Source organism: Kistimonas asteriae (genome assembly GCF_018263925.1).
Classification (GTDB): domain Bacteria; phylum Pseudomonadota; class Gammaproteobacteria; order Pseudomonadales; family Endozoicomonadaceae; genus Kistimonas; species Kistimonas asteriae.
In genome coordinates this window covers 1-57,671 of the sequence record NZ_JAEVHF010000016.1, presented here as the reverse complement: position 1 = coordinate 57,671, position 57,671 = coordinate 1, and the positions used below count along the sequence as shown (strand labels likewise).

Genomic DNA, 57,671 nt, shown 5'->3' with positions numbered 1-57,671 from the left:
CCTGGAGCCTGGGTTCTAACCGCGCCGCGGCTGAAGCTGCCCATGACGGGGCACTGCCTGCCGTGTTTGGCATTGAGCATCCCCGCCATGGCACACCGCTGGGCGCCAGTCTGTTGACAGGTGTCGTATCATCAGCAGCGATTATCCTGTACGGTTTCATGGCCGGTTCGGCCGAACAGCTTTACTGGGGACTATTCTCGTTTGCCAGCCTGATCTTACTGCTGCCTTATCTGCTATTGTTCCCGGCGTACCGGGTGCTTAAAAAACAGGACGGCCACAATCCCGATGGCTGGCAATTGCCTGATAATCCCTGGCTGATTCGCCTGGTCACCGTGCTGCCCCTGTTATTTACTGCACAGGCTGCCGTGTTTTTCGTGTTGCCCCCAGGTCGTTTCGACAGTCCCCATACCCTGTCGACACTCCTTGGGCTGGTTATTGTGATGGGTATTGGTGAATGGGTGTGTCAAAACAAGGCTTCACCCGGTAAGGAGGTTTTGGGTGAATGCGCTGTTGATTGAAACTCATGACACGGACAAAGGCGGAACGGCCAGTAGCTCTGGCCGCAAGCATCAGGCCCGGAGCCTGGAGCGGCGTCGCAGGATTCTGTCAGCCGGCCGTGAGCTGGTCACCTCGGAGTCGATTACCAGCCTGTCGTTGTACGACGTTGCCCGTGTTGCAGACATACCACCGTCGTCGGTTTACCATTTTTTCCCCAAGCTGGAAGCACTCCTGCAAGCGCTCTCGGTGGAAGTGTTCGAAGCATTTGACCAGTGTATAGATGAACCCATTCAGGCGGATGACATAAGACACTGGAGCGATATTGGCCGTACCCTGGAAAAACGGATGCAGGACTATTATCGCAATAACGCCATGGCCCGTGCCCTGATTCTCGGCCAGCATCTGCATAGCGATATTCTGGCGGCGGATCACCAGCACGACGATGAAATGGGACGGCGCATCCAGGCCATCTATGCGCAGTTCTACCTGCTGCCACCACTGCCGGAAAGTTACAATATCTTTGCCATTGCCCTGCAGGTGGCGGATAAAGTCTATGCCATGTCCCACCAGGAATATGGCAATATTACCGACACTATGGCACGGGAAGGCTGGCGTGCAGCCAAAGCGTACCTGAGCCTTTATTTGCCAGCACATTTGCCACGGCGTGATACTGTCGGATAATTTATCAGCGAATAATAACCGGGTGATCATCGCTGCTGCAGCGACGGAGTCATTGCTATGACGATCCCTTTTACCGGTTCGCCATTAGGCGACAGCGCATTACTCATCACACTGGGTGATGCAATCAGTGATACGGTCAATGATCGTGTGCATCAGGCGGCCGAGCTGATCACCCGTGCCCAGATTCCTGCAGTGCAGGAACTGGTACCGGCTTTTGCCACCCTGACCGTGCACTACGATCCCTGCCAACTCACTTATGAAGCGTTGTGGTCTGAACTAGAACGATGCCTCGTTCGTCTTTCGGACCAATCTCGGCATTCGGCCCGGGTGATTGAGATTCCGGTTTGCTATGACAACGTGTTTGCTCCTGACCTAGCCGAGGTCGCGTATTATTGTGGCTTGACGCCAGAAGACGTCATCCGCCGTCATTGCCAGGGTGAATACCGGGTGCATTTTCTCGGATTCTCTCCAGGCTTCCCCTTCCTTGCTGGCATGGATCCCGACATTAGTTGCCCGAGAAAAAAATCACCACGCCTGAAAATTCCTGCTGGGTCAGTAGGCATTGCTGGCAGCCAGACCGGGATTTATCCCATGGAAACACCAGGAGGCTGGCAACTCATTGGCAGAACACCACTAAAACTGATCAATCTTAACAACTCGACTCCAACCCTATTACAACCGGGCGACCAGATGCGTTTCAAGGCGATCAGCCGCGATACCTTTGAACACTGGGAGGATACCTGATGTCCTTAACCATTGAGGATGGCGGCATACTCACCACCGTGCAGGATACAGGGCGTCATGGTTTCCGCCATCTTGGGATTCCGGCCTGCGGCGCAATGGATAGCCTGGCAGCTCGCATCGCCAACCTGATGCTTGCGAATGAGGCGTCATCTCCATTACTGGAATACACGCTGACAGGACCAACGCTGCGCTTTCATGCTGACACCGTGATTTGTCTGACCGGGGGTACTGTCACTGCCCGACTGGAAGACCAGCCTGTGCCGTGTTACCAGCCTGTTGTCGTACAGGCCGGTCAAGCGCTGAAACTGGGACCCGTTCGTCAGGGCTGTCGGGGCTATCTTGCACTAAAAGGCGGACTGCATGTTGATCACATCATGAGAAGTGCCAGTACCTACCTGCGTGCAGGTATCGGTGGCTTTCATGGTAGATCTCTGGCGACCGGGGATAACCTGCCCTATATCCCTTACCCCTTATCCCCCACACTCGATATTGACTGGTTTCCAAGCCAAGACCTGATGTACGACGCTACATCCCGCCCTGTTCGGATCTTACCCACAACCGATCATGAGCAATTCTCAGACGACAGTTGGCATGCATTGTTCAACCAGCCGTTCGGTATTGATAACGCCTCCGATCGCATGGGATATCGTCTGACCGGTCCCACGATTACCCGGAAAGATCAGACCGAAAGGCTCACACAAGGTGTCACCATTGGCACGGTCCAGGTGCCTCATGACGGCCACCCGATCATTCTGATGGCCGACAGTCAGCCAACCGGTGGTTATCCGGTAATGGGACAGGTGATCCGTGTCGACATCCCTCGACTGGCGCAAATGAAGCCCGGCGATAACCTGCGCTTTGAACCCATTGAATTGAACGACGCTCAGTCGCTACTAAGAACACAAGAACAATACCTGCAACGCTTGAGAATTGCAGCAGAATACAAATGGAAGGACATCGTGCATGCCTGACACACTGGATATCAACTGTGACCTGGGAGAGGGCGCTGATAACGATAAAGACATTATGCCGTATATCAGCTCTGCCAATATTGCCTGTGGATTTCATGCCGGAGATCCACGCCTGATGGCAGAAACAGTCAGACTGGCACTGGCACACAATGTCGCGATTGGCGCCCATCCCGGCTTCCCGGACAAAGCAGGATTTGGACGTCATGAGGTGTCTATTCCGGTAGCTGACATCCGTCAGCAGGTGCTCTACCAGATCGGCGCATTGACGGCGATTACGCATGCCGAAGGCGGGCGATTACATCATGTAAAACCCCATGGTGCGCTGTATAACATGGCCGCCCGTGATACGACACTGGCCCGCTGCATTGCCCAGGCAATCGCCGACCTGAATCCTGACCTGATACTGGTGGGGCTGGCTGGCAGTGAACTGGTTAAAGCAGGGAGCACCCTGGGCCTTAAGGTTGTGCATGAGGTCTTTGCCGACCGAACCTACCAGCACAATGGGCAGCTGATGCCCCGCAGCCAACCCAATGCCCTGATAGAGAACGATGAACAGGCGCTGGCCCAAATCCACGACATGGTTGCCAATCGTTGTGTCACCACCATCGATGGAGACACCATCCCGGTACAGGCAGACACACTGTGCCTGCATGGTGATGGTGCGCATGCACTGGTTTTCGCCCAGGCAGCTCATGCATTCCTGACACAACACAGCATCACCATTCAACCGCCCTTCTGCACAGACCGATCGAAATAACCGATGGCTGGACACAGGAAAGCGGCTACCCGATAATCCGCGGCATTTTATAATGATCCCAGACTCCGACATGGCTGAAGCAACCGTATCTCCACCCACCGCTCCCCGTACACGCCGCAAGCCACAAGCGCGTAGTCTGGAACGTCGACGGGCCATACTGGATGCCACCCGTGAGTTGCTGGAAACCACCACTATCAGCGATCTGTCCCTGTACCAGGTAGCGGACAAGGCGGGCATTCCCCCATCTTCGCTGTATCACTTTTTCCCGAAAGTGGACGTGCTGCTGGGTGCACTGGTGGAAGAGATATTCACCGAGTTCGACACCATCATGAATGAGCCGCTGGATACTGATGCCATTCCTCACTGGACGGATATCACCCGCCAGCTACAGGCGCGTTTTGTCGCCTATTACCGGGAACATAAATATGTTCGGGATTTGATTCTGGGGCAGCATGTCATCAGCACCATCCGCCATGCGGACTATATGCATGATGACCTGCTTGGGCGCCGTATCCGGGAATACCATGAACAACTGTTCCAACTTCCTCCCTTACCGCAAGCCTACAATATTTTTGCAGTCGCCCTGCAGGTGGCAGACAAGGTCTATGCCATCTCCTATCAGGAGTACGGCAATATTACCGAGGAGCTGGCACGGGAAGGTCGACGGGCGGCGCAGGCTTATCTGGGATTATATCTCCCTGAAGTGATGCCCAGACGATGACAACAAACATACCGGCAACATTCTCCCCACCAAGAGAGCACCACGATCTAGGTCAAACGCTGATTAATCCCCAACTCTCCAAGTGAGTGGTTAAAGTGCTCACAAACGCTATCAAACTGAGTGTGCCATTCAGGTCGCATTCGTCGACAACGCCTCAAGACATTTTCAAAAAAGCAATAAACTTTTCCGCTTGAAGCAATGGTTGCTAAAGGACCTGATTGATTGACGCCAGGCAGAATTGAATTCTCGGGATCACCAGGCCACGTGGCAAACGCAGAAACCAATCTCCCCAATATTCCTGCAAACTGCCCCACCTTCTCTTGCTTTCCCTCTTGAACTAACTTGAACAAAAGAAAAGTCGCTCTGAGCACACTACTGTAGGGATGTTTAATACTGCGATCTTTAGGAACTGTAGTATAGCGATTGAGCAGCGACTGACACGCCTGCACTTGTACATTATGTCTCGCCTTATCTTTGAAAGGCGCTTTATAAAATTGATGTTTTGAATGAAAAAAATCAAAAATAACCCTTGCCCAAACTTCATATTCACGGAGGGCTTTACCAAATTGAAGAGATTCTTCTCGATTATCTGGAGATAAATTTTTTACAAATCTCACTCTCCCACTTTGATTAAGGCATACAAACGCATTTTTGTCTGATCCAGTCTTTTGACAAACTTCCTTGAATAGATTGAACGAATCAAATATAGGGGTTAAGGCATTTTCTTCACACAAGATTTCTTTCGTTAAAACATGATTGGCATCGTAACCCTCTAGAGGTGCATCAACTTTATAGCGCATTCTTCCTGTATTTTTAGATTTTGGGCGACATACCAAAGTACGACTACTTGCTACTGCACTTGCAGCCCCTCTTGGATCAATATCCAAACCGGCCATCGACTGAACAAGAGAAGCATCTTCTGACTGCGTATCCATACTCAATGGCCTTTGAAAACCGACAGCACCTTCCGGTGCTGAGATTTCACTTTCTAACGCAGGAGCCTGTTCTGTAAGTTGTTCAGGTCTATCCAAACCAGATAAACGCTCTGTTTCTACACAGTCCAAAACCTTTTCCAGATTATTTTGAACACGATGCAATACGCGCAGTTGACTCTCATTCCCCTGAAACTCAGCTTTACTCCTATCGACAAAGCTTTTTATATATTGCCGGTATGCATCCTTATTCTCTAAAGGAGAATACCAATCTTTTAGAATCTCACCTATTCCATTACAATAGAGACCAACCTCCTCAATATTAAACGAGGCCTCAAAACAGGGTTTAGACAACTTAACTTCATATTGATATAAATCTGTAAACGATCGAAATTGGTTTGTGTTTTTTAGGAATGCATTGAAATCCCGGACACGAACACAATCAGCTATTTTCACAAACTCCTCTGAATACCCACAGAGTAGATCTTGAATTTCAGAGAGGCGCGAGGAACAACAACCTAAAGCTTTTTGGAAATTGTCAAGCATGCATTTATTGCTTTTTCCTGCCTTTTTATGAAAAGTAAACTCTCCCTTTTCATCCATACCAATTAACGCATCTTTAGACAGCTTCTCACTCTTACCTCTAACTTCTACAGAGCGTATAAATTTAACCAGATCACCTGGGTCAAGCAGCAAATATTGCGGCTGCCCATAACTCACCCTTCTCGATTGAGATCGATCATGTATGGCAACTGCTGCTTCCCCCTGTTGTATTGAAGCCGTTTCCGGTGCTTTCTGAACGTTTCCTGATCCGCTGTCCTCAGCACTTCTCTCAGACCCCGGGCTGGTTCTCCCTCTGGTTATATCAGCGTAACTTCTTTTCAACTCCATATCGCAATTCTCTTAGTATCTAGCAGTAAACCATCAAACGCTATGGCAAGTCGAACAACACATCACTAACAACATCGTTAGTAATAGTGATAAATTCAGCCCTCATAAACCAAAACATGAAGATGACGTTTGAACCAATGAATATACGTCAATGCCAATAACTAATAAGATGCCTTGACTAACCCTCAAGGAACTACACCCGCATTAATTGAGTCTGATTTTTGAAATTAGATGGATACAACAAGTCAGAAGGTAGTGCATACAAGGATACAAATTGATTGAAGGCTTTAACCGATGCAATGGTTAATACAGCGTTGTTTTTTCGGTTTTCTCTTGTTTGCCGTAAGATTGAACATCACTTAGCAGTGCACAATTGATTCAATCTCCAGCAATCAATTTAGCGCCCTCAACACAATGAAGTAACAATCTCACACTTTCCTTCCATGATATCTATCAAAAGCAGTTGAGCCCGTTGAATGGTTTGGGGATGAAGATATCCACCAGTGAAACAACGGTATTTTTATACTTTCATCAGGAGTCAGATTGATGGCGAGTTCAAGCAGAGGCGCTGGGCAACAACCAAGATTCACACAAAGGGATGATGGAGCCCTTTCTGACCCACATAAGCAACGAGGCAAAACCGAACAACAGCAGGGCGCTCGCTATGCGAGGAGGCATGTCGCAGAGGCCCAAGCCTCTGGTCCAGCGCCAGACTCAGTCAACCGCCGAACCTCCTCTACTCACCAAATAAGCATTACTGAACATCATATTGCGCCAGTCAAGGAAGGGGGTGACCAAGGCGCTGCATTTGCATCAACAACACATCACAGAGCACCCCGAGTTGACGACAGGCGCGAAATGCCGGAATCACAACGGCCTTCCCCATTACAACCTCCTGCTGATTGGGTGAAAAGGATTGACAACGCCATCCGTGAATTGTCAGAAGCTGAAAACACCGCAGAAAACCCAGTGCAGTGGTGCGTAGGGATTGTTGAAAAGACAGAAGCATTACATGAGAAAGAGAAAGAGTTTGAGACGAGATACCACAAAGCGTTGAACCTGGAAATCGCACCGATTTACGGTAACGCACTTGAGCAAGCAATTGCATATTTAGAACAAGAAGATGTAGGAAAAAAAATCTATCAATACAGACGTGAGTTATACACAATAATTACTCTTGCTTATTTGCATCCACCTGCCCACCCAGTTAAACCACCTGAACGCTCATCTTTCAATGATCGTATTAAAAAAAGACTAATGCGTCTCATGAAGTCAGAAATTCGGTATTTAACACACGTCCATATCAACAAACCGCTTCCCTTGACAGGTTGCACCGATGAAATCCTAGAAGATCTCGAACACTTTCTCCGAGAAAAGTCTCCTGTACACTATTTTTTGACAAAAAAAGAAGTAGAGAGCTATCACATTGATATTGATAACATCAAATATGCTGACATTCCCGAAACGTTCTCTGCTGGATCATTTGAAGAAGCCTTAGCCTATCGAAAGTATGTCAGTGCTTACAGGATTCTGACTAGAGACCATAAGGTCAGGCCAGCAAAACTAAGGTATTTCGTTGACACGTTGACTCAAGAGATAGATCAACTAAAGCACATCATAACTTACACTAGAGATTTCAGCCTCCATGTAAACTGGTTAAATATTCTTATTATTTTCAAAAAGAAATTGCTTGGAACCATTAATAAAGACGCAGATCTTAAGCCATTAATCAATACCCTTCTATCAAAAACGGTCAAATACATCATTGTAGAAATAGCGGCAAAATCTCCATATTTAACCAAGACTCAGGAGGCGATGCCTTTGATTGAAGACATTATCTGTGATCCTGAACTGGATCAAGACTGTCAGATAAAATGGGCTATTCTCCAACGTCCAGAGCTTGACGCTGCAGAGGTGGCGCAAGATATCAGCGGTTTTGAACAACACTCTACAGCTCGTCTACAGGAAGCCTTGGATGCCATCAATCGAAATACCCGAGCAGGTTTTGAAAACGCAGCCCTTCTCATCAAACCACTCCTTGCAATACAGGATGTGATTAAAACATTGCCAACACTTTACCTAATGTATAAACAGATAGAAGAAGTATTCCGCAAACCGTTAATTGTATATTTCTTCGTCCCGACGATTAAGGAGCTTGATCAATTACGTAATGATCGAACCAGTTACAATGATTTAATCCCTCTGATGCATAATCACAAAGAAACCTGTATCTCGAATGAACAATATCGCTTTCTTTTAGATTTATCCCAAGATGATCGTTGGCAGGAAGCGCTCTGGAAAGTTTGGGGAAAATCAGTACGTCTATACGCTCAAACAAAAAAGCGAACTATTCACGCAGAAGATATTGCAGATTTGTTGCTTTTTCAGACGATGGCAGAAAATCCAAAATGCCATATCGCAAAATCGAACATCATAAAAACGCTTACTCAGATATTTGCAGACTCCATTGAGAATGTCGGAACCTTGGAAAGCGCTTTAACGCCAGAAGAACGTACCACTCTGGCTGCCTGGGGAGAAAAGCTCTGTAGCGTAGTAAACCCCAATCCCATATTCGCCCAGAAAGAGCAGCCCGATAACGAAACATTACTTTCAACCCTACAGCAGTGGCGCTCTCTGCAGTCAGACCCGACGATACCAGCAACTTCAGAGCTAACCGATCAGCCTGGGGAAAATATCGCTGACTTCGCTACCGATTCAGGTCAGCCATATGAGGTATTCAGTACCGATAATGAGACATACTTTGCTGATGATGAAGGTGACGCAGAGCACTATACTGCCGTTGAAGAAGATACGACTGAACTCGTTTCCGTACCCGCTCAGCCAGAGGAAGCTCCTCTTTCACCGGGTGTCGCACATGATCAACTGACAGCTAGCTCACCATGGTTCACACGTATACCTCCCCCAGAGAAACCATTACTCCCCTCTGATGTCGTACAGTTTGATGACACTGTAATACCACCTCCAGATCAGTTTGCTAACAACCCCATAGTACAAATGCCTCTCTGGTGGAAAATGGATCCTAACGTTGAAGCGGAATGCTCTTTCGGCTTTTTTCCGACAACAGAACAAACGACTGACACGAACCAAACTATCGAAACACCAGCGGATGAGCCGCAGACAATACAGGGGGTTATTGATCAACCTGAAGACGATAAGGGTGAAAGAGATGACAGTCGTCGCAATAGAGATGAGACTTCGCCATTAATAACAGAGCAGGCTATTGAACAACAAGCGGTTGATGAAAGACCGACGTCACGAAAACCTTCAGTATCTGACCAAGAAGCAAAGCGCGTTACAGAACCAGCCTTAGCATCCACACTGCAGCGGACAACAGAGCAGACTGATGAGCAACACACCGTTTTAGAAAGACCTAAGTCACCGCAGAGTCCAATATCTGAACCAAACACCGAAAGCCCAACAGAAGAAGTCATCATTGATCCGCATCAACTCAAGCCAAAACAGCCGTCAGAAGCAACATCTGTTGTTACTCAAGAGACGGAAGATACTGCGGATAGAGTAAGTGACATAGGTAGTAGCGATGCTACGGCATTACCAACAGACAAGACTGTAGAAGAGCAACCTGAACCTGTTGTGGTCAAGCCAAAACCTCGGAAGCCCCTGACATCCAGACAAAAGCGACAGCAAAAACAACGGCAAAAACAAAAACGCGCGACTGAAAAAGCTACCACGACCTCGCAGCAACACTCACCGAAGCAACTTGCCACTGCAGAGCCTGATGTTACTCAAAAGGTCGAAGAAGCTACAGCTAACACTACTATCAAGGACATACGAAGTAATGAGAGTGGCATCTCATTACCAACAGAACAGACTATTGAACAGCCACCTGTTGTGGTCAGACCCAAGTCACCTGAACAGAAAGAAAAAAGCATCACAGAAACAACCATAACAACTCCGCCGCAAGTGCCAAAAGAACAACTAATTGAAAAAACGCCTGCGACGGTCAGGCCTAAGCAACCCCAAACTCCGGCATCTGAAAAGAAAGGCAAAAGCGCTATAGCTGAACCACAACAACGGCCAGCCTCTCAGACGCATAAAAGCGTTCCTGAACAGCCTTGGTATGAATTTAAGGATGCAGTGCGGAATAGAAGCGTTCGCGACGCACATGCAACAATAAAAAAATTAAAAAAGCTGCTCACAAACAAAAAATTTAACCAACTCCCTCAAACATTAGAGCCTTTAATTTCATCTTTTACTCAACACATTACAGATATAACATCATTGGCTAGAAAGCATAAAACAATAGCGCATGACCATTATTTAATGTTGTACCAACTGGCATTAATAAATTGCGAGTTCGACTCTATCGCTATGATTATGGCAAAGAACAAAGAAAAGCTTACACCAATATCAAAACATAAACTTCATCTTATTGCTGAATCCTTAACCGATGCCAGAAATGAATTACAAAATGGACTTATATTATTTTGTCAGTATTATTCCAAATCTACAGAAGAGTGGTCACATGTCATTCTTATTCACACACTATGCCTTTCCTTTAATGTAAATCATGAGGACACGCCATTTTATTTTTTAACGGATACTCGTCAGTCATCATCACCTGATACAGAAATGAAACGACTTTCAAAAACAGTCATTCCAACACTAAAAAAAATAATAGTGCAATCACATAGTCAGGGGAAACTGTTCGATCGCGAAAGAATGATAAAAGATAAACCTTTATGGAATTCTGACGAACGTTTTTCTCATCTGTCTATTAAGGATTTAGCTCATTTCCCTTCGCTACAAGATTTTTTAAAATTCATTAATGTCATCACATGCAGGATTGTCCTTGATGGTGATGGAAGTCCGCACGATAAAAACAGCCAAACATGGAAAGTTGGTCTATTACAACCATTACTTAATGAACTTTTTGACAAAATACAATCAAGCATGAATACATTTAACAATGATGAAACACTGAGCATTCAGGGCATTCTTAAAGATATTCGTAAAGTCTATCATCTTGTCTTACGTGAGGTGAGTAATGATTTAAATACAAAATTGAATGCGGTCATTGAGGAACTCAGCCTGTTTAAAGCTGGAAAGCCTGTAATCGCAAACGAGAACGACACTCCCACAGCCAGCAAAGAACCACAATCTTGCGAAACGTTGGAATCAAAGGATCACAGTACAACACCAACGTTAAGTGGCGTTGACGAAGAAACAACAAAAGCAAAAGCGGACGAAGATACAACCAGGAGTCAGTCACCCCATGAGACAAAGGATACTGTTCAAGACACTACAGGTCATCTGGCAGAACCGGAATTAGCTGCGACACAGGAAACATCAACACAGCCAGAAGATACCCTGACATCAACCTTCACCTCTGCAACTGACTCTACCACTGGTGCTGATGAAACCAGTAAGGCTCCTTTGGGCAGCGCATCATCAAGCCTGGCAACGTCCAAAGAAGCTCTAATTACGTATGATAACTTTGGGAAAAAAAGGAGAAGAAAGGCCTTTCGTAATCTCATAGAGGCCAACTTTACGATTGATCGTTCTCAGTTTGACCAGTTCATAGAGAATCAATTGGTTCCGGAAGACGTGTGTATCCGCTTGGCCGATGAGGGTGAGACCGGTGAATTTATGGCTTACTATGAGTCTTGGTATAACTCACTTCAGCAACCTTCACCAGCGCTTTCAGCGCCAAAAGAAGAAAAGCCAATACCATCACAATCAGAATCTATTGAAACCTTTGCATACAAAGCCACAACCAGCAAAAAGCCACGACCTGACGAAACATTAGAATCAAAGGATCATAGTACAACACCAACAGTCAGCGGCGCTGAAGAAGAAACAACAAAAGCAAAAACGGAGGAAGATACAACAGAAAACCAGCCTCCCCAGGAAGCGCAGGATACTGCCCAAGGCATAACAGATCATGATCAACCAACAGAACAGCCATTATCTGAAACTCACGATGTGCTGACACAGCCAAAAGATACCCTGCCATCAACCTTAATCTCTGCAACCGATTCTGTCTCTGGTGCTCAAGCCAGTCAGGCTCCTTTGGTCAGCGCACCGTCATCAGACATCGCAGCTCCCGTAGAGTCTACAATTTCCTATGAAAGCTTTGGAAAAGGAAGGAGAACGAAGGCCATTCACCACTTGAAAGCTGCCGGTTTGGAAATTAACCGTCCTCTATTAAACCAGTTCTTAGAGCAGAAGCTGGTTACGGAAGACGAGTGTATCCGTCTGGCTGATAAGGGTGAGAAAGATGATTTTATGGCTGCTTTTAAGCCTTGGTATAACTCGGTGACACAGCCTTCACCAGAGACTTCAGAAACAAAAGAAAAAAAACCAATAGCATCAAAATCAGAATCTACTGCTACCGTTGAATTTGAGGATCACAGAAACCTGAACAAGCAACTCAAAAAGGCAGGCATGCACATCACCCTGACTGATTTGAGTCTTTTTATTGATCCCAGTCGTGTAGACCTTAATGACTGTATGCTCGCCTCTCATGGCAACAAAGAGGCCATTCATCGCGTTAAAAGTGCTTATGAACGCTGGAAGCAGCCAAGTTTAACCGCCGCTCCGGCAACCATTGCAAAAGAAGCAACCGTAGCAGTCGCTGAAACACTAACGAGTGAAGAAGCATTGAACAATCTGTTACAACAGATCAAAGCCGTCAAACCCAGTCCGCATTCTCCCTTTGATCAGCCACTCACCACTGATATCTGCACAGATGGCGGCGAACGCACATTCGATAAGGAACGTGAAAAGCTGGAATATTCAATAGAAGCCATGAGACAGCAGGTAGCAACACACGATAAAAAGGCAAAAGGAACATTGAAGACAAGACAAAAGCTGGAAACGATGATTCTTGAGTATCGATTTAACAGGCGTTCATTGGATGAGACAAAACAAGCCATTGAGCAGGAAGCAAAAGGTGAACTACAAGAGGCGATGCTAGAGAAATTACAAACAGCAAAACCCTTTCGACAAACACACTTAACAACGGAAGAAACCAGCGAATTACAGTTATATCGCCAGGGAATCGAGATACTCCATGAGAACCGGCAGCCGAGCAAGGACTACGCAGCCAGTTGCCAAGGGTGGGTCAACTCATTGGAGTATGGCTTGAGCGGTCATGGCTATCATCAGGTTATAGGTACTGATGAAGAAATTGAATGGTATACTGGCGACAAATCTCCCGTGCTCTGCTGGGATAAACCTGAAATAAGAGATACTCATTACAACGTATTCCTTCATCAGGCATCGCCTGATGCCTTCAGGGCGGCAATACACCGTAGCCAGCAGTGGGAGCACAGTGGGGCTATAGACTCAACAGAACAGTTAAACGGCGAACGCTATGTGCTTCTGAGAACATCGCCCTCAGGTGAAGCCGGACATTTCGTCAATATGGTTCGGTCCAAAGCCACGGGGCGATTCATTGTGATTGATGGAAAAAAACTGAACGTTTTCCCCGTCATTCACGAAAATGGTGAATTCACGGATGAAGCGTATGAAGAACTTGGCAACAGAAATGTACACGTCATGCGTATGGATTTAATCCCCGATGATACCTTGGAACAGGAATTCAAGAAATGTACTGAGTTGTTGGAAAATTACCGCTAAAAGTTCTCTCGGATCAGCAAGGTAGCTACTCATTGCTTCTGATGTAGTCATTTACAGCCAATGGAGCTCTGTTTTATTCGCGCAGCTCTGAAAGGATACATGCCAAAGGGCATGATTATTTGCATCAACAACAGCGCCAGTTCATTTTTTAAATAGTTGAATGTATATAGTGTATTCCCTGAAAAATGGGAATACGCTATATACATCAAAAACTTTAACGTTTTATTTTAATACTCATTAAATGGCTTTTGTACACTGACACACTGAATGTTCGCTCCACTCTGTTGTCCACCAGTGTCCTGTCCATTGTCCTCCTTCATTCGCGCATCGTTGAGGACATTTGGCTTGAGCATCTTCCGCGTCATTCCATATCGGATCATTATTCCTTGAAGTGAATACCTTGAACGCCGGTTTTTTGGGCTCAGCCGGAGGTGCCGGCGGCTTCGGCGGCTGAGGGGGAGCAACCGCAACTCTGATACCGGTTGGAGGATCAATCACAGGCCCACCCGAACCAGTACCTGTGCCATCACCACCCGTTCCTGTGCCGCCACTACCACCATTATTGTTGCCACCTGCAACAGGAGGCACAGGCGCAGCCGGCGGGATGTCAACGGCATTTTTCACGCAGTCTTTGCCGCAATCTACCCATGCCAGCTCATCATTCACAAGGTTCCCATACAACGTATAAACCTGGCTGGCTGTTGCCGCATTGGCTGATTCCCCTTTCAGATAGACATTCACCCTCACGCCCGAGCTTCCATCTCTGATAACCTCAGCACCAGAAACCGTTTTTCGGCTCACATGACTTAATACGTAAGGTTCGGGTAATTCTCGTTTCGTCTTGTGCTTAAGATTAATATCCTGCTTGATTTCATGCGCCAGCAAAGCGGCTTCCATATGTCTGGGATTCCCGCTATAAACTTTGTAGGAATAAAAGGCCATCGCAACAATGGCGACAATAATGAGTAAAACAAATGACATCTCAACAAGGGTAACTCCCCTGCTCGTTCGAATAGACGGTAACGGCATACACACCCTCCATGGCAACTCAACGAGCGATGATTTGAAAATCACAAAGACAAATAAAAAGAAGCCTCTTATTAATAGAATCATCTAAGCTATTAAAATATGAGCATTAAGTCAATTCAAAAAACAGCGATTTATTATTAAAAACAAAGGGATTTTTAAAGAGCAAATATTTGAAATATTAAATCCAACGAAATAACCAACTGATATAACCAATCAAACATTTTCACTTCCACTCTTCTTCATTCTATGATTATTGAAAAACTCTGTTTTTCTTCAAAAATCTCCGTTTTATCAACACTACGCCCACGGAAAAATCCTGTATCATGCTGTGCCAAATAGGATGTTTACCCATCAGGAATCCACGTAAAGTCACGAGCCCCTGCCTCAGGCAAGCATCGACGCCAAGGTTCCAGGACGTGACTGCCCCATGGCGGCTATAGCAATACCATGAAAATATCGAAACAAAGCCTTGAAGAGCAAGCAGCAAACTATCTCCGGGAGCAGATCCTCGCGGGGGATTACCGCTCCGGCGACAAACTGGTAGAAAGCAGCCTGGCCAAAACCCTGGATCTCTCCCGGACCACGGTCAGAATGGCCCTGAATACGCTGGCCAGCGAAGGGTTGATATCCCAGAAACCCTATGCCGGCTGGCAGGTCATCACCATGGACGACAATGATCTGTGGGAAATCTATCACCTGCGTTGCCCTGGAGAGCCAGGCAGCGAGAATGGCAGTCGAGCGTATCACCCAGGAGAAACGTGACCGATTGGATGCTGTCTTAATAAAACAAACCTATTGTCGTTTTTATTTCTTCTGAGGCAGGTTGCCTGCTCTCTCGTGATGATCATTGTCAGAGGATTGGTCATGCGTATCGCGAACGACTCAACTATCTTTCAATCACCCTGTTTGACACATTATTGCGAGGTTTTAATGAACAAGTGTCTGGCGTGTTTGTTGCTGGTTTCAATCCCTGCGTTTTCTGAGGTGACAAGCACCGATAGCTTCCCGGAGGACATCGACTCAGAAGCAGAAAGTGCAATCAAGTCCGACCGGGGAATCCCTGACGTAACCATTCGTCCCCCTTCATGGCTGACAGGCTGTTGGGCTGATGAAACTCAAACGCAGGCTTTTTTTAAAGTGGTCAATGATGGCTTTTATTACAAAACCTGGTCAGAAGGCAAAACAAGCCAGTTTCAGATGCGTGATGCATCCGGCGTATACCCCAGATTTCAGAATGCCTACGCCAATCCAGCGTATAGCCGGTATACATTGAACGGAACACGGAAAGGCGATACCTCGGGTGGAGTATTCACTGACATGACGTTCAGTCAGGGAGAGGACAAGAACGTGATTGGCGTCAGCGGCTTTCTTAATGGATTCCTGCCCATCTGGAATGTCACTCTTATCAGCACAACGTACAAACGATCCGATGATTCTATCTGCAATGTAGAAAGCTCTGATCAGGCGCATGCCGTTTATTAGCCGCGAACAACAGGGATGTTGTTGAATCGCCCTGCACTATCCAGCACGTACTTTTCTTTTTTTGGGCGTTGCACGAGTGTCTTGAATAACAATCCGCATTCAACCCACCCCATACACGAACTTGTCTATGCTGTTCTTGTCAGTCAGGCATCTCTCAAAAACCACAGGATGTAAGGCATGCCAGTATTTGTCGTTTATTCACGTCCCGTTTCAGCTACCAACCCCTATCTGTCACAGTTACCAACAACGGCTTACTGACTCGCTGAGAAAAACACTGACGCCTTATGCTGACCGAACGGAAAGTTCTCTGTTATTCCGTTGTTCTGGAACTGTTTTTCGGTATCACCGGTATAATGGTCGCACTGTACAGTGATTCCAGTGCAGTCCTGCTGGATGGGGGCTATTCACTGCTCTGTACGCTGACGATGTTGGCCAACGTCAAGGTAGCCAGACTGGTGACGTTACCAGTTTCTGCCCAACGCCCTTTTGGTTCTGCCACACTGGAACCCCTGATGCTACTCTTTGAGTCACTCATATTGCTGGCCCTGTGCAGCCTCCTGCTATCGGTTGCCACCTATCAGATTGTCCGGGGAGGTAACCTGCCAGCATTTGACCTGGCACTCATCTACGAAGTGTTTTCAACCCTGGTCGGCGGGGCAACCGCAATGACTTTCCTGTACCTTTACCGCAAGATTCAGTCACCGCTTATCTACTTTGAATACCAGGAGTGGGTGGTGGATGCCTCTGTGAGCGCGACGGCCATGGTGGCCTTTGCCCTGGCCTGTTTCATGGGAGACACCCACCCGGTCACGCCCTATATTGATTCCGTGCTGACCCTATTGCTACTGGTTTTCCTGATTCGTTTACCCGTGGCAACACTGCGTAAAAATTTTCGTCAGCTGTTACTGCAGGATATTGCGGAACCGGGACTCACTCACGCCCTGGAGCAGGCACTGGCCGCCACGGCAACAGAAATCGGGCTCCTCCACTATCGGACACATGTCATCTGCCTGGGGCGTTGGTTATGGGTCAATATTGAAATCGGTGTACCGACAGGTAAAAGCACGCTTACCCACGACGACGTACACCTGTTTCGAAGGGCCGCTGAGAAAAAACTCCAATCACAGGCCAAACACTTTCAACTGAATATCGTGATTTCTCCACAACGTTCCGCAATTTCATCCTAAAAAAAACAGGCTAATCGCCGGGGAGCGCCTACTTTTATAGTTTCCTGAAACCTGTACACCACCATAAGTTCTGAACACGTCGTTCTCGTGGCGGTTAACGAGCCATTAAATGCAGGGAGACAACGCCAAATGCCCATTCATCCTGCGACGACGCAAGAGGCTGTACCCACTCTCAACGGGCAACCAAGCCGATGGCACGATTCACCTTCACCCAACCTGTCAAAGGATCATTTTATTCAGCGGGATGGCAAAGTATTTGCCGGCCAGCATTATATCCTTGATCTGTGGGAGGCGGCGCCTCTGGACAATCTCACTATCATGGAAAATACCCTGCGGGATTGTGTCGATATCTGTGGCGCCACACTGCTGCATATCCACCTGCACCATTTCACCGTCAATGGTGGGATATCGGGTGTGGCTGTACTGGCAGAGTCGCATATCAGCGTCCACACCTGGCCTGAAAGACAGTTTGCCGCCTTTGATATTTTCATGTGCGGCGATGCCACACCGGAACAGGCCATCACGATTCTCAAGCGAAACTTCTCTCCACAACGTGTCGATATTCACCAGGCCTTGCGAGGTATCGTGCAACCATGAACCTGTTTCACGAAACACTGCTCGATGATTACTGCCAGACATTCGCGATCAACCGCCTACTGTTTGAGCATAAATCCCCTCATCAGCACCTGGTGATTTTCGAAAATACCCGTTTCGGCCGCATCATGGCGCTGGATGGCATTATCCAGACCACCGAAGGGGATGAGTTCATCTACCATGAGATGCTGACCCACGTCCCACTGTTTTCTCATGGTGATGCACAGGAGGTGCTGATCATCGGCGGGGGAGATGGTGGCATCTTGCGTGAAGTGGTGAAACATCAAACCGTTAAACGCATCACCCAGGTGGAAATTGATGAAGCCGTCATCCAAACCTGTCGTGAATACCTTCCGGGCCACAGCCAGGGCGCCTTTGATAATCCTCGACTGACGCTGGTTATTGATGATGGCATGGCTTTTGTCAACCAGACACAGCAGCGTTTCGATGTCATCATTTCTGACAGTACTGATCCGATCGGACCCGGCGAAGTGCTGTTCAGCTCGACGTTTTATGAGGCCTGCAAACACTGCCTGAAACCCGGTGGCCTGTTTGTTGCCCAAAACGGTGTCCCGTTCTTTCAACCGGACGAGCTGACAACATCGGCACAACGCCTGCACCCACTCTTTTCAGACACAACATTCTATACTATCGCTGTTCCTACCTATGTTGGTGGGTTCATGACACTGGCCTGGGCAACCGATAATAGCGATTTACGAGCCACCCCACTGGCTACACTGACATCGCGCTACAACAATTCAGGCATTGCTACAAAATACTATACGCCGGCATTGCACCAGGCCGCCTTTGCATTACCTGCCTCTTTCCTCTCACTGATGAAGCCGTTATGAATGCGATAACGATTGCCCCGGTATCGAGTGCAGCCCAGTGGCGGTCACTGGTCGCTGACTTCGGCTCTCCCTTGATGGTCATTGACTGCGCCAGGATGTTGCAACAATACCAGCAACTTTGTGAGGCGTTACCCGGGGTTAAGCATTACTTTGCGATCAAGGCTCTGCCACACCTCTCCGTTTTACAAACACTGGCACAGGCTGGTGCGGGCTTTGACCTGGCCAGCAGTGGTGAAATTAACCTGCTGCGCCAGGTGGCAGTCTCACCGCGTCAAACCCTTTATACCCACCCGATCAAACGGGATAGCGATATTCGTTCAGCACTGCGCTTCGGATGCACTACATTTGTCGTAGATAGCCCACAGGAAATGGAGAAATTTCTCCCCTATCGCCAACGTGTTGCGTTGCTACTTCGGTTGAGTTTCCCCAACCCCTCATCATCTATCAATCTATCCAGGAAATTTGGGTGTTCACCGAAACAGGTGCCCCTTCTGCTAAAGCTGTCGCAACGCATGGGCGTGACCGTGAAAGGACTCTCCTTTCACGCGGGCTCGCAGTGCACCAATCCCGATAACCACGTGTGTGCCATACTCACCTGCGCCGGACTGATGCACGATTCCGCCCGGTACCTGAATGGCCGAGGATTGGGAGTCCTCAACATTGGCGGTGGTTTTCCCGTGTCTTATATTGACGAGGTTCCATCCATTCATGCTTTCTGCAGCAAAATCCGTACAGCGCTCACCGCACTGCCAGATCATGTGCAGGTCATCTCAGAGCCTGGCCGTTATCTTGCCGCACCGGCCGCCACATCCGTCAGTTCGGTGATGGGCATAGCGCTTCGACAGGGCTGCTGCTGGTATTATCTGGATGACGGACTCTACGGCTCTTTCAGCGGCCAGCTTTACGACTACAGACGCTACCCCTTAACGGTCTTCAGCGATCAGCGTGAGCGCGAAAGCGCCGTCTTATCAGGCCCAACCTGCGACAGTATTGATGTGATTGCTGAGGATATACAGCTGCCACGTCTGGCAATGGGCGATCTCGTGATCGGACACCAGATGGGCGCTTATACCATCGCCAGTGCGACGGATTTCAACCTGTTCCCCAGAGCGCGCGATGTTGTCCTCAACCCACCGGGCGAAACAGGCATTAACTTCTCTCTTTGAATGACTGCAGCAGTTTTTCCAGTTGGTCTGGCAGGCTGGAACCGGCATCGACAATAGCCGGTTCCGACAATCACACAATTACCCGGCGCGCTTCGCCTGATTCCAGGCGCGGGTGACGGTACGGACAATACGCTTGTCCGGTGCTTTCACGACAAACAGCGTATTCAACAGTCTTGCCGTCGGATAGATGCCCGGGTTATTACGCAGAGTCTCATTCACGTACGCTGTCGCTTTCTGGTTGGCATTGGCGTAGGCCACGGTGTTGCTGATATCCGCCGTCACCTTGGGCTCCAGAATATAATTCATAAACTGATAGGCGCTGTCAGAATTAGGCGCGTCTTTCGGCATCGCCAGAACGTCATACCAGACGGCGGCCCCTTCCCTGGGAACAAAATAACGGATATCCAGGCCATGCCCTTTGGCCATTTCTGCGGCCTGCAGTACACCACCGGAGTAACCCATCACCGCGCACAGTTCGCCGCTGGCCAGACCATCCACAAATTGTGAAGAACTGAAATAACGGACATGGGGTACCAGCTTGGCCAGGTGTTCACCGGCCTGCTTCCAGTCTTCAGGGTTCTCGCTATTGGGATCCTTGTCCTGGTAAACCAGTATGGACGCCAGAACATCCATGGGATCATCCAGAATGGCCACGCCGCAGGCTGACAGCTTGCTGATATTCTCAGGCTCAAGAAGCAACGACCAGCTGTCCAGCGGCGCATCATCTCCCATAACCGCCTTCACCTTCTCTACGTTGTAACCAATGCCGGAAGTGCCCCACATATAAGGGATGGCATAACGATTACCCGGGTCGAAGGCTGCCAGCTTTTCCATCAGGATAGGATCAAGGTTCTGCCAGTTCGGTATACGACTTCTGTCCAGTTCTTGATAAACACCGGCCTTGATCTGGTTAGGGATGAAATAGCTTGAAGGCACGACAACATCAAACCCTGAACGGCTGGCCAGTAGCTTTCCTTCCAGCATTTCATTGCTGTCATACAGACTGTAGGTCACACGGATACCGGTCTCATCCTCAAAGTCAGAGACGGTATTCTCAGCAATATAATGGGACCAGTTATATACATTGAGGCGAGGCGGCTCCTGTGCAACGGCAGACACTGCCAACCCCACACTTACCGCAGCCAAAACACCTGAAATCAACGCTTTCAACGATAGACACTCCTGCTGAAACGACACAACAGACACAGTGGACCCGGCCATTGATCAAGAATGATCACGGCATGGGGTCCGGTTACGGAATTCAGTGCTGCTGGAAACTTTCCAGCACATTGACGGTATTGGTCCCCAGGGCGTCTACCGCATAGCCGCCTTCAAAGACAAACTGGGTGGGCAGACCGAGTTCGGCGATGCGTTGCCCTATGAACGTGTACGTTTCGGCATCCAGCTTGAAGCTGGAAATCGGGTCGTGCTCATAGCTGTCCAGCCCAAGCGACACCACCAGCACATCCGGCTGGAAACGGGCAATCCGTTCCAGTGCCGCCAGCAGTGCCGGCTCATACTCTGCCCAGGTGCTGTTAAGCGGCAGTGGCAGGTTAAGATTGAATCCCTTGCCATCACCTGCCCCGGTTTCATCCTGGTACCCGAGGTAATGGGGGTAATCCCAGGCAGGGTCGGCGTGAATGGAAGTAAAAAGTACATCAGCCCGGTCATAGAAGATCGACTGGGTGCCGTTGCCGTGGTGGTAATCCACATCCAGTATTGCGACGCGCTGGCAGCCGCTGCCCCTGTACGCCTGAGCGGCAATAGCAGCATTGTTCAGGTAACAGTAGCCACCCATTTGATCACGGCCAGCGTGATGCCCCGGTGGACGACAAAGACTGAATACTGCCTTTTCGCCAGCGGTAATCTGCTGCTGACCTGACAGAGCACACTCAACAGAGGCCCAAACGGCTTCCCAAGTACCTGCCATGATCGCCGCCGTCAGGTCTGCGGAGTAATACCCCAGTCGGCCTTCAATATGTGCCGGACAGATGGACCGGAATCCACGCACGGGAAAACAATAGGGCATGGCCTGTGTGGTACCGGGAAACGTGGACTGCCACTCGTCCCAAGCGGTACGGAGAAACGTGACATAATCAGGGTCATGCACGGCCAGGACGGCACCGGTATCAACATGCGACGGTGCCATGACAGGTCCGAGTCCCCGCGCCTCAATGGCCTTGAGAACAATGTCGGTACGCTGAGCGACCTCGAAGCTGGGGACCAGCTCACCACTCAGCACTTCTTTGACATCGCGGTGCAATGCCTGTTGGTCAGAAAAAAAGGTGATCATTTTGCAGTGAGTCACTCATGCAGGGCGATAAAATCCGGCGCGCAATGCTATAGAAATGCAGTACTGTCGTATAGCGTATTTACGCAATGCACGGATAACACTCTGCACCGTGATACGACTCTGTTATCCTAGCGATTCCAGCCGTACCGGTTGAGCGAGATGAGTAACGACGATTTTTCTTTCTTCCTGCAGGAAATGCAGGATGTCAGTCCCCTGAAACCCAAGTCAAAGGCTGATATCCGAAAGAGTGCAGAGCAAACCCCTGGCCAGAAACAACGCCGGGAAGCCGCCCAGCAGGAGCTGCACGACCCCAACTTTCTATCCCTGGAAAACCCTGTCAGGGTTAAGCCCCACGATATGCTGATCTGGAAACGGAATGGCGTACAGGAAGGCGTGTTCAAAAAATTACGTCTGGGCAAATACCCGGTGGATGCACGGCTTGATCTGCACCTGAAAACCGCCAAGGAAGCGCGGGTTGACGTTTACCAGTTCATCCATGACTGCCGTCGGTTTGACCTGCGCACCATCTTGCTGGTTCATGGCAGAGGTGAGCAGAGCAACCCTCCGGCCAAACTGAAGAGCTATGTGTTTACCTGGCTGCCACAATTCGAGGAAGTACTGGCATTTCACAGTGCCCAGCGTGAGCATGGTGGAAATGGTGCCGTCTATGTACTGCTCAGGAAAAGCGAAGAGAAGAAGCAGGAAAACCGTGAGCGGCACTTGCGGCGTCGGTAATTTACGTCAGCCTCTTGATCACGGACGATCTGTGGCTGATTAATCCAGCATGACGTTGTTCATCGGTGAAAAGCATCGTACTGAATAATCACCATTCGAGATTTTTCGACATATTGTCCCAATAAAGTCACAACCATACTATCTACAGGATGGCGCATCGTCTTTCTGACGGTTTTAATGCAACAATATCCATGACATAAATAGACTGTCTTGATGCAAGCAGTAACTTTCGACCGTCAGGTGTAAATTGAACAGGTTGAAATAGTTTATTGGAACCTAGATACACATCCATTGGCGGAGTGAAATTGATTTCATATTTTCTTACCCACCGGGGTATCATCTTATCACGAATAAAAACAACAAAACCGCCAATATCGTAAGACGTTAGAATAAAGCAACGACTATTAGGGCTGAAGATAGCCTGCCCACCGTATACCTCTCCAACCTTCGTGTGCAATCGCTTTTTCTCCCAGCCGGCTCTCTTACCATATTCAAAGACACAATCTGAAGTCCTATGCGCAACGTCGAAGAGAGCAACGAGCTTATGGCTATCCGGGCTGAAACAAATAGACATAACCTGGCCGCTCAGCGAATCAGAGCAATATTGCCCTTTCCAGTTATGATCCTCAGTACGGCTAAGAATATACACTCTATCATCAACAGCCTTTGCCACAGTCAAACCATCGGGGCTAACACGAAAACAATCACTTTCATGCCTTTTATACTCTCCGCTGGATTCAATTTTGAAACGACACGTCAACCCCCATTGGCCTTGTCGATTTTTATCGTAAACAGTACATTCTTCGGGATTGCTTGTCCTGAACACAAACAGGCTACAGCTATCCGCGCTAAATGCAGCGTAATCACACAAAGGATGGCGGTCCCCCACCTTTTGCGACAGCAATACATCGTAGCGCACCCCATCATGGGTAAGAATATGAATTTCGGAATTGCTATTAATCGTCAGCAGATTTTGACCATCGGAGCTGAAGCAAGCAAAACAGTATCGTCCCCCAATCGATTGCTTAATGTACCATTTATCCTCTTCAGCATCATAGTTAAGGATATGTATCCTGTCAGAATAAGGGAACACAACGCTTTTTCCATCTGAACTGTACTGTGCAAACCGGTATTCTCCTGGGTTGAATCGCAGTTTCCAATTCAACGCGCCTGTCAAATCGTATGTATAGAGTTGGATGCTGGAAGCCTTATACACCCAATCATCTATAGAACCAACCACCAAGCTAATGCCGTCGGGGCTAAAAACGGAGAGTGGAAACCTGTTTGTCTCGCCATAGTCTAATGACAACTTTTCAACAAATCCCCAGGATTGGGCGTGCTCAAGTGTTTTAGATATGACGTACAATAATACTTTATGAAAGTCCGGATGCTCTAACAGTTTATCCAGCCGCAACACCGCTTTAGTCTTTCCACAAGTAAGAAACCATTGACGTATTTCATTCAGATACCGTTGCACAGATAATGCAGATTTGACACAAGGTCGGGGAAATTGATTCCAATAGGCTCGAGAAACAAGGTTGTCTGTTTGGATGGCCTTGGCAATTTTCCTGTCCAGTAGCTGGCAGGCCAGTAAATCCTCATAGGATAAATAGCGATTATCAACCAGTAATCGGAACACTATATGTATATTTTGAACAGTCCTGCCCCAAACGACTTCTGGCAATTGTTCTCTGGATGTAGACGCACATCCCGATTGTGCCAATACGCCTTCAGTGTGTCTATCGCTAACAGGATCCATACAGATCACCTGTTTCAAGTGGCATCCCTATCCATAGAGATCCCATTAATTGTAAGTAGTGCCCACAAACAACTGACAACACTGCCGGGATGACAAACATTCAGGGGATGAGTTTTCATTGATGCAGTGGTCATGTTTCAAACAGGCCCCATGCAGCGTTTTCTTTTTATTGCCTGATAATTACTGGGTTTTATTCAAGAAAATATCCAGAAACCATTAAGGCATAGATTAATTATTAATTACCGCGCAATCAAAACGCGCACATAAAATACCAAAATCGCATTTTTATACATTTATTGGTAATAATTGACTATCCAGCGAGAGTAAATATCAACACCTAAAAGGAAAAATTAATATCAACAAGACACCATTAATGTAGATAGCGCTGTAAATAATTCGTAGTTTACTTTAGCCAGCCTCCCATTTAGTCGTCCCATTACATCTATCGATGAGATAGACAAACAGGCACTCGAAAGCTATTTTCTTTCGAAGCGATTCCAAACAGGCAATGCTGCCTCCAGATCATCCTATGATCTGATTGCCTCGGTCAGAGGTGACTTCCGAGTTTATCGACGGGTTGTTCCTTCTGCTTTCTAATCAACACAGTCAACGTTCAGCGATTCGAGGCAACGGTACGTTTAACGCTTCCCCCTGACTGGATTGACACCTTTGCCATTGATGGAGGTCATCGCATGAAAGGCGATCGCTTTCGTACACGCCGATTTATCCCTCTGCCCCTCATCCTGGCTTGCTCTGGCCTGCCGATGGTTCTGCCTGAAACCGTTCAGGCCGATTATTTCAGAGCGATGCCAGCCTCATCACACGCCCCCGTTATCACAACGCTTGGTGCCTTACCCGACCTCTCCCTGACTGTCATCCAGAACCGCGGCTGGCAGGCCAGCCCCGTCAGCTACCAGGATAACGATTGGTCGAGCGTCAGCCTGCTGGTCGTCAATGCCAGCCTGCCGATCAGTAAAAGTGCCCTGTCACAGGCCCAGGATGCCCTGACCGCTGGCGTACCGATCCTCATTGATGGCTCCACCAGCAACGACGCCGACAAACAACAGCGCGTCAGCGCCAGTATCGGGGGCATTGGCCTGAGTGATCCGGTCATACTGGTCCGGAAACGGGATGGCGTGCCGGAATACCGGGTACTCAGTATTACTTCGGAACAGGAAGAGTTTTCCTCTTCGGATAATGAAGCCAGCGTTATCATGAACCCGGCCCATCAGCTGTCCGACGCTCAGCTCTCCCTGCTGGCCGATGAAACGGATGAGCTGCTGAGGGAATGGTTTATCGGTGATGAGGCCTCTGACCTCCGACATCGACGTAAAGCGGGTGTCACAACAGCCTCTGCGGCCACGCAGCCGCCTTTCAAACCGGAGACCACGATCCCCCTGGAATTCCGTTATGTCGGTAACCGCTGCATGGTCGGCAAAAAAGTCAGTGGCTGGGACTGGAGCGACGAAACCATCGATGCCTGTAACGGCAAGATGTCCATTGCCCTGTTCTACAGCATCGACCTGATCCGCTCGACCCCTTATTCCGGCGGTGGCGACAAGAATGCCGATGATGCCAAGCTTGTCCGGTTCACCCTTAACCCACAGCAATCCGGCGGCGCCGGCTGGCATCTGGTGAAATCCCCCAGCCACAAGCACACCTGGTTCCAGTCCTGGACCAACCGGGACACCTGGTTCGGCCCGATAGCGATGAAATACGGTACGGACATTCGCAGCAATGATCCTGCCCTGCGCCTCTACCAGCACACACCGGACAATACACCACGCCATAAAACCATCAGTGAAGAAACCGGATTCACGGTGGGTGTCGCGGCAGAGGCCAACGCGGAAATTGGCAAGGAGGGCCCGAAGGCGGGCGGTAGTGTCAGTGCGAATTTTTCCTATTCCAGCAACCGGACCGTCGAATATGAGGTTCACGAGTACAGCGTCGAGAACCAGTCATCCGCCTCCGGCAGTGGTGACCGGGCTTCCTGGCTATGGGACCGGAAATACGACCAGCACCATAAGGACTGGGTGACCCATGTCACGGCGCCCCTCTGGGGCAGTGACTGGCTGTGGAAAAACTCTGAATTCACGGCCGTTGCCCACGCCAATTTCAAACCCGGCATGAGCGCAACCTTCCGTGCGCCGGCGAACAAGCGCGGGTCATCACGGTTGACGCTTGAAAACCACCTGACAGTCGTTGCCCTGGGAGGCAAGGTCGTTTACTCCGCCCTGTACCAGACCTATGTACCGGGCGGCTACAAGGGTACCCAGTATACCTTCAGGAAAAATATCCAGATTAACTGGGATTCCCCGGTCTTTGACCCTGAAGTCCCGGTATCTCTGGAACCCTTCCGATATGACAGCGATGACGGCCTTTGCCTGGATGTCACCGGCAGTGCGACCGCCGATAGTTCCCCTGTTGGTGTCTACCGCTGCCATTACCGCAACAATCAGTTGTGGGGGATTGATGATGAACAGCGCTACCGCTCCAAAGTGGCGCCTGACCGCTGCCTTGAGGTCGCCCAAGACGATACATTGGTCGTTTGCCGCTGCGATGCGTCTGCCCGTCAGAAATGGCGCTGGAAAGACGACAAGCTGATCAATGAACTGGGTAAAAAACTGGCACTGGTTAACGGCAAGCCGGTGGTCAGTGACAACCCTGCAGTCTACAGCGACTGGAAAAATTACATCCATCGAGTTGAAGCCACGGATGCATTAGTCATTTATTGACCGACATATTCCGCATCAGCACCGGATGCTGATGCGGATAAACGCAACGTTTGTTGTATATCAATACAACGGTTCTTCTGTGATGACGGCACGTTCTAATCGCCGATCCATCCTGTTAGCATCGCTTCAGACCGGTTGAAATTCCCTGATGCCATGCGCCGTAAACTCCCTCCTCTAAATGCAATAAAAGCCTTTGAAGCGGTTGCCCGGCATGAACACCTGGGGCGGGCGGCAGAAGAGTTGTGTGTATCCCACAGTGCACTGAGCCAACAGATCAGCCATCTGGAAAGCTGGTTTGGTCTGGACCTGTTTACACGCACGGCGGGACGTATCTTACTCACAGCACAGGGACGTCAGTTACTCCCAGCTTGTACCCACGCGCTGGATCATATCCTCGAAGCCAGCATGGCTCTCTTACAGCAGGCGCCGGCGGATCGTTTGGTCATTCATTGCGAACCGACGTTTGCCGCCCGTTGCCTGAGAGGTCAGATACAGCGTCTTCGTGAAGCCCTGAACCGGGTAGACATCGAACTGATCACCAACCACCAGCTGCCGGCCCGGCTGCCCCAAACCACTGACCTGGTGATCCATTACCGCCGTCCACCCGCCTGGCGAAAGATCCACATAAGCCACCTGATGGAGCTGGACGGTTTTCCAGCCTGCAGCCCGGCATTACTGGCGCGTATGCCGGCCATTCAGTCGCCGGAAGACCTTTATCCGTTCCACCTCCTGCACAGCGAAGATCGCACGACCTGGGTCAACTGGCTACAAAGCAATAACGTCACTGGCATTAGCGGTGAGAGAGGCACGGTGTATGAGGATTTCTGCCTGACCATTGAAGCAGCGGTTGTCGGTGAAGGTGTGATTATCGCAGACCCGGTCTTCTGCAAGGCAGAGCTGGCTCAGGGGCTTCTGGTCCCTCTGTTTAAGGAAACGATTCCCTGCGCCAGCTATTACGTGGTCTGTCACCAGTCCGGTTACCAGCGCCCTTTAATCCGGCAACTCCATGACTGGATTATGAAGGAGTATGCAATCCCCCAGTAAAAACGTCCGGGGTAATCAAATGTGATTACTGAATATAACTTCTCGGCACCTTGCCACGCATCTGCACCCAATCCAGTTTCTGGCTGGTATAAAGGGTCACCTGTTTGACTCGTCTGGGTGATTTGAAATCGGCCAGTTTCAACAGCATGTCACCTTCATTACGCATACCATTCACACGACCAATTTCACCATTGATAATCAGCTTCTTGCCATTATTGAACTCCACCTCCAGGTCATAGAAGTCACTGGATCGGTAACTGGCGGTTTGTGCATACAGCTCCAACCCAACCAGCGGCTGACTGGTATCAATGGCAATGCTCCGCCGGGTGCGTTTTCCCCAGGAGCTGGTTCTAGGTGACACGGCCCGTACGGTATAACGGCCATCCCATTTTTTAATACTGTTTTTGGTGCTTTTTTCCTTGCTCTTCACCCCGGCAGAGGATTCCAGCATGGCCAGGGTATTGCGCATCACTTTGATCTGCTGTTTGACCTGTTTGCGATTGATCGAGCCATCTTCATACTGGCGAACTTTTTTCACCAGTGTCTTGGCTTCCTGACGAAGTTGTATGGCTTGATCTTCCATCGACATCGCAAAGACAGAAGACGCAGTAAAAAGTAAAAGGAAAGAAGCGAGCGGGAAGCTCAGGTGTCTGGTCAGAGGCATCGTAAACCCGATCAATGTTGTCGTAATGGTTAAGTGTGACGGGTTCTGATATTCCACCAGCAGGCAGCAGGATATGGATCAAACCGGTCAGGCGGGGCGACTATAAGCGGCTGAATCTTAACCAAACCTTAACGGGTTCGCGGTTTACCCGGCCCCATTATCTGACCAGAAATAACGGGGCCATCGGCTTTTAATAGACCATTAAACGGCTGTTGCCGTTTCTTCGCCACTCTGCTTCAGCCGGGTGATCGAAGCCTCAATAAAGACCATCGCTGCAATAATCCCAATCACCGTTGGGCCGGAGTACGCCCAGTCGATACTGCCAGCCAGGAGATCGGGAAAAACAAACAGCACACAACCAAAGAACAGAACAACGGCGGGCACCAGGGCCACCAGTACGGCCATGCGATCACCACAGGGAACCCGGAAAGGTCTCACCGCACCGGGTTCTTTCTGACGCAGCTTCACGAAAGTGGCAAAGAAGAAAAAGTAGGTGATGAACAACAGGAAATTCGCAAAGGCAAACAGAGACCAGAACAGGTCATCAGCACTGCCCGCCATGAAACCATAAAGGATCAACGCCACTGTCGCGACATAACCGGTCATCATGTTCGCGCCCTGCGGTACGCCATGTGCATTCTTTCTGGCAAAAATCGCCGGCATTTCATGGTTATTAGCCGCTTCCATGGCGGCCCGGGAGGCTGCCATAATCCACGGAATCAGGTACGTGAACAGCCCGAAAATCGCGACCAGGGAAAGCGTCATGGTTAGCAGGGTTCCCAGACTGCTGTCGCCAAACAGAACATTGAATGTCTGGACAATCCCGCCGACCAGCGATAGCTCTTCAAGCGGCAGCGCTGCCATCATGGATGAAATCGCTGCCCAGTACAGCAGCACAATAATCCCCATTGCCAGCATAATACCCAGAGGCAAATCCCGTTGAGGGTTACGAATGCTGGATCCCATACAGGCAATAGTTTCAGCACCGATCAGCATATAGATGAGTGTGGGCGCATACATGAATGAGGCATCCATGGACGGCATCATGCTGGACAGTGTCAGTTCATTCGCTGCGCCATGGTCTCCGATATAAAACAGACCACCGACGGCCATGGCCAGCAGCACCAGCACTTTCGACAAACCGCCCAGCGTGTTGATCAGGTTTCCGATATCCAGTGAGGCATTCGCGGTAAAGATCGTGATCCAGACCATAACCAGCGCAATGGCGATCATTCCCCAGGTGCTCATATTGGGAAAAAACAGTTCCGCCAGCATACCGGCGCAGATCAGGTAAACCGACGGCATCCACAGCGGAACATTAATCCAGTAATACCAGCCGACCCGGGCGGCATTGCGTTCCCCCAGCCCCAGCAACGTCCAGTCATACACCCCGCCCTCCCCCGGGAATGCCGAGCCCAGTTCACAGACAATCAGCACATAGGGCAACACAAAACAGAGCAGGATCAACACCCACCAGCCAAACACCGATGGGCCAATCGCCGCAGAGGCCGTCAACCCATCAATACCAATCAAGCCCGATAATATGAAGAAGATAATACCGACCAGACCCAGGCCGGACTTTTTCGATGTACTCATGTTGCTACCCCCCAGGGTCAACAAACATTGTTATGATTTCCGGTGTGCCTCCCTGCACACCGGAAAAGTCGCCTCAAAGCGCGGGCACCTGCTGCGTAATGCAATGGATATTGCCGCCGCCAAGCAGTATTTCTCGAGCCGGAACCCCTACGATGTCGTAACCGGGGAAAATATCCTGCAGCAGCCCCTGCGCCTCGGCATCCCGCTTATCACAGAGCAAGGGGAACACAATACGCCGGTTGGTGATCAGGAAGTTGGCGTAGCTACCCGCCAGCCTCACACCACTGGATCGCTCCATACCTTCACAGACATCAAAGCCATCGGCTTCGTCATCACGGATATACAGCGGACCTGGTACAGGAAGCTTGTAAATTTTCAGCGTACGCCCTTTGGCATCTGTCGTATTTTCCAGTACCGCGAGTGCTTCCCTCGAGATGGCATACTGGGGATCTTCCGGATCATCGCACCATGACAGAACCACCTCACCGGGACGCGCTATGTGCATCAGGTTATCCACATGTCCGTTGGTATCGATGTCGTTATACAGCCCGTGGGGTAACCAGATCACCTTGTCCACATTCAGGTAATCTTTCAGGTACTGTTCTATGTCTGCCTTGGACAGATCCGGATTGCGGCTGGGATCCAGCAAGCACTCCTTTGTCGTAAAGGCTGTTCCCTCACCATCGACGTGTATGGAACCTCCCTCCAGCACCAGCGGTGCACGGTAACTGTCATCGCCATGGAATTCGCAGACCTTGCGCGCAAGGGCGTCATCGGCATCCCAGGGGAAATAAAGACCATCCAGCAAGCCGCCCCAGGCATTGAACTGCCAGTCGACGCCGCGTCGTTCACCTTCATCATTGACAACATAGGACGGCCCCATATCCCGCATCCAGCTGTCATTGGTGCTCATTTCCACGACCCGGATATGCGGCGGCAACTGTTGCCGGGCATTATCATATTGCCCGGCGGAAACGATCATATTGACCTGGGTTTCTTCGGCGATCGCTTTTGCCACCTCGACGAAAGCCGACTGTGCCGGCTTGGCTCCCCAGCGCCAGCTGTCAGGCCGTTCCGGCCAGGCGATCCAGATCGCTTCCTGGGGTTCGTGTTCCCCGGGCATCCGGAATCCGTCCACCTTACTGGTGGTTGTGTGTACCTTTGCCATGATTCACGCTCCGAAACAGAATCAACAAGGGCCGGTAATCCCAGGCATGGAATCACCGGCCCGCTTTGCATCAGGAGAGGCAGCGACTGAGTAAGGCTTCCGCTTCTGCCTTGCCATGACGCTTAAGGTCTTCTGAAGCCTGTTTCAGACCCGGGTAAAGCAAGGTACACAGGATGGCCATTTCGCTGTAAAGGCGGTTTTCAGCCTGATCGAAGACAATGGAATAATCGCTGTCCATCACTTCACTGGTCACATCCACATCCCGCAAGGCCGGCAGGTAGTGCATGAACTTCGCATGGGGCTGCGCCTTTTTCATCAGATCCATGTTGACGTGGTAGCGGGGGATGAACAGTTTCATCCGCTCTTCTTTCTGTTCTTCGAAATAACCGGGGTAATAGAGGCAGCCGGTGTACACGAAGTCGGCTTCACCAATGTATTTTTCCGGTTCCGTCGTGCGGATAAAGCGTCCCATACCCTCTTCTGCGGCGCGCATGGAAGGTTCAGCCTCTTCATCGGTCAGGGTATAGCCTTCCGGTGACGCATAAATTACCGACATACCCAGGCGTGGGAATAACTGGGAAACCGCGTTGGCGCCAGTTTCCTCCACATCGGTCGGGCCAACCCAGAACAGGGTGATATCCTTGAGATCTTTATCCTTGGGTTTATGTTCCATCACGGTCATCAGGTCACACATGGCCTGGCAGGGATGGAGGTAGGCGGTCATGGCGTTGATGACGGGAACATCGGAATACTTCGCATAACTCATGACGCTGTCATGGTCGAGATCCCGAATCAGCACGCAATCCAGGAAACGGGACAAGACTTTCGCCGTGTCATAACTGCCTTCATACCCAGTACCGAGGTGGATTTCACCAGGCCGGAGATACAGGGCATGACCACCTAGTTTTTCGAGAGCCACCTCAAAGGAAACCCGGGTCCGGGTGGACTGCTCCGCGAAGATCATGCCGAGGGAAATCCCTTTCAGCAGCTCAGGACAGGCACCCTGCTTATCCAGACGTTTCAACAGGAAGGCCAGATCGATCATGTTCTTGAGTTCGTCGACGGACCAGTCCCAGGTATCAAGGAAATGACGCATGTTTCTCGCTCCCGTTTTCTATTGTCTGCCGATGAACCGGTGTGGCTCATCGGTGTTTTGTTCGCTTCGGGGGCTACATTATTGCAACGGAAGAAAAGAAAAAATTTCGATTAACTGACGGGGCTGTAAGTTTTTCTAAACAGGTCTCGGTCTTATTAAAAACGACTACCGGCAAACGCTCTCTCCTATGGAAAGTCCGTATCACATGGACTGCCAACAGACACTTCACAGACATCCAGCGTATTGCCCTGCATCCGTTCCCATAAACGTGGGAAACCCGAGAGTGATTGCGGAACAAGGCTACCTTTAAGCTCCGGATTCACCGGTTGCCAGAGGCCGTTTGCATCTCGTTCTGCCACCAGAAAACGAAAGGGATGGATGGCATAAACACCTAAACGTAAATCGGTCGCGATCAGATCACCCTGTGTTTCATGGAGACTGTAGAAACCGCCGGTGAACCAGTTCAGTCGATCCAGCGATGCCAGCTCTGGCGCATCGGCAACCGATTTACCCGGGAACTTAATCAGCTGAATATTTGCCTGATCATCCAGCAATGAGGCAAGACCTTCATGATATTGATCACCATCCAGCACCATTACTCGCCAGAGCACGATATTGAATGGTGTAGGCGCACTGAAAACCGGTTTGTAACTTAAGTCCCCAGCGGCCAGCGTCGTCTCCAGTCGCTCATGGACCACACTTTTTGCCAGCAGTGACAACATCAGGTAGCCAGTGCTGACCATCAATCCCGCAGTATTCCATCGCCAGGCGTTATTCGTTCCCCATTTTCGCAGACATAGGAGGACACCAATCAATAGCGGCAGGGTATACAACGGATCAATAATAAATACCGAGGATAGGGCGACTGGCTGCAAAGGCATTGGCCAGAACAGTTGGGTGCCGTAAGTGGTGAACGCATCCAATACAGGATGGGTAATCAGACACAACCAGATCATCAACCACAACGGCAGAAAGCCCGGTCTGAGCGATGAGAAGCATCGATATACAGCAGCAGTCAATACAAGGGAAAAAGGCGTCAGAAAAAAGAGCGAGTGAGAGAAGCCGCGATGTTTAGTCATATCACTGATCGCATCACCCCAGCGGATCAGATTATCGAGGTCCGGCAAGGTACCCAGAACCGCTCCCCACAGGAACGCCTTACGGCCATACCTCCGTCCTGCAACGGCGCCACCAACCGCAGCACCCAGTAATGCCTGTGTGACTGAATCCATGTACTAAAACGCTTCCTCTATTATCAATAATCTCGGGAGTAACATTATTCCAGCCACCATTCTGCCCCGCTTTCATTATCAATTCTCAAAAGGTTGGGAAACCGATTTCTGATACTGTTTCCCCGTGCATCAACATACAGATTTAACGCTATAGCCGGTTTATCACCCGACGCTTCCTGCAGACGATGCGTATTGTCTTGGTCGGGTAAAAAATATTGAGCGGGGTGATACTTTTCAAGTTTTCGCTTTTTATCAAGTATGGCGATCCTTGTGCCAGTATTCACCAAATTATCGGTATAACCATACACCTCCGTCATTTCACCGTTAACCAGCAAAGGGCCACATTCCACATTATGATCATGGGTGACAGTTTCCTGCCCTGGACAAAGGACAATCGCAACGATTGCAAACGGCACGGTTTTATTTCGGAAATCAGCGTAATCCTCACTTCGAAAGATCACTATCCTCTGATAAGTCTTGTGACAATCAGTACCATGAAGGCTGGAAAAATGAATGGCGGAGTCTTTCAGTTTTTCCCCAAGGTGTCGCCACACCCATTGGGGTATCTCTCTGCCGGGAACCTTTTTGTTAACGCCTTCAGCAATAAGACGCGATACCACGTTGGGAAACTGAATCTTCATCGTATCCAAACTCTCAGTTGCACTCACGCCGGATGGAAATGCAACCAGAATCCACATCACTAAAACTAACCTTAGAAATACCTTAACGCTGTCTGTCCGCTTGCTTATCACGGGCAAAGCAAGTCTCCTGACATATAGAGAATTAATGCAGATTAATCTGATAACACTGTATAGCCGACATACCGCAATTTTTCCGGTAAAAGCACGCCGGCTATTCTGACGGTCGGTGTCAGCAAACGATTATGTATTTTTTAGTACGTGAATCAGTCTTGCACGACATCAGCCTGTCGATACCTGGCGGGCGTCGTTCCCTCCCAACGGCGGAAAGCACGGCTGAAGCTGCTGGTATCGTGGAATCCCAACTGCCAGGCAATTTCCCCCAGAGAAGGTTCCGACTGTTTGAGTAAACGGCAGGCCTGCTCATGACGAATACTGTCCAGCAGCTGCTTATAGCTCTGCCCTTTTTCGCTCAACTTTCGCCGCAGGTTTCGCACACTCATGTTCAATGACGCCGCCACCCGCTCCTGGTTTGGCTCGCCATAGGGCAGCAACTCACAGATTTCACTGCGGACCCGGTCAATGATATCGGCGGCCTGCATGCGTGCCAGGTAACCGGAAAGCACTTCCCCATTCACCCGCGCCAGTTCAGGGTTAGCCGTCAGTAAGGGATAGTCGAGAATTTTGCCATTAAAGACCAGGCTGGTTTCACTGCTGCCAAATGTGACCGGGCATCGCAGGAACCGTTCATAGGCCGTCTTGTCGCGGGGTTCTGGTCGTCTTACACAAACACCGACGTATAACTCCGCCGGTACATCAAACGTCCAGCTCCCCATATTCACCGCACAGGCCAGAAACGCATCCATGGATTCCCAGGAAGGGTCCGGCTGACCATCGGGCGTTTTGAAGATCATGTAGAGATGGCCTTTCTCTTCGCGGGTTTCCAGCACCACAGCCGTACTGATCACCCGCGAAAAACGCTGCATGATGGCGACCGCTTCCCGCAGCGTACTGCTGGCCTGAACGGCATAACTGAACGCATGCAGGGCGGTAGGGGTAATATGCTCGGCCAGGAACAGGCCGAACCCTTCTTCCCCGGTCGCCTCAACCGCCAGTTGCCAGAGCCGGGTCATGCAGGACATCGGCACCCGCGCACCGGGCTGACTGAGCAAGGACGGATCAATCCCCGCCTGTTTCAACAGCGGCTGCGGCTCAATACCGAACGACTGAATGGTACGGGCAACCGCGAGCGTCCAGCTGCTGAGCGTTGTCGGCTCCGTAGCCTGAGACTTTTTTCCTGTTATTGGCTTGTGCGTGACTGCCTGCATTGTTTGTCCGCTTGGGTCAAAAGGTTGTCCCGGAATGTCCATACGGAAACAGGAGTGACTATATAAAATACCGCCACATCAGAACAGGAAAACCTGTCTGCCACGAACAACAATAATGAACTGACAAAGAGGTCTCCTGCGTATGCGTTTACCCCGCCTCGCCCGGTATGCCGCACTAGGCAGCATCGTACCACTGCTTTTCGCCTGTACGAGTTCCGACCCGACACAGACCACACAGCATGTAACTGACGACGCGTCACACCCCGAATCCCACGTCCATCCCATTCTGAAAGCACACAGTGCCGAGTTCGAACGCAAGGTTTACCAAGTCACAGAGGGTGTCTGGAGTGCGGTGGGTTTCGGACTGGCCAATTCGATTCTGATTGAAGGCGACGACGGCGTCATAATCGTCGACGTCATGGAAAGCCGGGAAAACGCCGAAGCCGTCATGGCGGAATTCCGCAAAATCACAGACAAACCCGTCAAGGCGCTGATCTACACCCATAACCATGCCGACCATGTGTTCGGCGGCCTGGGTTTTGTTCCAGAAGGGGATGTGGACGTTTATGCCCACAGCACCACCAATTACTACATTGACCGGATCATCAACCAGATCCGTCCCGTCATCACCAACCGCAGCGGTCGCATGTTCGGCAACCTGCTGGAGAAAGGCGACGATGGACTCGTGAATGCCGGTATCGGCATGGCAGTCAACCAGGGACACGGCGGTGGCGTCCCCACCCTGATTCGTCCGAATAAAACGTTTGATGATGAGCTGGATATTGAAGTCGCAGGCGTCAAGATCAAACTGGTGCACGCCCCCGGTGAAACCAATGACCAGATCTTCGTCTGGCTGCCGGAGAAAAAGGTGTTGATGCCCGGCGACAATATCTACAAGGCGTTCCCCAACCTCTACACCATTCGCGGGACCCTTTACCGGGATGTTCTGGGCTGGGCACACAGTCTGGATAAAATGCGGGATATGCAGCCGGAACACCTGGTACCCAGCCATACCCGTCCCGTCAGTGGTCAGGCTGTCATTGCCAACCTGTTGACCGATTACCGCGATGCCATCCAGTACGTCCACGACCAAACCATCCGTGGCATGAACCATGGCATGACGCCTGATGAGCTGGTCGAAACCGTCAAGTTACCCAGGCACCTGGCAGAACACCCTTACCTGCAGGAACTCTACGGTACCGTTGAGTGGTCAGTCCGTAATATTTTCAATGGATACCTGGGCTGGTTTGACGGAGACAGTGCCACACTGTCGCGTGCCTCCCAGAAAGAACGTGGTGAAGCCATGGTCAGGCTGGCCGGCGGTGAAGAGAAACTGCTGGACAATGTGCAACAGGCGTTGGCCGATGATCGCAACCGCTGGGCCGCTGAATTAGCCAACTACCTGCTGTTCATTGATCCTGAACATGCACAGGCCCGCCAGCTGAAAGCCCTGGCGCTCAGGAAACTGGGTAAAGCCAGCATCAGCCCCAATGGCCGGAACTTCTACCTGACCCAGGCACTGGAGCTGGAAGGTAAAACCCACATGCCCAAGCAGGCGATCACGCCTGAGAACCTTGAGCTGATCAAAACCTTCCCGGCAAAGAATTTCCTCTCTGCCATGTCCGTTGCCCTGGATCCCGCCAAGAGTGATACCACGGATAAACGACTGAGTTTCACATTCCCGGATGTGGATGAAACCTGGACCCTGCATGTACGCCGTGGCGTTGCAGTACTCAATGAAGGGCTTGATCCGGCGGCAGAACTCAATATCACAGTGAACAAGGATAACTGGATAGAGTTGGTCACTGGCGCCAGAAGCTTCCCGGGCACTGTTGCCTCAGGGGATCTTGAGATAGACGGCGGTATGCTGAAACTGCCTGAATTGATTGGTTTCCTGACGATGTTCGATCCTGCAGCCTGAAATAACGCCAATTCCCGTGAGCAAGGATGTTCACGGGCACACACGATCCGCCAATATTTCATTCAGACAATTGTCATTTAACAGTTTCTCCGCCCCCATTTTCCTGCATAGGTGATCTCACCTGCACTATACTGGCAATCACATCGACGTCTGCCCCTACTGATCCTTACCAGCTTTCGCCAACCACTCCATCACTTGTTTTCCGCCCATCTGTCACAGGGTATATCGCATGCATTGCTTTCATCGCGCGTTCCTGTTCCCGATAACATCAGCCATTATTTTTCTGCTACTCACATACCTTCAGACCTCACAAGCCGCTCTACAGTCCCCCGGTACCGACCGGCTGATCATTAAATATGCCCAACCAGTCATACATGCGACAGAAGCCGAACAGGGTGTGCTGGCTGCTGCCGCAGGTACTGAGCATTTGCAGAATGAGTCCGTCAGGGTCGTTCGCGCCATCGCAACCGGCGCCAACGTGATGCAGCTGGAAAAACGCCGTACGGTGCAGGATATGGATACAATCTGCCAGTCACTCGCACAGCAGCCTGGTATTCTGTATGCCGAACCGGATCACATCATGCATCACCATACGACGCCCAATGATCCGTTATATAACCATCAGTGGCACTATTTCGAACCCGTTGGCGGCATCAATCTGCCGGCAGCCTGGGACAAGACAACGGGAGACCCTCACGTCAATGTAGCCGTCATTGATACCGGTGTACTCTCGCATCGGGATCTGAAAGACAACCTGCTGCCCGGTTACGATTTCATCAAAGACATTGAAGCTGCAGCAGACGACAGCGGCCGGGACCCCGATGCTTCAGACCCCGGTGATTTCACCCCTGCCGGTTTCTGTGGCTTTGACCAGTACGGACTGCCCAGTCCACAACATAATGCGCCCAGCAGCTGGCATGGTACCCATGTCGCCGGGACCATCGCGGCAACCGGCAATAATAACGAAGGCGTCACCGGCGTCAGCTGGCATAGCAGAATTCTGCCCATACGTGTGTTGGGACGCTGTGGCGGTTATACCTCGGATATCACTGACGGCATGCTCTGGGCAGCCGGTATCCCGGTTCCCGGCATGCCGGAGAATCCACACCCTGCCAAAGTACTCAACCTGAGCCTTGGCGGGGAGGGTACCTGCACACGCGCCTACCGTGATGCCATCAAACAGATCCGGGAAAAAGGCGCCACGATCGTGGTTGCTGCAGGCAATGAGAACCGGGATGCCCGGCATTCCTGTCCAGCCAACTGCGAAGGTGTCATCACGGTTGCCGCCACGAACCGCGACGGTGCCCGGGCGTATTACTCCAATTTCGGTACCGATGTTGATATCGCCGCACCGGGAGGTGAGCTGGAGTACCCGGAAAACGGGATTCTCTCAACCTATAACAGTGGTACCCGCAACCCTGGTACTGATACTTACGCTTCACTGGAAGGCACCAGCATGGCAACGCCCCATGTATCAGGCGTCGTTGCCCAGATGTATTCGGTGAACAACACCCTGACTCCCGATCAGGTAGAAAGCATTCTGAAAACAACCGCCCGGGAATTTCCAACTGGCGTCTACAACGCCTGCACGACCGGATACTGCGGGGCTGGCATCATTGATGCTGGTAAAGCGGTCAACAGCGCAGCCGGCCAGACAATAGATAATACTCACACCCTGCGTAAAGGTATCGCCAAAAGTGCACTTCACGGCAACCGCGACACGCCTCTGATATTTACGCTAGATCTGGCCGCCTCTGTATCCAATCTCACCTTCACCTTATCCGGCGGAAGCGGCGATGCTGATCTATACGTCAGTCACAACCAGCCACCCACCCTGGAATCACACGACTGCCGTTCTGCCTATACAGGGAATGATGAACACTGCAGGATTTCCCAGGCCAGTGCAGGCCGATGGTATGCCATGGTGTATGCCTACAGTCCATTCCGTGGCGTGTCGCTGCTGGCAGACTATGACGGAGAAGAACCGACAGAATCGCAACCCTCTGTTTTCCGCAACACCACCAGTATGCTGATTCCCGACCGGGATAACCGGGGTGTCACCAGCAGCCTGTACGTATCAAGAACAGGGCTCGCCGGCACACCGGAACTGACACTGGATATCTCCCATCCGTTCAAGGGAGATTTGCGGGTCGTTCTGATCAGCCCCAATGGCCAACGATTTTTAATCAAAGGGGAAAGCGCCAGCGAATCCGGTGCCGATCTGAAGGGAACCTGGACAGTGAAAGCCCAAAATCTCGATGCACAAGGCGTTTGGAAATTACAGGTCGCGGATCTCTATTACCGGGATACTGGACGGATTAACAGCTGGCAATTGAACTTTCATTAAATCCAATAAAAAAGCCACCCAACGCCATCATGCGCATTGGGTGGCTGTCATGCAGCACGCAACCACCAATTGACTTAGCCGTCTGTCTCCTGATGTTCATCAGCGGCTATACGGCGCGCCTTCACCTTATCCATGATCTTCCGAACAATCCACGGGAATGCCGCCAGAAGCACGAAAGACAGAATCAACCCTGGGGTCAGAATACCGCTGACACTCAACTCTTCCACCTGCCCCAGTTGCGCACCGGCGTTAACGTACACCATGGTGCCGGCCAGCATCCCGACCTGACTAACCCAGTAAAACGTCCATGCCCGGATTGGCGTCAATCCCATCACCAGGTTAATGATAAAAAACGGAATGGCGGGAATCAGGCGCAGGGTAAACAGGTAAAAGGCGCCATCTTTCTCAATCCCTTCATTTACAGTTTTCAGGTAGCTACCAAACTTCTTCTGTACCGATTCCTGCAGGAGTGCCCGGGAAAACAGAAAAGCCAGCGTCGCCCCTATCGTACTGGCAAATGAGATCACCAGCAGGCCGACCCAGAACCCGAAAATGGCGCCACCAATCAAGGTCATCAGTGCAGCGCCAGGTAAAGAAAGTCCTGTAACCGACACATACGCCAAAAAGAAAACACCAATCGTCAGCAACGGATTCTCCTGATAGAGCTGTAGAAAAAAGTCCCTGCTCAGGTATTGCTGAAGGTCAAAACCATAGAATAAAGCAATTGCCGTAACGACAATCACTATCAGGCAAACCCTTTTTTTATTCATACCCTGGTGTCCTTCTGCTCCAAAAGATAAAGCTTCATTGTCTTATACGCCACAAAAACATATACAGATCCACATCATCTGGTCAGTATTAATGACAGAGATGTACAGCACAAGCACCATACGCCCAACACATAACCGTATGACGCATGATAACAACGACATTAATACGTATAAATACGGTATGCATACACATAGCCATTTCGGTTATGAATAAAAGCAGCAATGTTATTAACAAAAGAAGCGTTTCAAACAATACTACGCGTGTATTTTAAAAGCCCTGCCCATTGACATAGATTATGAATGCACCACAACCTGTTAGTTATACAGATTGCAGCCTATCACTCCGGGATTACAGTCGAAGGGTACAAACCTCAAAGTGGGGGACTATTTACGTCATCGATAACGACAAAATCAGGCATTTATCACCAGTTAGTATTGATTCTCTTCAGCGGCGCTGTAGCATTGCCCGCCTCTTATGCGCAAGGTATCCAAAATACAGCTCCGCCGAAAAAACCAATCCCTTTGAAAAGATCAGCGATTATATTTTCGAAGCCTATGAAGAAGAATTTGTGCAATTAATCTGTGCATACCCATACGACATTGTTCTGAATAAAAGACTAAGAACAACGAATAATGGATGCGAAACGGGTGATTACGCAAAATTATTTATGCAATTTAATGCCAACAAACAAAAACAGATCATCACGGAAGCACTTTTACAGCTGTACAAAAGTGGTGTATCAGCCATTAGAACTGTTGATTTCAAAAAGTATTACAAAACATTCAAAGATCTTAGACAAGTGATCAAAATACTCTTTAGACTGGATCTGACAATGTTTCTAGACCTGCCATTAACCGCAGGCTTTGGTAGCAAAGGTGCCAGTCTGGTCAGTACATTGAAAGCGAATCTTTCCTTTAACCAAGACATGATTGCCTATAACTTTCTATACACGAAAGACCTCCAGACATTCATTGCATCCGGCCAGAAAACCGACTTGATATACTGCAACTTTGGACCAGACATTGACGGCAATCATGGCACGATTTTGTTTCTTGAGCGACCTATCAATACCCATGTAAGAATGACAGTCGTTAACTCGACAGGGGCCTTTTCATCGGAACAAATACAACACGAATGTCCCCCTCAGTTTACACTGAATCTGTATATATACATGCTACTCACTGGCGCTATTTACTTTGCCAGATTGCATCCACACCTTTCCTTTGATTTTGGTTTTATTAAGGAACAAAGTCAGCGAGACCATGAAAACTGCCATGTATGGTGCTGTAAAGTCCTACGTAAAACTCACGACATTGAGGCTTTTTCACAATTAGTCTGGCCCTCCTGCGCAGAATTGAAGGAACACAATCTAGTGTACAAAGAAGCTACGCCTCTTAAATGGGAAAATACCAATCTTCGGGTCTTTTCCCTGACACTTCCTAAAACCTATTGGAAACCAATCCAGTCCATATCCCAGCTCCATGCATTGATCGACGCACTCCCCCCCGGCGATAAGGGCAAAATTCTGTTTGACCAGATCAAGAAAAATGAATGTGGTGACCACCTGACAGGAAACGGGATGACCTTAGGTGCCAAAACTGTCAATAACCACTTACAGAGAACCAGTATTAAATACTCTGTCATGGGACTTCTTCAGGAAATGGAAATGCTCACACCCAATCATCTGCAATATATACGCGGATTAACCGCCGGGGGCGCGTCAGCTGTAACCCCTGGATAGTGATGCCCAACACCCACGCAAACACCTTTACAGGCCACAACCTTCTCAAATCTTCCAGACAAATCATTCAGTTTATCTGTCAAACGTACCATAATAGCGCAACCGTTCCCGGCATCCTGTGAGACATAAGGAACTCAACCGTGAAACCTGCTCAGCGCGCTTTTCCCTCCACCCGGCCTCGTCGTATGCGCTACGATGATTTCTCCCGTCGCCTCATGCGTGAAAACCGTCTCACGGTGGACGACCTGATCTACCCGGTGTTTGTCCTGGAAGGACAGGGACAGCGTGATCACTGTACGCCCATGCCGGGTATTGAGCGCCTGAGTGTGGATGAGCTGGTCAAGGATGCAGAGCACTGGGTTGAACTGGGGATTCCGGCAATCGCCCTGTTTCCCGTTACCCCGGCCGAAAAGAAATCCCTGGATGCGCGCGAAGCCTGGAATCCTGATGGATTAGCCCAGCGCGCGGTCCATGCCCTGAAAGAGCGGTTCCCGCAACTGGGTGTCATCACTGACGTCGCGCTCGACCCCTTCACCACCCACGGTCAGGACGGCATCATCGATGATAGCGGTTACGTCATGAACGATGAAACCGTTGAGGCGCTGGTCAAACAGGCGTTGTCTCATGCCGCCGCCGGCGCTGATATCGTTGCTCCCTCCGATATGATGGACGGCCGCATCGGCGCCATCCGTGCCGCCCTGGAGTGCGACAGCCACACCAATACCAAGATTCTGGCCTACTCCGCCAAGTATGCCTCCAGCTATTATGGCCCGTTCCGGCATGCCGTCGGCTCCGCCACCAACCTGGCGGGGGGCAACAAGTTCAATTACCAGATGGACCCGGCCAACAGTGATGAAGCCCTGCACGAAGTGGCACTCGACCTGCAGGAAGGGGCGGATATGGTGATGATCAAACCGGGCATGCCCTATCTGGACATCGTTCACCGGGTCAAGACCGAGTTCAAGGTCCCCACCTTTGTGTACCAGGTCAGTGGTGAGTACGCCATGCACATGGCTGCGGTTCAGAACGGCTGGCTGGAAGAAGAGAAAGTTATGATGGAATCCCTGACCGCCTTTAAACGGGCCGGCGCCGACGCCATCCTGACGTACTATGCCGTGAAAGCGGCGGAGCGGCTGGCGGGTCACGCTTGAACGCAGCGCTCTGGGGGATTGTTATACTGTAGGCTTGGCTTACGACATCTGTCATAAGCCAGCCACTCACGCTGAAATACCTGACATCAAAACAAGCAGGGAGGACCCATGACAGAAACGGCCAGTTCCACTGAACAGGCAACTGCTGATATTCCGGCTCCTCCGGTCATCAGCGATCTGGACAACCCGGAGTACTACATCAACCGGGAACTCAGTCATTTGCAGTTCAATATCCGGGTGCTCGAGCAGGCACTCAATGAAGATTATCCCCTGCTGGAACGTCTGCGCTTCCTGCTGATCTTCTCCAGCAACATAGACGAATTCTTTGAGATCCGCGTCTCCGGCCTCAAGCAACAGATTGAATTTGCCCGTGAACAGGTGGGTCTCGACGGCATGCAGCCCGCCGAGGTAGTGAAGGAAATCAGCCGGCTGACCCATGAGCATGTCAGCCGGCAATACGCCATTCTCAATGACATCATGCTGCCGGCCCTGGCTGACCAGGGCATTCGTTTCATTCGTCGGAACCAGCTGACAGAGAAACAGGCGTCCTGGGTGAAAAACTTTTTCTTCCAGCAGGTCATGCCGATCATCAGCCCGATTGGTCTGGATCCAGCACATCCGTTCCCACGGCTGGCCAACAAGATCCTGAACTTCATTGTTGAGCTGGAAGGAAAAGATGCCTTTGGTCGTGAAACTGGCATGGCGATTATCCCAGCGCCACGTTCTCTGCCTCGTGTCGTTCGGTTGCCGGACAATCTCTGCGAAAAAGGCGGCGAAAACTATTTATTCCTGTCGTCGATCATCCACCAGCATGCCGAAGACCTGTTCCCCGGCATGACTATCAAGGGTTGCTACCAGTTCAGGATCACTCGGAACAGCGACTTGAGCCTGGATGATGAGGTGGATGACCTGGCATCCGCACTGCAGGGGGAGCTTCTGGCTCGCCGCTACGGCGATGCGGTACGCCTCGAAGTGGCGGATAACTGCCCACGCCCCCTGGCGGATTTCCTGCTGCGACAGTTTGCCCTGACAGAAAATGAACTGTACGAGGTGAACGGCCCCGTCAACCTGACGCGCCTGATGGATGTCTGCAATACACCCACCCATTCTGACTTGCAGTTCCGGCCCTTCAGCCCGGGATTCCCCAAGGGGCTCCCCAAAGGACTTCCCAAGAACAGCGACCGGCTGTTTGATGTCATTCAGCAGGAAGATATTTTGCTGCTGCACCCCTTCCAGACATTTACGCCCGTCGTCGACCTGTTACGTCAGGCGGCCAAGGACCCCCATGTTCTGGCAATAAAACAGACACTCTACCGGACCGGCGCCAATTCCGAGATGGTGGATGCCCTCGTGGAAGCGGCACGGCATGGCAAAGAGGTCACCGTGGTCGTCGAAATCCGGGCGCGCTTTGATGAAGAGGAGAACCTGAAACTGGCTCGTCGCCTTCAGGAAGCAGGCGCCATTGTCGTATATGGCGTGGTTGGCTATAAAACCCATACCAAGCTGATGCTGATCGTCCGCCGTGAAGGCCGCCGAATTGTCCGCTATGCCCACCTGGGTACCGGTAACTACCATGCAGTCAATGCACGACTGTATACCGACTACAGCCTGATGACCTGCGATAAAGACCTGACCAATGACGTTCACAAGGTCTTCCAGCAGCTAACCGGTATGGGTAAGGCCGTGCGGGTGAAAAAGCTGTTTCATGCCCCGTTTACGCTGAAGAAAAACCTGATTGACCGGATCAACCAGGAAGCCGAGCACGCCCGGGATGGGCGTTCTGCGCGCATCATCCTCAAGGCCAATGCGCTGACTGAGGCGAATGTGATCAAGGCACTCTACAAAGCCTCGCAGGCCGGTGTGAAAATTGACTTGGTCATTCGCGGAATCTGCAGTTTACGTCCCGGCATCGCAGGATTATCAGACAACATTCGGGTTCGCTCGATTGTCGGGCGTTTCCTGGAACATACCCGGGTGTATTTCTTTCAAAATGATACCGAGCCCAAGGTGTTCTGCTCCAGCGCAGACTTGATGGTCCGCAACCTGGATCACCGGGTGGAAGCCTGTTTCCCGGTTGAGAATCCCAAGCTAGCCACTCGTATCAAGAAAGAGCTGGAATTGTACCTGACGGACAACACGGGTAGCTGGAAGCTGCTCCCTGATGGAAGTTATGAGCAGAATCGTCCGGTGAGAAACCAGAAGCCCAGAAATGCCCAGCAGGCATTGCTGGAAACGTTGGCAAGTTGAATCTTGTTTTTTTATTAACAGGTCACCGGCTATCCGCAGGTGACCTGTTAATAAACCTTCCTTATAACCAAATCCTAACCATTGCTTACTTTAAGGATCCAGTCATCCCATCGAAGTAATCTGACTAGGGAAGGTGCGAATAAGTCCACCCTCACCTTCGATAATCCCTGGTATTACTGGTACTGTTTTGGGAAAAAGGGACTTATTCGCAGTTTCCCTAGACTATGCCGTATATAAACGTCTTACTCGTTTACCCACACAGTGCAGATGCCGAGCCATCTCATAATTTGGTTGTTCCAAAGCCTTGAATATACGTTTTTGCTCAATTCTCCTCGTTATCAAAATATAGCGAAGCTGTAAGCACGCCGCCTTTCTTTTATCTGCGACCGTCACATTTCGAGGCTGCGTTTCACGAATCAGTTTATCAAGCTCAAGCTGTACATCTTTAAAGGCTTCCAGAAGAGGCATAAGCTCTTGTGACGTATTTTTCAACTCACGCCTCAGAGCACGCCAATCGTCCTCAGATAAGTAGGCTACAGGCTTATCAGCAAAAATCCCGACATTAAAGTAACCAATATTTTTAGCGGGTCTATCGACAGTCACAGGACACCTTAACTGATTTTGCTGACCATCAGCCGTTAATTTCCCTACCTCTTCCGAGAAGTCGAGCTTAGGAGGCTTATAGCTATCTATCAGGCCTTCACGCGTCTGCACTATCCCTTGATTGAGTTTGTCATTTTCACGGTCAAGCCAATTACCCAAATACCTGAACCAAAACCATAAAACAATTCCAATACCGCCTGCTGCTCCCGGGTTTGGAAAAGCTTCCTTGAGTATTTTTATAAAACTTAATGTCGCACCAGACATAAGCGCCAAAGTAATACCAGATTCATGTAATCGGTAAGGAATCCGCCGCAAATAATAAGAAAGGTAGGCTGTTATAGTATCCCAACAAATTTTCAGCCCTCTTAATACAGCGCCTCGATTTATCTGTTGATTCTGACTCACAATTTGTTCAGTATTAATACCAACTTTCGCTCGATCTACCAGGTCAGCGAGAAGCAAGTTAATGTTACGTGCATATTCCTTACCACCACATTTTTCCATAACATAGAATTCATGCTCTTCGTCGTTGTGAGCCTCTCCTTTCGCATCTACTGATAATTTAGTAGAAGATGACATATCCTCTGATCCCCTCTCAGCTTTGAGCGATGTTGGTGACATTTTTTCATGAGCACCTTTCACATCTTCTGATGATTTAGCAGGAGATGAGCTTCCCTCTGATACACCCTCACCTTTGAGCGATTCTGATGCCGGTTTTTCATGATCCCTTTTCTTCTTTATTTTACGATCAAACTCAAGATCGATCTCCAATTCCCTGATATATTGAGACTGTTTCTTTTCAAGGACATCCTTAGCATCATCAAGACTTTTCGCCTTAGCCATCATGTACTGTTCTGGTTTAATCCCACACGCATCTTTACTGAGTTTTTCGAGCATAGCACCTAGGTCCCCCTTACACTCATATAAATACTCAGCAAATAATCCCTCTATCAAACGAGGTTTGTAAATAAACGACCATATTTTTCGACCTATCGATTGCGGCTCAAACTCTCCCTGTTGTTCAATGATACTTGCAAAAATCTTACCCAGTTTTTCTTCATAATCCTGTTGGCTTTCACCATCCTTCACTTCGCCAAAGAACCTGGAGTCAGGCTTTAACAGTTCGTGTAAATGTCCTTCAATGCGTGATTTGTCACGTGTATATATTTCATAGGTCAAACTCGCCAACTTATTAACAGGTGACATGACGTCTTCCAATCGAACTTGCTGTTTCTTAAGCTTTGCCAACTCTTTGGCATAAAGAATTTCATCCTCCAGACTCCGCTCCATTTTGTTTTTTAATTCCTCAACCCTTTTCGCGATTCGATCAAACTCTCTTCGTTCAGCAATAAGCGCATCGGTTACAGATATATTACCTGCCAGAAAGGTTATACTTTCGAGCAGGTTGTACTTATTCGAATAAAGCTCATCTTCCAACTCTTCAAGTTGAATTCGAGGAAGCTTAAGTTGTTCAGTTTGAATTTCTATATGTTCTGCCAGCGCTCTAGCCTCTTCACTTTCACGATCTTGCATTTCCTCATATTTATCTCTCAATCTTTTTAAAAGTACTTCCTGAATTTTTATAAACTCTTCATAAGCATCAATGTCTTTCTCTAAACTATTAACCTTAACCTCAAGCTTTTCAGCTTTTGCTTGATGCCGACGTTTCTTTACATAGATTACAAATGAGTCAACAGCAAACCAGAAGACTAGCGTTATGAATGCCGCCAGAACATAAATGGGAGCAGCAACAAATAAATTAAGAAGAAGAATACCGACTAAAGCGCCGATCAACATATCTGCGACATTAAATAAAAGAACACGCTTATTTCTCGCAACCCATTGAAAAAACACATCGCAAGAGCGCCGAAAACGCTGAAGCTGACTGTCCTTTTGTTGATCGATTTTTTCTTGAAGATACAGTAGATAGTTATCATCCAGCCTCATCACGTCAGCAACCCTTCTTGGGACAACCATGGTAGCTTGTGCATCACGAGACGTAGATGGCCGCAAAGATACGCCAGACTCGTTGATATCCGTTACTGTACGACATGCATCACAATGTAACTGCTTCAACATGCATTTAATTTTGATTAATTTTTCTGGCGTAAGTGTTTTATCTTTTCTGATATCAATGCCATATGTCTTAAATAATTGACCTATGGTTTCATCCATCAGATGCGAGTGTTGCCTTTCTAGCAACGGTTCTTGTCTTGGCAAAACACTTTTTTGTTCTTCGGGCGTTGCAGGAGCAGAAGAATAACCACGATTCAAGCCACTCTTAGGCTGTACCTCTAAGCTACCTCGTCGAGGATGTATAGATAGTGATGAATGAGCACTCCCCCATGTCTCCCACTCTTCTCTAAAATAGGTTATTAGTCTGTGCTCAATAAATCCTTTGGGTAATTTCTTATTTTCAAGATCAAAGCGATACGCCATCTCGTCTATCGACATAGTATAAAAATACTCAAGCCTCTTTAAGCTCTCTACCGTAATTCGTATACGACGTTTTGTGCAGACATACGGTTTACCTTTATGTTTTTTTACAGATAAACAACCATCATCAAAAGCAAGAATAAAAGCACACAACAGCTGCATATCATCTGCTTTTAATTCAGTCATTGTATCACCGACCGCGGACCACACCGGTTCGTGATAATCAATCACTGATGGCCCTTGAACATCAACTGTTGAGATTCTTTCAGAAAAGGTTGCCCCATCGTGAACTTTTTTCAGAAAATATCGATAGACTTCACTTAAGGGAACTTCTTCATTACCGTCAGGTCTTACTGCTACATGTCGGAAACGCCACGGCATACCAGATTGAGCTGTATCATACTCAAGGACATCTTTGTCGTTACAACCATGTACAGCTGTGCCGTAGACCCTATCTAATAGAGCAGGGCGAGTATTATCAAGCAAACCTGGCGGCATAACTGCACCTCCACATTATGCTAGGATATCTATCCATCCGCATAGACCAACGGATAAAGGATAATGATTTCCTCTTTATAGAGAGCGGATGATCTAGGTGTCGCTCACAAAAAATCCACTCCCTCTATAGTCTTTGAAACGTATTAGCCGTGATAAGTTCCCGTATTAGCCCCCTGAAAGTTAAAAAAAAACATATCCAGACTGTTAATAAGTATTTAGCTACAATAAAACGTTATAAGAATCCGTTACGAGAATCACTAACCGCCCGGTCTAGATTCCTGAAGGCTATGGCCTCAGCAAGGTGTGGCTTAACCATCTCGTCCGAATCTGACAGGTCAGCAATCGTCCTTGCAACACGAATAATCCGGTGTACAGCCCGGGAAGACAGCCCTAATCGCTCAATAATCCCCATCAGCCACATTTTTTCAGCACGCCCCAAAACCACATAGCGGTCCAGTTCCCGGGAACTGAGCTGACTGTTCAGCTTGCTTTGCCGAGTATATTGCCGATGACGAGCCTTTAGGACACGCGCTAAAACAACCCCCGACGATTCATCAGTCTCCCCCGGATTTAGCAACACCGAAGCCGATAACCGGGACACCTCAAGATGCATATCAATCCGATCCAGTAAAGGGCCGGATAACTTTCTGCGATAGCGCTGTATCTGGTCAGGTCGGCAGGAGCAGGGATGCTTTTTATCGCCAAGATACCCACAGGGGCATGGATTCATTGCTGCCAATAGCTGAAAATTCGCCGGGAAACGGGTTTGACGCGCCGCCCTTGAAATACAAATCTCCCCGGATTCCAAGGGCTGGCGCAGCATTTCAAGCACACGCCGATCAAATTCGGGCAACTCATCCAGAAATAGCACACCATGATGTGCCAACGTAATCTCACCGGGCTTTGGGCAGGCCCCTCCCCCTACGAGCGCAACGGCAGATGCTGAATGGTGGGGAGATCGAAAAGGCCGCTGAAACGGAACCTTTCGAGAGCCGTAACCCGCAACGGAATAAATGGCACTGACTTCAATCGCCTCCTGCTCCGTCAACGTCGGAAGAATACCGGGCATACAGCTCGCCATCAGGGTCTTTCCCGTCCCCGGAGGGCCATAAAACAACAATCCATGCCCACCTGCTGCCGCTATCTCAAGGGCCCGACGAGCCTGGGGCTGCCCCCGCAACACCGATAAGTCCCGACCATCCGATGACCGCCCCGCAGTGCCCGCATCAACCGGCTCAACCTGCTGCAATACCTTCAACCCCGTGAAGTGACCCGTGACAGCGAGCAAGGAATCGACAGCGAATACCTTTGCCTCTTGGTAAAGCATTACTTCGCCAGCATTGGCTTGGGGCACTATCATTGTCCTGCCAGCCTTATGGCAAGCGATGACGGCAGGGAGTACCGCGCTGACAAACCGGATCTCACCGGATAATGCCAGCTCCCCCATACATTCATAATCCGTGAATTTGTCCGCAGGTACTTGCCCTGAGGCCGCCAGAATGCCCAGTGCAATGGGCAGATCAAATCGCCCTCCCTCTTTAGGCAAATCCGCCGGTGCCAGGTTGATCGTGATACGCCGTGCTGGAAACTCAAAACCTGCGTTAATCATTGCACTGCGTACGCGGTCTTTACTCTCCCGCACAGCGGTTTCCGGCAAACCGACAATATTGAGACTGGGGAGACCATTGGACAAATGCACCTCCACGGTCACAGGGGGTGCATCAATACCATGCCGTCCACGGGTGTGGATAACTGCAAGTGACATCCATAATCCTGTTGATTGGAAATGTTATAAGAAATGAAAGTGGCGAATCAACGAACACTAAGGGGCTGAAGTATTGAATAAAATGCCAGGAATGCAACATCCTTGCGGAATTCTCGATTTGCCCCCATAAAACAACCTAACTTCCCCACTATTGATTTCTTTTTCTTATCAATCGGGAGGGAACTAATTTATCTGGAAACAGCCTAAATTTATAACTCTTTTTTATATATTAATGTGCTATGTCCCATATAAAGTTTGCCGTTGTCAGAGAAGACCCTCAACCAGAGCTCGACTGCGCTCGTCAAATGCAGGCTCAACGGGCTCTGCTTATCGCTTCAGGCGGCTGCACCGCTTTTGCGCTTAAACATCAGCAACCTGATCTGACTGTTGATCTATTTGATATTAATCCCACGCAATTACAACATGTAGCCAGCCGTGCCAAGGCGATCCAACAACATGATTACTCGGCACTGAATATTGATAACGACGACCCAACAGGCTTAAGCCAATGCGGTATTTTCGAGAAGTTCTTTCGGATCTTCCGCCAAACCTTCATCGAATTCATCGCCCCGGAACAGGACATAGAAGTATTTTTTTCAGCTGATCTGGCCATGCGTCGTAACATGCTGAACCAATGGAAAGCGTTACCGTTCTGGCAACACTTGTTTCATCTCTGCTTCAATGATGATTTCCTGGTATTTCTATTTGGTAAGGAAGCTATTCAGCACGGTGAAAAGAATTCCTATATTGAGTATTTCAGGCAACGCTTTGAATGGGGACTTTTTCAGGAAGACAGTTACTGCAATTATTTTCTCCACAGTATTTTATTAGGGCGTTATCAACAGCCGTTTGCCCCGGACTTTTTAACCTCAGGTCAACATTATTCGTTGAATTATCACACAGCCTCCTTACTGGAACTGGATAGTATTGCCCATTATGACCTGATCAGTTTGTCCAATATTCTTGACTGGTGCGATCAAGACACCATCTCGCAACATACCAAGAAACTGCAATCAATGAAGCCGGGCAGCGTGCTGATCCTGCGGCAATTGAATAACCAGCAGTCTCTTCGCCCCCTGTTGGAGCCCGCTTTCTCATTTGACCAGGCTCTGAGTGAACAGTATCAGGCGAAAGACAGGAGCCTGTTTTACAACACCATTGAGATCGCCACCCGGACTACCGCGGGGACTTTACCATGACGATCAGTTTCAGAATTGTCGATGAGCATGGCATCAACCCCTATGGTGAAGCGTTGCGGGAAATAGAACGTTCCATTCTCTATCCTGTCAGCGAAACCGGAGATCAGTTTGCCATTGTTCATGGCCACCGATATGACGCCTTTTTCACTGCAATGGGCAAGAGCCGTTTCATCGTTGCACTGGATGATGACCGGGTTTGCGGCATAGCCGCTTTTACGTGGAAAAAGGTTATCGTGAATGGACGAACCTATACCGGCCTCTATCTGGCGGACATGAAACTGGCCAAAGCTTACCGGGGCAAAAAGATCATGCTTCGCATGATCTGGTTCGGGTTTATGAAGTGGTTGTCCAGCCGACGTTATGGTGGCTGGGACTTTGTCTTTGGTGCAGCCATGCGTGATGGTACTGCCGATGTAACCCGCAGCTTCAGCGGATTGCATCTTGGCAAGCTGGCAAAAGCGACCGGGGTGCTGGATATCTACTTTTGCCCACCTGAAACACTGGCCAACATCAATGATGCAGCTCCAGCCTATCCATCAGGGAATACCATCGCCCTGCTTTCGCAGATAGACGATGACATCAAAGACAATACTGGACTCAAAGAGTTTCGCCTGGCATCCACTGGTCAGGCATGGCCTCTCTTCCACCTGCCCTTTCCTGTTGCCTGCTGGGAAGAAGGACTTGGTACTTACCTGAGACGCTGTGCAGAACAACTGCAGCAATCGCCACACTATCCTGATGACGCGATTGCCTGTTTTGCTCTTGACCACCGACTGACAGCCCATAAGCGGTGGCTCGCAGACAATGGCATTCAACCTGGCGCCGTATGCACAGTCTATGACTGGTCAGTACCATTTATTGGTAAATCCCCTGTGTCCTGCGCAGATTACATCCACCTCTCCACCAGTGAAATTTAACAATATTACGAGGATCTTTCATGCAGCATTACATTGACGAATTAAAACAACGCTATAGCCTGGATTCAAACCCTTACTTCGCCCACCTCTCCGATGGTAGTTTTTCCCGGGAAGATTTTGTCGAAACCCAGGTCCAGTTTCTGTTTGCCGTTGTCTTTTTTTCACGCCCCATGTCGGTACTCGCCGCCCGGCTTCCCCGTCCGGAACACCGTTTCAGCTCCCTGTACAATGTCATGGAAGAACATGGGGAAGGGAATATCCGTTCATCCCATGAAAGCACGTTCTATGCTTTCCTCGACCGCATGGGCGTAGAGCCCGCCTATATTGAGAGCCGCGGTCTCTGGCCGGCCGTGCGAGCGTTTAACACCGCACTCGGCGGTGTCTGCCTGATGGACGATCTTTATAGCGCTGTTGCCGCCATGGGTATTATTGAGGATCTGTTCAGCGACATCTCTGCCCGCATTGGTCAAGCCGTTGTGCAAAATGAATGGCTGAAAGAAGCGGAACTCCTTCATTACAATGTTCACAAGGATCTGGATGAGGAACATGCCGAGGAGTTTTACCACATCATCCGCCCCCTTTACGGCAACCATCCCAGAATTGACTACCAGATACAGCAAGGGCTGGAGTTCGGCGCCTATATTTTCATGACCATGTACAAAGAGCTCTATGCTTCACGCAACCGTCGATGGGAACGTCAGGTAGGAGGCCCCCATAGCGTTGCAGACGGGTGGTATTTTGACGCAGACGCTGTCTCATAAGCCTTCGGCCTGAGGGGTATTGCCCGTGAGAACATGCCATCTGATAAAACCTGAACGGAAGGATACGCATTCTCAGGCTGACTTGTTCTTATCATTCACAGGCTTGTTCAATCATCCGGATCACGGTCGTCATAAGTCATGATCAAGGGATGGTTAATGCATAAGAGAACACTGCTTGTCAGTCTTGCTGTGCTGCTCTTGCTGTCAGCCGTCTTCCTTTACTATGCCAACCGCCACACCGTCTCAACAGATAACGCGTATGTGAAGACCGACATAATTCCTGTCAGTAGCCGCCTGTCAGGACATGTGAGCGACTATCAGGTCGAGGATTATCAAACCGTCAAAACCGGGCAGTCTCTGCTCAAGCTGGATACGACCAGCCTGCAACTGCGTAAATTACAGCAGCAGGCACAGATCCGTAACTTGGAAGCACAGCTGGCGACCGCGACGGCCAGGAAGTCCATACAACAGATCAACATAGAGCTGCAGCTGGTCGCATTGACCCAGTCAGATATTGAATTGAAGAGAATCAACAAACAGCTAAAACGCAGCGAAGCCCTTATCGCCAGTGGTGATATGCCTGGAGAGCAGCATGACAACACCAAAGCCAGTGCTGAACTGGCACTCGCCCACCAGCAGGAAAGTCAGCTAGCGCTCAAACATGCACAGATGCAACTCGACATTCTGGACACTGAAATCGCCCGAATTCAGGCATTGTACGATCAGGCACAAGCCATGCTGGCGCAGATTGATCAAGACCTGGAGGACAGTGTTATTCGTGCGCCTCGCAATGGCATGATTGGTAAGCGGCTGATTCAGAACGGTCAATATGTCACACAGGGCAGTCCGGTACTGTATCTGCTCCCCGAACACGCGGTATGGATTATCGCCAATATCAAAGAAACGCACATCAATGCGATCACGCCGGGACAGCCCGTGGATATTACCATTGATGCGTTTCCAGGAACCGACTGGGCCGGTGAAGTTGTGGACACCTCGCCCGCTACCGGTTCGGAGTTCAGCCCTATTCCGCCCAGTAACGCCACCGGACACTTCACCCGTGTGACCCAGACCGTACCCGTCAAGATTCGCCTACTGCCCAATCCTCACAGCGATCGCCTGAAGCCCGGCATGTCGGCACGGATTCTTGTGCATACTGAAGCCAGACCCGGCCCCCACACACAATGAACGGCACGTTAGCGCAAAACCGGCAGTGGCTTGGCATTATCGGTATTATTTTTGGTGCCTTCATGGCCGTTCTGGATGTACAGATCGTCAATACCTGCCTCAGTGATATCGCCGCCAGCCTCGACACCGCACCCGAAAAAGCCTCCTGGCTAATGACTGCCTATCTGACAGCGGAGGTGGTCGCGATCCCCCTGATTGGTGTTCTGGTTCATAACGTCGGCTTACGCAAAGTGGTGCTTGCCGTAATTATCCTGTTCGCCGCGTTTTCCCTGGCTTGTGCCAATGCCTGGAATTTTTCTTCCATGGTGGTTTTTCGCAGTTTCCAGGGATTGGCTGGCGGTACCCTGATTCCTCTGGCACTGACCAGTATCATGACCCTGCTGCCCCAACAGCAACGCACCACGGGCATGGCATGTTTTGCCATCGCCGCCACCTGTGCCCCGACCCTTGGGCCGGCACTGGGCGGCTGGCTGGCGGAAACCTGGGGCTGGCGCTGGATATTCCTCATCAACATTCCCCCCGCACTGCTTCTGATCGCCATGGTTGCAAAGGGTATTCCGGCAGCGGCTCCGGCAAAAAAGCATACGATTCATGGCACCGGATTACTTCTGATTCTGCCGGGACTGGCGGCGCTGGAAATCTTTCTTGAGGAGGGAAACAGCCATAACTGGTTCGAAACCCCATGGATAACCGCCTGCGGCATCATTGCATTGATCGGCATCGTCCTTTTCTGTCTGACGGAATATCGTGCACGTCACCCACTCATCAACTTGAAACTGCTGAACGATCACCGGGTGCATCTCTGCTGTTGGGCTGTCTTCGGATTAGGGATGGCGCTTTACGGTTCAATTTTCCTGATTACCCAGTATCACGCGCTGGTACAGGGTTTCAGCCCGGGACACATTGCCAATGTGTTGCTTTGGATGGGCATACCACAGTTGATGGTTTTACCCTTCATGCCAAGGCTGTTGAAAACCATCAATGCCGATGCCTCTGTTATCGCGGGCTTTCTGCTGTTCCTGACGGGTACTCTGTTATCCACCCCCTTAACATCGGATTTTGCCGGTGAGCATTTTTATATTAACCAGATCATCCGCGCCATCGGTCAACCCTTTATCTTCGTGCCATTGTCGGTATTGATTACACGGCATGTTCCGGATCATGACGCACCCTCTGCTTCCATGCTGGTTGATGTCTTTCTTGCGATCGGAGGAGCCACTGGCATTGCGGTATTATCCACAGTACTGGAACGGCGGATGGACCTGCATTACCACAACCTGCGGGAAGTTGCCGGTATGAATTCGGCGCTGTTGAACGAATTGAATAACCTGCGGATGGATACAATCGATCCACTCTCTGCAACACAGCTGTTGCATACCGTTAATGAGCAGGCTGCCATCATGGCTTATAGCGATGGTTTCTTCCTGATTGCCGGTTTTATTGTTTTCTGCATCGCCTGCATTGTGATGACGCTGATACCGATTGGTTCACGCTCTCGTAATCAGGCTACCCCAACCGCTAAAACGGAGAAATGTTCTTCCTCATAGAGCCGCCGGCATACCGATGGCTCAACATAAATACTTACCTGATTACCACCTAACATAAGCCATTCTCCCGTCTAAACTTACGACACTGGTTTTCCTTGGGTTAGGAGACGTGTCATGGCCAGGAACAAAATCCAGTTTCAGAAAGGCATGAGCCTTGTGGAATT

The 57,671-nt window shown here is 49.8% G+C and carries 41 protein-coding genes (1 of these 41 running past the window's edge); 26 read left to right on the top strand and 15 right to left on the bottom strand.

Annotation, left to right across the window (positions count from 1 at the left end; all coding sequences use genetic code 11):
* The 6 genes from KHS78_RS16940 to KHS78_RS16915 all read left to right on the top strand — a co-directional run.
* Positions 1–518, top strand: the final stretch of a protein-coding gene (locus KHS78_RS16940) for an APC family permease (protein ID WP_211829714.1). The gene continues 874 nt to the left of window position 1, outside the view; 518 of the gene's 1,392 nt are visible here — the last part of the coding sequence; its start codon lies off the left edge, out of view; its stop codon occupies positions 516–518.
* The gene (locus tag KHS78_RS16935) at positions 499–1,179 is read left to right on the top strand and encodes a TetR/AcrR family transcriptional regulator (protein ID WP_343216931.1); all 681 of its coding nucleotides are present in this window, start codon (positions 499–501) and stop codon (positions 1,177–1,179) included. Before KHS78_RS16940 ends, KHS78_RS16935 begins: the two co-directional genes overlap by 20 nt.
* A gap of 57 nt (positions 1,180–1,236) precedes the next feature.
* Complete coding sequence (gene pxpB / locus KHS78_RS16930; RefSeq protein WP_211829713.1) at positions 1,237–1,923, top strand: 5-oxoprolinase subunit PxpB; 687 nt, start codon at positions 1,237–1,239, stop codon at positions 1,921–1,923.
* Positions 1,923–2,894: a 5-oxoprolinase subunit C family protein gene (locus KHS78_RS16925; protein ID WP_211829712.1), complete on the top strand. Its 972-nt coding sequence runs from the start codon at positions 1,923–1,925 to the stop codon at positions 2,892–2,894. The genes pxpB and KHS78_RS16925 overlap by 1 nt, the downstream gene beginning before the upstream one ends.
* Positions 2,887–3,651 (top strand): 5-oxoprolinase subunit PxpA, encoded by a 765-nt coding sequence (locus KHS78_RS16920; protein ID WP_211829710.1) that lies wholly within the window; start codon positions 2,887–2,889, stop codon positions 3,649–3,651. The genes KHS78_RS16925 and KHS78_RS16920 overlap by 8 nt, the downstream gene beginning before the upstream one ends.
* 70 nt (positions 3,652–3,721) lie before the next feature.
* Entirely contained in the window at positions 3,722–4,372 is a 651-nt protein-coding gene (locus KHS78_RS16915; protein ID WP_211829709.1) for a TetR/AcrR family transcriptional regulator, read from the top strand.
* Between the two features lie 47 nt (positions 4,373–4,419).
* Here KHS78_RS16915 and KHS78_RS16910 read toward each other — a convergent pair whose 3' ends face one another.
* Complete coding sequence (locus KHS78_RS16910) at positions 4,420–6,195, bottom strand: hypothetical protein (protein WP_211829708.1); 1,776 nt, start codon at positions 6,193–6,195, stop codon at positions 4,420–4,422.
* A 546-nt stretch (positions 6,196–6,741) separates the two neighbouring features.
* Here KHS78_RS16910 and KHS78_RS16905 point away from each other — a divergent pair.
* Positions 6,742–13,818, top strand: coding sequence for a hypothetical protein (locus tag KHS78_RS16905; protein WP_211829707.1), 7,077 nt, complete (start codon positions 6,742–6,744; stop codon positions 13,816–13,818).
* A 237-nt stretch (positions 13,819–14,055) separates the two neighbouring features.
* On the opposite strand, the gene KHS78_RS16900 is transcribed toward KHS78_RS16905, so the two are convergent.
* A complete protein-coding gene (locus KHS78_RS16900; protein ID WP_211829706.1) occupies positions 14,056–14,799 on the bottom strand; it encodes a mannan-binding lectin in 744 nt (247 codons plus the stop codon).
* Between the two features lie 495 nt (positions 14,800–15,294).
* Between KHS78_RS16900 and KHS78_RS16895 the strand changes: the two genes are divergently transcribed.
* The 6 genes from KHS78_RS16895 (at position 15,295) to KHS78_RS16870 (ending at position 20,127) form a co-directional block, all read left to right on the top strand.
* The gene (locus KHS78_RS16895; RefSeq protein WP_211829705.1) at positions 15,295–15,609 is read left to right on the top strand and encodes a GntR family transcriptional regulator; all 315 of its coding nucleotides are present in this window, start codon (positions 15,295–15,297) and stop codon (positions 15,607–15,609) included.
* 168 nt (positions 15,610–15,777) lie between these two features.
* Entirely contained in the window at positions 15,778–16,329 is a 552-nt protein-coding gene (locus KHS78_RS16890) for a hypothetical protein (RefSeq protein WP_211829704.1), read from the top strand.
* Positions 16,330–16,613: 284 nt separating this feature from the next.
* Complete coding sequence (locus KHS78_RS16885; protein WP_211829702.1) at positions 16,614–17,516, top strand: cation efflux transmembrane domain-containing protein; 903 nt, start codon at positions 16,614–16,616, stop codon at positions 17,514–17,516.
* A gap of 129 nt (positions 17,517–17,645) precedes the next feature.
* Complete coding sequence (gene speD, locus KHS78_RS16880) at positions 17,646–18,113, top strand: adenosylmethionine decarboxylase (RefSeq protein ID WP_211829700.1); 468 nt, start codon at positions 17,646–17,648, stop codon at positions 18,111–18,113.
* On the top strand, positions 18,110–18,961 hold the full coding sequence (gene speE / locus KHS78_RS16875) for a polyamine aminopropyltransferase (RefSeq protein ID WP_211829699.1): 852 nt from the start codon (positions 18,110–18,112) through the stop codon (positions 18,959–18,961). Before speD ends, speE begins: the two co-directional genes overlap by 4 nt.
* The gene (locus tag KHS78_RS16870) at positions 18,958–20,127 is read left to right on the top strand and encodes a type III PLP-dependent enzyme (RefSeq protein WP_211829698.1); all 1,170 of its coding nucleotides are present in this window, start codon (positions 18,958–18,960) and stop codon (positions 20,125–20,127) included. The genes speE and KHS78_RS16870 overlap by 4 nt, the downstream gene beginning before the upstream one ends.
* 78 nt (positions 20,128–20,205) lie before the next feature.
* On the opposite strand, the gene KHS78_RS16865 is transcribed toward KHS78_RS16870, so the two are convergent.
* Positions 20,206–21,297: an extracellular solute-binding protein gene (locus KHS78_RS16865; protein ID WP_246506633.1), complete on the bottom strand. Its 1,092-nt coding sequence runs from the start codon at positions 21,295–21,297 to the stop codon at positions 20,206–20,208.
* 91 nt (positions 21,298–21,388) lie between these two features.
* Positions 21,389–22,420, bottom strand: a complete 1,032-nt coding sequence (locus KHS78_RS16860) for a histone deacetylase family protein (RefSeq protein WP_211829696.1) — start codon at positions 22,418–22,420, stop codon at positions 21,389–21,391.
* Positions 22,421–22,579: 159 nt separating this feature from the next.
* Here KHS78_RS16860 and smrA point away from each other — a divergent pair, with 159 nt between their 5' ends.
* A complete protein-coding gene (gene smrA, locus KHS78_RS16855) occupies positions 22,580–23,155 on the top strand; it encodes a DNA endonuclease SmrA (protein ID WP_211829695.1) in 576 nt (191 codons plus the stop codon).
* A gap of 142 nt (positions 23,156–23,297) precedes the next feature.
* Here the strand turns inward: smrA and KHS78_RS16850 are convergent, their stop codons facing one another.
* Complete coding sequence (locus KHS78_RS16850) at positions 23,298–24,914, bottom strand: WD40 repeat domain-containing protein (RefSeq protein WP_211829693.1); 1,617 nt, start codon at positions 24,912–24,914, stop codon at positions 23,298–23,300.
* A 692-nt stretch (positions 24,915–25,606) separates the two neighbouring features.
* On the opposite strand from KHS78_RS16850, the gene KHS78_RS16845 reads away from it, so the two are divergent.
* Together KHS78_RS16845 and KHS78_RS16840 are read left to right on the top strand one after the other, a co-directional pair.
* A complete protein-coding gene (locus tag KHS78_RS16845; protein ID WP_211829691.1) occupies positions 25,607–27,649 on the top strand; it encodes a leukocidin family pore-forming toxin in 2,043 nt (680 codons plus the stop codon).
* A 153-nt stretch (positions 27,650–27,802) separates the two neighbouring features.
* Positions 27,803–28,693 carry a LysR substrate-binding domain-containing protein gene (locus tag KHS78_RS16840; RefSeq protein WP_211829689.1) on the top strand — a complete coding sequence of 297 codons (891 nt, stop codon included), beginning with the start codon at positions 27,803–27,805 and terminating at the stop codon, positions 28,691–28,693.
* A gap of 25 nt (positions 28,694–28,718) precedes the next feature.
* Here the strand turns inward: KHS78_RS16840 and KHS78_RS16835 are convergent, their stop codons facing one another.
* The 7 genes from KHS78_RS16835 to KHS78_RS16805 all read right to left on the bottom strand — a co-directional run bounded on the left by KHS78_RS16835 (position 28,719) and on the right by KHS78_RS16805 (position 36,415).
* The gene (locus KHS78_RS16835; protein WP_211829687.1) at positions 28,719–29,357 is read right to left on the bottom strand and encodes a hypothetical protein; all 639 of its coding nucleotides are present in this window, start codon (positions 29,355–29,357) and stop codon (positions 28,719–28,721) included.
* Positions 29,358–29,558: 201 nt separating this feature from the next.
* Positions 29,559–30,953 carry an APC family permease gene (locus KHS78_RS16830; protein WP_211829686.1) on the bottom strand — a complete coding sequence of 465 codons (1,395 nt, stop codon included), beginning with the start codon at positions 30,951–30,953 and terminating at the stop codon, positions 29,559–29,561.
* 73 nt (positions 30,954–31,026) lie between these two features.
* Positions 31,027–32,121, bottom strand: a complete 1,095-nt coding sequence (aguA, locus tag KHS78_RS16825) for an agmatine deiminase (RefSeq protein WP_211829685.1) — start codon at positions 32,119–32,121, stop codon at positions 31,027–31,029.
* Between the two features lie 70 nt (positions 32,122–32,191).
* A complete protein-coding gene (locus KHS78_RS16820) occupies positions 32,192–33,217 on the bottom strand; it encodes a Rossmann-fold NAD(P)-binding domain-containing protein (protein WP_211829684.1) in 1,026 nt (341 codons plus the stop codon).
* 185 nt (positions 33,218–33,402) lie between these two features.
* Positions 33,403–34,449 carry a metal-dependent hydrolase gene (locus KHS78_RS16815; RefSeq protein ID WP_211829683.1) on the bottom strand — a complete coding sequence of 349 codons (1,047 nt, stop codon included), beginning with the start codon at positions 34,447–34,449 and terminating at the stop codon, positions 33,403–33,405.
* Positions 34,450–34,493: 44 nt separating this feature from the next.
* A complete protein-coding gene (locus KHS78_RS16810) occupies positions 34,494–35,150 on the bottom strand; it encodes a cupin domain-containing protein (protein ID WP_211829682.1) in 657 nt (218 codons plus the stop codon).
* Between the two features lie 203 nt (positions 35,151–35,353).
* Positions 35,354–36,415 (bottom strand): AraC family transcriptional regulator, encoded by a 1,062-nt coding sequence (locus KHS78_RS16805; protein WP_211829681.1) that lies wholly within the window; start codon positions 36,413–36,415, stop codon positions 35,354–35,356.
* 142 nt (positions 36,416–36,557) lie between these two features.
* Between KHS78_RS16805 and KHS78_RS16800 the strand changes: the two genes are divergently transcribed.
* Positions 36,558–38,336 (top strand): alkyl/aryl-sulfatase, encoded by a 1,779-nt coding sequence (locus KHS78_RS16800; RefSeq protein WP_211829680.1) that lies wholly within the window; start codon positions 36,558–36,560, stop codon positions 38,334–38,336.
* A 229-nt stretch (positions 38,337–38,565) separates the two neighbouring features.
* A complete protein-coding gene (locus KHS78_RS16795) occupies positions 38,566–40,683 on the top strand; it encodes a S8 family serine peptidase (RefSeq protein WP_211829679.1) in 2,118 nt (705 codons plus the stop codon).
* Positions 40,684–40,757: 74 nt separating this feature from the next.
* Here KHS78_RS16795 and KHS78_RS16790 read toward each other — a convergent pair whose 3' ends face one another.
* Complete coding sequence (locus tag KHS78_RS16790) at positions 40,758–41,453, bottom strand: TVP38/TMEM64 family protein (RefSeq protein ID WP_211829677.1); 696 nt, start codon at positions 41,451–41,453, stop codon at positions 40,758–40,760.
* A gap of 296 nt (positions 41,454–41,749) precedes the next feature.
* On the opposite strand from KHS78_RS16790, the gene KHS78_RS16785 reads away from it, so the two are divergent.
* From KHS78_RS16785 to ppk1, 3 genes are all read left to right on the top strand, one after another.
* Entirely contained in the window at positions 41,750–43,195 is a 1,446-nt protein-coding gene (locus KHS78_RS16785; protein ID WP_211829676.1) for a hypothetical protein, read from the top strand.
* A gap of 140 nt (positions 43,196–43,335) precedes the next feature.
* Positions 43,336–44,346, top strand: coding sequence for a porphobilinogen synthase (gene hemB, locus KHS78_RS16780; RefSeq protein WP_211829673.1), 1,011 nt, complete (start codon positions 43,336–43,338; stop codon positions 44,344–44,346).
* A 108-nt stretch (positions 44,347–44,454) separates the two neighbouring features.
* Entirely contained in the window at positions 44,455–46,593 is a 2,139-nt protein-coding gene (gene ppk1, locus KHS78_RS16775) for a polyphosphate kinase 1 (protein WP_211829671.1), read from the top strand.
* A 222-nt stretch (positions 46,594–46,815) separates the two neighbouring features.
* Here the strand turns inward: ppk1 and KHS78_RS16770 are convergent, their stop codons facing one another.
* Together KHS78_RS16770 and KHS78_RS16765 are read right to left on the bottom strand one after the other, a co-directional pair.
* Positions 46,816–50,130 carry a hypothetical protein gene (locus KHS78_RS16770; protein WP_211829669.1) on the bottom strand — a complete coding sequence of 1,105 codons (3,315 nt, stop codon included), beginning with the start codon at positions 50,128–50,130 and terminating at the stop codon, positions 46,816–46,818.
* Positions 50,131–50,362: 232 nt separating this feature from the next.
* Positions 50,363–51,895: a YifB family Mg chelatase-like AAA ATPase gene (locus KHS78_RS16765; protein ID WP_211829667.1), complete on the bottom strand. Its 1,533-nt coding sequence runs from the start codon at positions 51,893–51,895 to the stop codon at positions 50,363–50,365.
* A gap of 239 nt (positions 51,896–52,134) precedes the next feature.
* Here KHS78_RS16765 and KHS78_RS16760 point away from each other — a divergent pair, with 239 nt between their 5' ends.
* The 5 genes from KHS78_RS16760 (at position 52,135) to KHS78_RS16740 (ending at position 57,507) form a co-directional block, all read left to right on the top strand.
* Positions 52,135–53,094: a DUF3419 family protein gene (locus KHS78_RS16760; protein ID WP_211829666.1), complete on the top strand. Its 960-nt coding sequence runs from the start codon at positions 52,135–52,137 to the stop codon at positions 53,092–53,094.
* Positions 53,091–54,011 carry a GNAT family protein gene (locus KHS78_RS16755; protein ID WP_211829664.1) on the top strand — a complete coding sequence of 307 codons (921 nt, stop codon included), beginning with the start codon at positions 53,091–53,093 and terminating at the stop codon, positions 54,009–54,011. The genes KHS78_RS16760 and KHS78_RS16755 overlap by 4 nt, the downstream gene beginning before the upstream one ends.
* A 20-nt stretch (positions 54,012–54,031) precedes the next feature.
* Positions 54,032–54,772, top strand: coding sequence for an iron-containing redox enzyme family protein (locus KHS78_RS16750; protein ID WP_211829662.1), 741 nt, complete (start codon positions 54,032–54,034; stop codon positions 54,770–54,772).
* A gap of 156 nt (positions 54,773–54,928) precedes the next feature.
* The gene (locus KHS78_RS16745; RefSeq protein WP_211829660.1) at positions 54,929–55,960 is read left to right on the top strand and encodes an HlyD family secretion protein; all 1,032 of its coding nucleotides are present in this window, start codon (positions 54,929–54,931) and stop codon (positions 55,958–55,960) included.
* Positions 55,957–57,507: a DHA2 family efflux MFS transporter permease subunit gene (locus KHS78_RS16740; protein ID WP_211829658.1), complete on the top strand. Its 1,551-nt coding sequence runs from the start codon at positions 55,957–55,959 to the stop codon at positions 57,505–57,507. Before KHS78_RS16745 ends, KHS78_RS16740 begins: the two co-directional genes overlap by 4 nt.
* Positions 57,508–57,671 lie beyond the last annotated feature (164 nt).

Coding starts and splice junctions, on each gene's coding strand:
- KHS78_RS16820 (WP_211829684.1), bottom strand. CDS start 33,217: ATGCGTCATTTCCTTGATACCTGGGACTGGTCCGTCGACGAACTCAAG.
- KHS78_RS16750 (WP_211829662.1), top strand. CDS start 54,032: ATGCAGCATTACATTGACGAATTAAAACAACGCTATAGCCTGGATTCA.
- KHS78_RS16760 (WP_211829666.1), top strand. CDS start 52,135: ATGTCCCATATAAAGTTTGCCGTTGTCAGAGAAGACCCTCAACCAGAG.
- KHS78_RS16830 (WP_211829686.1), bottom strand. CDS start 30,953: ATGAGTACATCGAAAAAGTCCGGCCTGGGTCTGGTCGGTATTATCTTC.
- KHS78_RS16845 (WP_211829691.1), top strand. CDS start 25,607: ATGAAAGGCGATCGCTTTCGTACACGCCGATTTATCCCTCTGCCCCTC.
- KHS78_RS16895 (WP_211829705.1), top strand. CDS start 15,295: ATGAAAATATCGAAACAAAGCCTTGAAGAGCAAGCAGCAAACTATCTC.
- KHS78_RS16850 (WP_211829693.1), bottom strand. CDS start 24,914: ATGGATCCTGTTAGCGATAGACACACTGAAGGCGTATTGGCACAATCG.
- KHS78_RS16905 (WP_211829707.1), top strand. CDS start 6,742: ATGGCGAGTTCAAGCAGAGGCGCTGGGCAACAACCAAGATTCACACAA.
- KHS78_RS16910 (WP_211829708.1), bottom strand. CDS start 6,195: ATGGAGTTGAAAAGAAGTTACGCTGATATAACCAGAGGGAGAACCAGC.
- KHS78_RS16890 (WP_211829704.1), top strand. CDS start 15,778: ATGAACAAGTGTCTGGCGTGTTTGTTGCTGGTTTCAATCCCTGCGTTT.
- KHS78_RS16755 (WP_211829664.1), top strand. CDS start 53,091: ATGACGATCAGTTTCAGAATTGTCGATGAGCATGGCATCAACCCCTAT.
- KHS78_RS16885 (WP_211829702.1), top strand. CDS start 16,614: ATGCTGACCGAACGGAAAGTTCTCTGTTATTCCGTTGTTCTGGAACTG.
- pxpB (WP_211829713.1), top strand. CDS start 1,237: ATGACGATCCCTTTTACCGGTTCGCCATTAGGCGACAGCGCATTACTC.
- KHS78_RS16785 (WP_211829676.1), top strand. CDS start 41,750: ATGAATGCACCACAACCTGTTAGTTATACAGATTGCAGCCTATCACTC.
- KHS78_RS16900 (WP_211829706.1), bottom strand. CDS start 14,799: ATGTCATTTGTTTTACTCATTATTGTCGCCATTGTTGCGATGGCCTTT.
- smrA (WP_211829695.1), top strand. CDS start 22,580: ATGAGTAACGACGATTTTTCTTTCTTCCTGCAGGAAATGCAGGATGTC.
- KHS78_RS16740 (WP_211829658.1), top strand. CDS start 55,957: ATGAACGGCACGTTAGCGCAAAACCGGCAGTGGCTTGGCATTATCGGT.
- KHS78_RS16925 (WP_211829712.1), top strand. CDS start 1,923: ATGTCCTTAACCATTGAGGATGGCGGCATACTCACCACCGTGCAGGAT.
- KHS78_RS16835 (WP_211829687.1), bottom strand. CDS start 29,357: ATGCCTCTGACCAGACACCTGAGCTTCCCGCTCGCTTCTTTCCTTTTA.
- KHS78_RS16770 (WP_211829669.1), bottom strand. CDS start 50,130: ATGCCGCCAGGTTTGCTTGATAATACTCGCCCTGCTCTATTAGATAGG.
- KHS78_RS16790 (WP_211829677.1), bottom strand. CDS start 41,453: ATGAATAAAAAAAGGGTTTGCCTGATAGTGATTGTCGTTACGGCAATT.
- KHS78_RS16765 (WP_211829667.1), bottom strand. CDS start 51,895: ATGTCACTTGCAGTTATCCACACCCGTGGACGGCATGGTATTGATGCA.
- KHS78_RS16745 (WP_211829660.1), top strand. CDS start 54,929: ATGCATAAGAGAACACTGCTTGTCAGTCTTGCTGTGCTGCTCTTGCTG.
- aguA (WP_211829685.1), bottom strand. CDS start 32,121: ATGGCAAAGGTACACACAACCACCAGTAAGGTGGACGGATTCCGGATG.
- KHS78_RS16840 (WP_211829689.1), top strand. CDS start 27,803: ATGCGCCGTAAACTCCCTCCTCTAAATGCAATAAAAGCCTTTGAAGCG.
- KHS78_RS16815 (WP_211829683.1), bottom strand. CDS start 34,449: ATGGATTCAGTCACACAGGCATTACTGGGTGCTGCGGTTGGTGGCGCC.
- KHS78_RS16915 (WP_211829709.1), top strand. CDS start 3,722: ATGGCTGAAGCAACCGTATCTCCACCCACCGCTCCCCGTACACGCCGC.
- speD (WP_211829700.1), top strand. CDS start 17,646: ATGCCCATTCATCCTGCGACGACGCAAGAGGCTGTACCCACTCTCAAC.
- KHS78_RS16860 (WP_211829696.1), bottom strand. CDS start 22,420: ATGATCACCTTTTTTTCTGACCAACAGGCATTGCACCGCGATGTCAAA.
- speE (WP_211829699.1), top strand. CDS start 18,110: ATGAACCTGTTTCACGAAACACTGCTCGATGATTACTGCCAGACATTC.
- KHS78_RS16795 (WP_211829679.1), top strand. CDS start 38,566: ATGCATTGCTTTCATCGCGCGTTCCTGTTCCCGATAACATCAGCCATT.
- ppk1 (WP_211829671.1), top strand. CDS start 44,455: ATGACAGAAACGGCCAGTTCCACTGAACAGGCAACTGCTGATATTCCG.
- KHS78_RS16870 (WP_211829698.1), top strand. CDS start 18,958: ATGAATGCGATAACGATTGCCCCGGTATCGAGTGCAGCCCAGTGGCGG.
- KHS78_RS16805 (WP_211829681.1), bottom strand. CDS start 36,415: ATGCAGGCAGTCACGCACAAGCCAATAACAGGAAAAAAGTCTCAGGCT.
- KHS78_RS16800 (WP_211829680.1), top strand. CDS start 36,558: ATGCGTTTACCCCGCCTCGCCCGGTATGCCGCACTAGGCAGCATCGTA.
- KHS78_RS16920 (WP_211829710.1), top strand. CDS start 2,887: ATGCCTGACACACTGGATATCAACTGTGACCTGGGAGAGGGCGCTGAT.